The sequence below is a fragment of the Staphylococcus sp. EG-SA-2 genome, from assembly GCF_017152085.1.
The window spans coordinates 1-43,862 of sequence record NZ_JACYHC010000467.1; the positions used below are offsets into that span (position 1 = coordinate 1).

Below are 43,862 nucleotides of genomic sequence, written 5' to 3' on the forward strand. Positions count from 1 at the left end.
AAGTGAAGATGTCTTTAAAACTTATGGTCCATTAGCAACATCTGTAGTGAACTTAATATTATTAATAGTTTTCTTATTTTAACTCACTTATACAACGAATCTTAATCGAACTAATATCGAATTATCTTTAAAGAATATTTGATGTAGTTTTCAATTAATTTAATAAAGACCAGCACTCTAATGCCACAATCATATTGTATTTGTGTTGTCGCTTTATCCACCATCAATGATTATTTTTTACACCAATCAAAAAATCGGACTGATATAAATAAGTACAAAGCTTATCTATCAATCCGATTTAGTTATAAAACAAAAAAAGCCACAGTAATGTGGCTTTTTGTTATATTCAGTATCAAAATGGTATCAATACCCATTTCCGGAAGTCAAGAATGGCTTAACAACGCGGTTTAAAGCTATCCAATACTACCTTCCATTTCGATTGAAAAAACTAATTTTTAAGGACTTATTTTTATAGAAACATTGATTTAATGCGATTTAAAATGAAGTTATTTCTCTCGATATTTTGAGGTTATTATTTTTTGGTATCAAAAATGGTATCATTTGTAGTTATTTTAGCTTCATATATTAAAATAACCACACTCCTAAATTAATAGGTGGTGTGGTTTGATCATTTATAATATAACATAAAAAACAACCACCCAGTAACTAGTATGGGTGGTTAAGATGTGCCTTTAGCACTTAATAAAACCGATAATATGCTTTATTATGTCGCAAATATTTCAGCGACTTGTTATGCACCACCACACAAACTTACTCCCATCCAGGAACACAGAGCTTTGTCGCTCGTCAGCAACGTCATATGAATTCTCAGTTCATGTTGTGGTGACACTTTAAACGGTCTGTGCCAGTAGCGACCGAGTCATTTCAAGAATGACCATTTCACATTTATATTATAACACTTGTCGTGCGTAACTGTATAGTTTTTCAGTTGTATTTAAAGTTAAGTTATCTACTTCGCGCTTTCCTTGCCTTAATTGTGAAATTACATATTGCGCTACGCCAGTTTGTTTGTGAATTTGGTAACCTGTTATATCACTTTTGATCAATTCAATTATTTTTAATTTATAATCACTCATATTATCTACGTCCATTCTTTTTATCTAAACAATAAAAATGTGTTTTTCTCCCGATAAATAATAACAATGGTAGGCTTAATAAAAACAATATTAAATACATTTGTTCTGTCATAATTGAAAACCTCCAAATAATATTATATTATATAAGTGTAAGGAGGAGCCATCAGGCTCCAAGCATAATGTTAATCTTTGTTGTTTGGCTTTCGGTCTAGGTAGCCGAGATGCCATTCTCTAAGTTGTTTTAACACTTCTGGAATTATCAGTACTGCCAATACTTGATGTTCTAGAAGTGTTTTTATTATGTCTAGCATGAGGCTTTTCACCTCCTTACACATAATTTGTAAGTCATCAACTAACCTACAAATATAATTATACTAAACAAATGTTTATTAGTCAAGTGTTTTTTAAAATTTGCATAAAAAAATAGGCAAGTACCGAAGTACCTGCCTAAACAACAACAAGATTAACATGTGAATAATGGAAATAAAAAGTCAGCCCGAAGGCTAACTTACGAATAGATGAAAATTTGAACACATTGCTGTGTCTAAAACGATTATAGCATAAATGACGAATATTTCTAGCTCAAAATTATTATATTTCAATGATAAAATTTTATGGATTTGTTAATAATTATTTAATTGATTTACATAAATAATAATTCTAAAATTACTTTGTAATCGATTGCAAATAAGTTATAGGAGAAAATAAAATGAATAAAAAACTATTAACAAAAACATTGATAGCAAGTGCTTTAGTTTTAACAACAGTAGGTTCAGGTTTTCATTCTTCTTCAAATTATAATGGTATTAATAACGTTGCAAAAGCTTCTGAAATAACAGATAGCGAATTGTGGAAAAATGTAAGAGACGCTTTAAAAGACGCAAATATCATTGATAAAACAGACAAAGAAACGATTAAAGTAAAATATAAATTAAAAAACGGTGGAGAGAGCGAAATTTCTGGGACTGCGAACTTAGATAATCTTAGTAATACTAATAACAGCACCGTTAGTCCTGATAGCGTTAACCGTGTCGATATTACAAGAGTTAATCCAAACGGAAACACAATAGAGGCAAATGATGCATGGAAAAAATTAGTAGATAAATTAAAAGAAAAGCATATTGTTAAAGTCGGTGATAAAGTAACTATCCATAGTAAAGATCCTTCTGATGAAAAAGTATATGGCAAGGTAGGAGATCAAGATTCTAATGTAAAAAATAGACTGATTAGTCCTAAAGATATAACTCATATAACAATAGAAAGATAATCATTTTTAGAGGTAGGAAGAAAATAACCTACCTCTTTTCTTTTTATAGGTACAACCTATTAAGCCCACTCAATCGTGCCCCAATATTTTTCATTTTTAATCTTTTGTTCCTTATCAGTAATTCTACACACTGCACAATAGAAATTGTTAGTACTAGAGCCCTCACGTTGATATTTGAATCTAATCCACCAGTAGCCATCTTTTTTAATGACTTGGTCGAATTTTACCCAATCATCTTTTGTGTATAGCCATGAATCTTCTTCAACGACTGTGCCGGTTAATCCAGCTGTTTTTCTGACTCTTATAGCTTTTTCTGGATTAGGATAAAATACGCCTTTCCAATTCCATGTTATTTTGTCAGCGCTTGGCTTACTACTTGGCGCATCAATTTGTCTGCCGTTAATGGCTTCAGCAATCCGCTTCGTGAAGCTGTCTAAATTGTTTTTAATGTAGTTTAAATCTTTCGTAGATGTGATAAAACCTAATTCGATTAAACGATAATTAAGATTAAGATCAGCAGACACGTTAGCGTTCAATAAATCCCCTCTAGGTGTCACACCTCTTATTTTACCCACTGTTTTATCTAATGCACTACTTAATGCCTTGTCAATGTCATCAGCTGGGAAACGATCGCTAATGATTACATGCCCGCCACTTGCTTGTGGGCTAGCAGAATCTAAATGAAACTCTATGATTGCATCCGGTTTGACTTCACTTTTAATCCAGTACATGCCATAATCTTTATAGTTTCCAACACGTTGACCGTACAATGTATCTTGATATAAATCTTGATTCATCGAGTTGCCACCGTATAACAATACTGTGTTGCCTACTGACTCAAGATACTTTTTCACTCTAGGTATAATATTTTTACGGTTAAAATCTCTTTCGTTTTCTCCATTCGCAACGGCACCTGGGTCGTTAGAGTATGCACCAATACCATGACCAGCCACAAGCATGATTTTTTTACCTTTTGATAACTTATCTTGTTTAACTGGCTTCACTGCGCTTCTTAGCTTATTAGCGGTCGTTTCTTTTGCGTAGAATGGACGGATAAACCACATAGGGAAGTCGTAGCCGTGTGTGCGTCTTGTAGTAACTTCTGGTGGACTCCAGTAAGCACCGCCTAGCCAGTTCTGCTCTAAAATAGTTATAGAATCTAACGTAGCGCTTATTACAATACCTACATGACCATAACCACCACCATAATTACGGTTAAAAATAACGACGTCGCCAGGCAATGCTTGAAACGACACAGTATTTTCGTAAACGGTTGCCTCGTTAGTGAAATCATTCCATGTTGGAATGTCTGCAGCGCCCACACCTTTCAACCTGTGATTAAATAAGTAAAGCCAATATTGGTTAGCAGTATCGAAGCATTGACATCCAAATGCATTGTCTGGATTCCACGCCTTACCCTCTAAACTTTTAAGATAACTAATAGCTTGACTGTATGTCCTAACCGACGGCATTGTTATCATCTCCGTTCACTTTAGGTGCGCCACCAGTTGACTGAATGCCAGCTTTTACTTCATAAATTTTTTGTTGCCCTTTCTTAGATGCGTGAGTAAAGTTGTTATTCTTCCACCACGTCCAAATTGAAACAATCCCAGTAACGACTGTGCTTATAAACACTTCGTCAACTGGGATTGGAGAAATATGTTTGATTGCTAAAAACTGATTGATCCATGCGACTATTAATAAAATTGTTCTTACGATTGTACCGATATCCATTTGTTTACTCCTTTTATCCAAAATAAAAAACGACTAAAAAATTAGTCGTTTAAAATTATTCAATGGTCAATGTTGGAGATCCTGAATAAACATCACTTATAGTGACATACAATATCCCTGAAGGATTACTAAAGTTGATGTTTTTACTTGCCACTCCGCTATTGACTCCTGATATTCCTAAATCACTTGACCCTAAATTAGTTTGCGAAATCCTCATTATACCGCTACGTACATTTTCTATTGTCACCTGATAACTTTTATTAGGTTCAACTCCATTTATTGTCCATTTTGCTGTTGATTCTTCTATGCTATCCGGATATTTATTTTTAGGTAAGGGTTTTATTACAAAAGATGAAGGCTTTTTCCATACTTGGATATTTCCAGCATATACTTTTGTATATTCTTCACCTTCGTAAATAAACTTCTTTACATTTTTAAAATTACCTTCCATAAAAATCACCCTTTAATTAAATATAACGTATTCGGGTCTTTTTGATATATATAGTTATATTCATTTTCTGTTCCTGTCCAAATTTTAACCGTCGGTTGAGATGCGCTTTTTAGTTGATATAAATTATCCGCTTGTTGTTTAGTAAAAGCTTGAGATGACAAAACATACCGCTCGTCATGATTATGATTTTTTGGAGCATATAAATCATTTAGTGTTTGTTTGAATTCCTCAAAATCTTCTGTACTAACTTTTGAGCCAATCTGTTGCAATACACTTTCTGAAATAGAGTTGTTTTGTATTGCTTCTGCTAATTCTCTTAATGTATTCATAGATTCAGGCGCGCTATCAACTAGTTCAGCAATTTTTGAATCCGTATACGTTTTAGAGTCGTTGAGAGTTGTATCTTGGATTTTTTTAACTTCTTGCAATTTATCTTCTAACCCTTCAACATTTGCGATATTGATTTTATCCAATAACTCAGGTTCTGCTTTGATATCTGTATCTTTACCATCAATTTGCCACATTTTAGTGTCAGGATTGATTGATACTACAGTACCGTTTTTACCGGGTGCGCCTTGTTCTCCTTTTTTACCTGCTTCACCTTTTGCACCAGGTTGTCCCGGTTCGCCTTTATCACCTTTCGCACCTTTAAATCTACTTTCATTCTTTTCGATGTAAGAAATGACATCTTTATCTATTTTCTCTTTAAAGTCTTTGCTCAATAAATCTGTCGCGTTATCTTTTAAAATTCTCGTAATAGCATCATCTACCAATTTAACATCGATTTCTTTTGCTACAGCAGATTCAATACCACTATCAACGATATTGAAAGAAAAGTTCGCAACATGTATTTTTTCTTCTTCTTTCTCTAAAAACAGCTTACAACGTACATAACCAGCGTGTTTGATAACCTTTTTAGGTATCTTGTAGGTAAGGAACCCTTTTACAACATCGTCGATAATAAGGGGCTCATTTTTGAATATAGAACCATCTTCCATAAACAAATGCAATCTAGGTGTTAAGCCATGTGCTTTTAGATCGATACGACCTTGTTTGTCATTGATACCTATTCTTATAGATGCTGTATTTTCATCTTCAGTGTAAAATCGACAGCCAATGTCACCTAAGTCAACACCATCATTTTTTATTCTCGTTTCAACATCTTTTATTTTGTACATTTACACACCTCTTTATTTATATTTATCTCTTATAAAGTAGATACCTTTTAAGCCGATTTGTTTATATAGCTTAGCGATTGTACTAGCTTGATGTTGGCACCACTCTATAGCAGTAGCGTATTGGTGCGTAGCTGGATTCTTAGGATTCCATCTGATTCTGTACAGTGTATTCTGCCCTTTGTTGATGTAATCCTTTCTTACGAAGCTAGCACCGCCCATGATTGCTTTTGCTGGAGATGTCCAACCTTTATTCTTAGCAAATTTCATTGCATAATCAGGGTCGTTGTCTAATGCACCAATACCGAAGTAATTATATGCACCGTATCTACCACTAGCGAAGTTACTTGTTCCGTATCCACTTTCTAAGAAAGCGTGCGCGATCAAATAAATTTCGTTAATGTTGTTTTTCTTACAAGCTTCCGCGAATGCTTTGCCTTGTCCGTCGAGCGTTCCTTTTCCTTTAAGTATTTTGTTAAGCGCACTAACTGAAATGCCTTGATACTTTCCTAAATTAAGCATTTGGTAGCATTGCGTGTTACTTTCCCATATTCGCTTAACATTCATTGCCGAGCTCGTTTGTGCTCGTGTTGCATTAGCCCAGCCCCATGTATGAGATTTTTTCGGGTTACCCCTAGACATTTGTCTATCCAGTGCTTGCTGGAATGTGAATGGACTTGTTTCAGTAACGATGCTTGGTTTTTCGTCTGATGCAGTGGGTCCTCTTGTTGACGCACTGTCAACCGATGTTTTATCACTAATTCTTATTGTTGTTTTTGTAGTTACTTCTTTAATATTTTCTCGTTTCAATATATCTCGTTTGATGTACGTCTCAAGCATTTTCTTTTTGACTTGCTCATACTTTGCGTCATCCGGTATACCTTGCTTAATCAAGTCGTAATTAATTAAATCTTTCATACTACGCCAAATATTAGGGTCTACCTTTAACGTCGTTTCAGATAAGTTTTTATCAATCCCTGACAATAACCAAACACCACGTATTAACGCTTGTATTTGATTCAATAAGAATTGTCGTTTGCTATCTGTTTGACCACCACATACTTCAATAACTAGCCAATTAGGGTGACGCGGGTCATCAAAATTGGTTGGTCTAGCAAGCCATGTAGCCTCTCTATCGACATATAAATGCGGTATTTCATAATCGCTTATAAACTTATTTCTTTGCGTATACAGTTCGTCTACAGAACGCATATGCATTGATTCTTTTATATATAATCCTTGAATATATGAGCGTTCATCACCCATTACAACTATATGATCAATGAAGTGCTCTTCTTTATCTAAAACATTGCTGTAAGCAGTGTATTTTACTGTTTTAACTTCTTTAAATTGCGGTTTCTTCGCTTCGCCAGTAATTGTTGAGTCATTGGCTTTTGATGCTGAACTTGTATCAGTACTACTAGGTTTGCTAGTATCTTTTGAGTATGGAGGCCTAACAAAGCCTGTAACACTTACATAAGGGTGTCTTACTAATCTTCCTGGAGAACCTGTCCAACTATTAGAATTAACCCAATTTTGGTCAACGCTATAAAAATAACTTTTATTAGATGGTCCTACTACTATTGCGGTGTGTCCGTCCGAACCTATTCCGTTGCCAGGGTGCCAAACTGCGATGTCTCCAGGTTCCGGTACAAATCCAGATGAATAACGATAGAATCGGAAACCCTTAGGATATCTGTAATTAGCCATATCCTTAGCATTGCCCCATGTTACAAAACCCCAATATCTTTTAAAAATAAAGTTAGGTGTATCCCAACATTGACTGCCCCGATAATTATCTATATTAATCCTCTTACCAATATTCGACTTTGCCCACTCCACCACTTCACTAGCTGTAGGCTTTCTAGTCTTTGGGTTAGGTAATCCCATGTATGCACCTCATTTCAATCAAAATAAAAAGCCAGTGCCGAAGCACTGACTCTTAACTGTTATTTACATTTACCAAACCAGAAGCACGCCCAGAAGCTATATCCTAAAATCCCTTTAAGCATGGTAATCACCTCCTTTAAATACCAAAAATAGTTCTTAGTAAAGCTATGACAATCGTACTGAAGATAGTCCCTATCAAACCGAGAATCCACATTTTCATATCGCGTATATTTTTGTCGTTTTCTTTCTTATTTTTTTCGTCTATCTGTCTTTCCCTCTGGATAGCATCTAAAGTTTTATCTAATTTAATGTTAACTTGCTCTTGAGTTTTTTGACCTAATTTAATCTCATTGAGAGTGCTAAGCATTGTTTTATCATTCTCTTCTAATCTTCTAATTCGCCATTCATGTTCGTGCCGTTTGGTAAATCCAAACATTACGCCACCTACTTTGTGTTAAATTAAAAAGCCTCAAGCATTACACCTGTGACTTTTCATCTTTTGCCTCTGGATATTTTTCACCAGTGATCAATGCATATTCTTCTTTGTCGATTACACCCATGTCTACGTACCACTTAATTTGCTCATTTTTATAGCAACCCCACACATAAAAAGTTTTAATGTCTTTAAAAGTTGGATAAATCATCTTCATCATTTAAACGTCCCCCTCAGTATTTGTTTTACCAGCTTTTAGTTCAGTCAACTGTTGTGTTAACATAGCGTTTTGTTGCTTTAATTCCATCGCCAAAATGTTTACTTGCGTCACCTGCATTTGCATACTCGCAACCATTCCGCGAAGTTCCTCATCACTTAAATCTGATGCACTTTGTTGATTTGATGCATTCGGTACGTCTTCTTTTTCAAAATTGCTGTTATATTTAATTTCGCCGTTAGTGAAAACAAACTTTCTAGGTTCAAACTCTTCTTTGAATTTAATAGGCACATTGTTATCATCTACATCTAAACTATTGCGTAATCCGCCAGTATTAACGTATCCGATAACTTCGTTTTTATCGTTTACTGTGATTTTCATTATTTCCACCCCATAATTTTAGTTATAGTAACTTTGTTGGCATTCGCTCCAGAACCTGATGTTTTACCTAAATCAAAGTACACATCGTTATCTATTCTTAAAGTAGTGCTACTTGTTTTGGATAGTAAGCACTCATAAATACCGCCACCGTTACCGTCTGAGTCAACTACATTCGCTTTGCTTAATTGAATTGCATTAGGTAATGCGGTTAGTCCGAATCCCTCAATAACGCCACCTGGATAAGTTCCACTTACCAACAAAATAGAATAGTTTGTGTACGGTTCAGTTAGATTGATTGTTGTACCTACACCATTTGCGCCACCGTCGAACAATACCGTTGATTTATGTTCATTAGGAACTGTCCACTGTTGCTCAAGTCTGCCGTTTGTGATTGATCGTGTGTAAATCTTTTTAGAGTTATAAGGCGTGAAGTTAAATAGCTTGTTTGTATCATCTTTAACGAATACCGATAAATAACCCTCATAACTTTCAACGCTACCTGGTAAATCCGGCACTCTTGTTGCATAGTAATTACCTGCAGTTAGATAACCCAAATCGCCTTGTGCATTATTCAAGTTAACTTGTATTGATTGGCCGTTAGGCTCAGTTAACTTATGTTGTTGCCAACTCGTTGTTCCGAATTTATTATCTACATACTGCTTGGCTTGATTTAAAGCGTTGTTTGATGTTTCTTCGACGAATTGCTTAGTTAAATCGCCGTCATTTTTTTTATAAAACGGGTACCATGTGCCACTAATTTTATATTTTGTATATTCGTCGTTTGAATCATCTGGATACCATGTTGCACGTGCCGTACTATCATCAACAACATAGACAACTAACACGCCTGATTTTCCTAAAGTGTTAGGAGCTATCGGAATATCTGAACCATCGTCAACGCCATCTTCTTTAGGTGTATCGACAGTACCTATATCTTTAAATGAGGGCGCATCTGTCGCGCTAGTGATATGAATAATCCTAGATGTGTTAACTGTGCTTAAAACGCTATCTATGGACTGCTCAGACGATTCGATTGCTTTACCGTAATCATCTGTAAGTTTAGACTTTTGCCAATTTGTTGTTGAATTACCTTTAACAAGGTCAGCGCCATTGATTTGTTGTTCAACTTCGTTAACACGTTCAAAAATCGCTTGCTCTTTTTCAACTATTTTATCGACTTCAGCTGTAACAGCTTGTGTTGCACTAGTTTGCGTCGCAGTAATAGCTTGTATAGCTTCGTTTTGCTTGATTTCGATTTGTTGAATGCCTTTTGTCGCACTATCATTCACTTTTGCTATTAACGTTTGTGTATCAGCCATATTTTGCTTTAATTGGTTAAAGTCTTTACCGACAGCTTCGATAGTATCTTGAATAGATTTGATATAAACAAGCTTTGTTATACCATCAAACCCACTAACTAAATCATTTTCAATATTGAAGCTAAATTGACGTTCAACAACAACATTATTACTCCCGTTTTGTGTAAAGAATGCCTGAGCATGCACCTTGCCTGAATGTTTTAAAAATTCATTCGGTATCGCATACTGCAAACGCCCATTAATTGCGTCTACTATCGTTAATTCGTCTGAAATATAAGCGCCTCTATCTACGTTATAATCATCGGTTTTTAACACGATAGATGTTTTAACATGTTCAGAACTTATAGATAACGGTCTGTTATTCTTAGTTACTGCAAAATTTAAAACACCAGTTCCTCTATCTGATTCATAGAAACTGATGTTTGTGTCAATAACCGGATTATATTGTGATGTTGTTTGTAACTCGATTAAGTTATCATCTTTCGAAAAATTATCTACTACCATTATTCAACCACCTTTCCCTCGAATAAACTCCATTTACCAACGCCACCAGTACCAAAGTTTCTAACTAAAAATTGATGTGCAGACGGGAAGTTATTACGTCTTAATACTTGTGTTGTGTTACCTGGTGTATTCGATTTTACTTCTAATATCCAACCTGCAATACCTTTAAAGTCTTTAGGAAAATCAGTAAATCGTTTTGATTCTTCAGTAGTGATATAGAAATCTAAACCAACGATTTTTAAATCTGATAATTTTGTAATATTCTTAGGGATATGTTCCCAATAACCGGCGTTTTGCGGACAGAAATTCCATGCTCCGTTGTTTTTCTTATTGAAAATGTCAATGACACGTTCGAATTTAAGCATATTTCTACCTGTGCTGTTTCTGGTAAGTACTTGTCTTAGAGCACCATTATAGTGTCCAGGCAGTACATCAAAGAACCAACCTGCATCTCTAAACGCTTTCGGTAACGGGAAATCTAACGCATTTTGTGTGTCTTGCGTATAGATATAGTAATGACCAACTTCCGTAATATCACTTAGATATGCTGGGTTCTGTATTGGTAACGGTTTAACACGTCCACCTGAATCAGTCATCGATACTTGAGGTGCAATGTTTTTTAAGAATTGGTTAACACCTCTTTGGCCGATAGAATAAATTGAGTGATGTCTGTTATTACCAGGTCCAATAGTTACCCCTATTAAAAGTGCTTTACGTCCTGTTTCTAGATCGTAATACATATCTAGACCCTCAGCTTCTTGGAAGTCTCCTTTAAAGTTATTATTCACACCGCCAATATCGATACGTCGTTTAAATAACAATTCTTTTGTTTTTATATCGAAACCTTGTAAGTAGTTAGGGTTGGCTGTATTCGAATCACCTGTATACCAATATAAGATACCTGCATCATAAGTGATACCTTGCATAGGTTGTGTATCTGAAGTGTATTCCATAGGTATATCCATTTGATACAATACTTTGTCTATACCTTTATCAATATCGTCAGCACTTCTTACTTCAATGAAATTCAATGAATTCTTAGCTTGTCTTTCAGAAGCTTTATATTCACGTCTGAAAATCATTAAATTTTCTATAGGATTATAAATCGCTGACGTATATCTGTCGTTAAATATATTCGGCATGACATCTTGCATTTCATTACCATAAGTTATTTCTCCAGTTCTATATTGGAAACGTACAAACTTGTTGTTTTTGTTACTGTCCAATACAGCTGAATAAATCCATAATTCTCCATCAATGTATCTATACGCATTGTGTGTACCGTGACCGCCGTTTTTAACAAGCAATCTATCAATAAATTGTCCGTTGGGCTTCAATCTAGATAACATGTAATGATTACCTGGACGAGCTTGCGTCATATAAATAATTTTCGTTCTAGGGTCTACCCAAAATGATTGCATTACTGCGTTAGTATATGGCGATAAATCTGTGATGAATTCCGGTTCTTGCTCTTTTGGTTCGAATCGGTATTCTGTCGCTCGATATTCTTTATAGTGTTCATCTACAGCTTTCTCAACCTTTTTAGTGAAAGCATCTAGTGTTGAATAATCATGATACAAACGATCTTGCAATGTCTTATGACCATAACCTGTATTATCAATACGCGCGTCTTTTACTTCATTGATACCGTCGCCGTTATGGCCTAGAATCATATTGCTAAAACGGCCATTTAAATACGTTAAATAATCTTCAACACTGTCATTCAAGTATTTAATTTGTTTCGCTGAGTGTGCGTATATTTCTTCTTTTTGATGGTATATAAACATTTTCTCAAGTTTGCTCATACCTTCATCTAACAAGCGATAGTTATACTCATGTTGAGCAACTATTTTCCGACCTGTCATTGAATGTAAACTTGTAATTAATCCGTAAGCCATTGGTTGCCTCCTTTAGTCGTAAAAACTGTAATAATCCTTGATTAACTCGTACATAATAACCTCGTGACCTTTTTCGTTAGGGTGTAAGCCGTCCTCCATGCTCGCTTTCCTAAAAGCTGGATTGTATGGCTTAAAGTAATCTGTGTGATATGCGTCAAACACTGGTACATCTAACTCACTACAAGCTAATATTTGAGCGTTTACATAGTCCTCAAGTGTTAACCCTAGTTTGTTTTTGTCCGTGTCTTTACGGCGTATTGTTGTACCACTCATAGGGCATTGTCTTGTAGCTGTCATCACTAGTATTTTTGAATCTGGATTATTCTTTCTAATAACTTCAATTGCAGAACAAAAGGCACCGTAAAACGTTTTTGTATCCGTTTTATCAGTGCCTATCGGTACGCCTGCCCAATAACCGTGTAACCAGTCATCATCAGTGCCTTGTAATATGATTAGGTCTCCTCTTATTTGCTCTGCTTGTCTATAAATGCTGTTTTCTACCGCTTCTTTACCTATTGGAACTGTTGCCATTGTTGCGCCACCTCTTGCAAGATTAGTCGTTTTAGCTTTCAATTTCTTGCCTAACATTTCTGTGAAATTAGTTTTTGCGTGCGACCCTCTAGCTACAGAGTCGCCAATCGTTCCAATTGATTTGATGTTTCTTATACTTGATTGACTAGTAAAGTCGTACATGATCGTACCATTAGCAGTTGTAACTGTTTTAGTATTCATCTTATCGACTTTAGCGTTTATTTTTTCATTCTGCTTAACCAATTCATTATTTATAGATAAACTTGCGTTAACTTTTGCGTTTAATGCTTTTAGTTCTTTAGATGGGTCGGATTTTGTAGATTTTACGCTTTTAACATAATTTGCAGCATCATGAACTGCTTTGTTATAACGATTACGCCTTGTAAAGTCTCCTAATACTACATCTTGCTTAGTGATATTATTGTACGCATCTCTATGTGTAGTGATTTCGACTATTCTCACTAAGTCGTTATATCCTATGGCAGAATCCACCACTCTAACAACATCACCTATTTTAGGGTTAGCTTCTGGGAAATGTTCACGTAACGCTACAAAGTCTAAGGAAATAGAAGCAGTGACACTTTTCTTTATCAATAACTCCATTGCTTTTTTTAAACTATCTTCTTTTTTAATACGTCCATCAACAAGCGGTGGCGCTTCTCTTTTACCTATCAATTGTGCTAATGGATGAGTGAATTCAATTTGTAGTCCCGCTTCTGCAAAAGTCTGTTGTCCATCAAAATCACCATAACCTTTAATAAAGGTATAACATTTAGATGCATCTTCTTGTATTTTGACGTTATCAGCATTCACACCAGCTTTAATGTAATAATTGGCAAACTTAGATAATTCATCATACAAATGAAACGTTTTAGTCTTTGCATCGTATTCATATTCGAGATGATAACGCTCAAGTCCTTTTTTAAAGATTTCTAATCGTGTATCTCCTTTGCCTAATCCCTCGAATTTAGATGCATCTACTTTTGGATGTAATACATACTTATAACCCGTTCCTTTAAAGACAGTATTGAAGAACTCAACGCCTGTAAAACTTTCGTTATACTCTTGGTAAATCCTAGAATTGTTAAGGTCATCAAGTTCTTTTTGCCTAGCTTTGATATCAAGCCTTATTTTTTCGCCAATAGTAGACTTATCAAGTATGACAATTACATATTCGTTGAAATCATCTTCACCTTCAACATGAGTGATCGTCCACATTTTAGTTATAGCACCTATTGCGTCAAACGTACTCGCGTTCTCGATAATAGTTAGATCCAAAGAACTATCTTCATTTAGCTTTTTACTTACCTTTGTACTAACATTAATAGCGTGCCCTACACCCTGTAGACTTTTTAATAAAATTGGCATAGGCTACTCCTTATCTAAAATATAATTTGTGTCTAAATGTAATTTGTTTCATTACTTTATTAGACTTGAATCGATTCCAGCCTGGATATAAAACCGGTTGTTCTAAAGTTTTATTAAAAGAATCTATATTTAAATAACCTCTATAGGTATGTTTACCGTCGAAGATTATTTTATCTCCGGCTTTTAAATCAACTTCCTTAATAACTGAGATATTTCCTTTATCTGTATAGAAAGTGAATCCATCCTTATCATTAGCTTTAACATCTTCAGCTAACTCTATTTCAACAACATTAAACTGATTAAACTGTGTTAAAGGAACATCACCGTTATAATAAACTTCTCCTGAGTTAGTGTTGTAAAATGTCATTTGACGCCTCTTATCACCTTCGTTTGTAGGCAATCTATCAGGTACCGACCATTTTTCAGGGTCGTTATTACTTTCAAAATCAGTACTATAACCGACACTTTCAAAGTATGGTAGTTCGGTTGTTTCAAACGACAAAGAAAATTCCCCTGATGTTTGTGTTGTGTCAAAAGAAACTTCACTTACTAGTCCTACAAAAAGTTGTCGTCCATCAACATAATCAAGCTCAAATGCTTGTTTGTCTTTTGGTATATCTAATATATGCTCATACTTAATTGAATTGTCTGGTGTAGCTAATTCCCTTAAATAAAAACGTCCAGCAAATAGTGCTTGGACGTCTGACTTTAAATGTGAAGCATAAGCAATTTTAGGTACTTTATACCTTATCTTAATCTCTACTTTTTTAAGTTCTTCTTTAGCGTAATTATGAAATCTACCATCAATACCCTCTATATCAGAATAGTTACGATGATATCCTGCGCCTGTAACGTTATATTCAACTACTTCCAAGTGATTATAAGTGAAAGGATTGTCACTGACGCGATACTGTGAACCATTCCTTATTACTTCTATATCGTGCGCTATCAACTAACAAACCTCCCTTATAATAAGTTGAAACTTCCGTCTATAGCGTTCATGTCATCAATGCGTGATTTAATTAAATCAAGGTCGCCCTCATTTCTAATCGTTACATTCACAATAGGTCTATTATTTTCTTTTAAGCTATGTTGAACATCGCTAGTCATGTGTCTGTCTATAGAAGTACTTACAGGATTTACTATACTATCTGTCAAAGTAGAGGATAGCTCTTTATTAAAGGCACTGCCAAAGTCTGTAGCAATTACTTTTGCTTGTGATACCGCTAAACCTTTACCTAAGCTACTACCTCCACCGTGTCCACTTACGAATGAAGTTACAGAGTCCCAAGCTGATGAAATCGCATCGCCTACCGCGCTGACTACTTTGTGCGCAGCATTGGCTACACCCTCAGCTACTTTGCCGATTAATTCCGCTCCGGCATTTAAGAAATCACTGAAGAAACTTTTAATCTTACCAAGTGCATCACTCATACCGTCACCTACATTTGAGACAACTCTTTTAAACCCATCAGCTACTTTACCCGCGAAACTTGTAACTGTATTCCAAATGTTAGAAACCCATTCAGAACCTTTTGTGATAATAAAGTTTAATGCTTGTCCCATTTTTTCAGCCACACTCCAAGCAACACGACTGAACCAACTTGTAACAGTGTTCCAAATACTGCTAACAAAATTAGTGATTGTACTCCATATCTGTGACCAACTTGTACCAAACATTGAAAGCGTTCGATTCATTACGCCAGTTAAAAAGCCGATAATTGACTCCCAAACTGATTGCATGTATTGCCAAATCGTATCAAGTACATTGGTAACCGTAGTTTTAATAGTCTCCCAAGCACCTGAGAAGTCGCCAGTAAGCAACTGAATTAAAGCAGTGAATAAACCTACTATGATTTGGACAGCTACGGATATCACTGTTCCTATGGCTTGGAACGCAATTGTAATTAACGTCCACAAACCTTGTATGATATTCATAACATTTGTAATAATGCCTATTACCAAAACACCTAAAACTTGCATGAATACTTGTCCTAATACTTGTAATATAGGCATGATTGGCTGTAATGTTGATTGAATTTTGCCCCACAATTGAGTTAACCAATCTACTACACCTTGAATCGCACCGGAAACTGCTGTTTTAATACCGTTCCAAGCTTCTGTTATTGTTTTTCTGAAATTCTCGTTTGTTTTCCATAAATAAACAAGAATACCAATGAATACACCAATGACTGCAACTACTGCTAATATTGGCCAAGAAATACTTGTGAAAGCACCAGTCAATAAACCGAACGCTTTACTTACCACCCCAGTTATTCTAGTTAAATCCAGTATTCTTTTGACAACATTCAATAAAGTCATACTAAACACATTACTTAACACACTGCTAACAGCTGCGATCGGAGCCATTAAAGCCCAAAATACGCCACCTAAAATACCGATAACACCGATAATTTGAGCGACTGCTGGGTGTGCTTCGAATAGTTTGGCGATAAATCCAGCTAAATTAGTAATGAAATCTAGTAATTTACTAGCTATAGGAGCCATTGCAGTACCAAATGCCACTAACGCTTTTACGATATTACCGATTAACTGCATAATAGTAGGACCATTCTCTTGAACGTAACTGATAAAGTCTTTAAATCCTTGTGATTGTCCTACTTGTTCTGACCATGCTCTAAATTGAGAAGTTAATTTAACTAACCAGTCAAAAATGTTAGAACTGTTTTGAGCAAAAGCAATCATTAAATTACCAATACCAGCGAACACATTGCCAAATATCTGACCAATCTTAGGTAAGTTAGTGGTAGTGTAGTCAATAAACGCTTTAATAGCATTCTGACCAGCCACACTATTAGCCCAATTTTGGAAAGCTATGGACATGTTCTGTAGTCCTTGAGACACAAATTTGAACAACGGCATTAATTGAGTGAAAATGTTAATTAATCCGTCGCCAAATCTTCCTGCAGCGTTCAATAAATCTCCGAAGATTGCGCCACCTATGCTATTCAATGCTTCAAATGCTTTCTTAGTTGTTTCAGAATGTTTAACCCAATCCTCAAACTTTCGTGCGTTTGCTTCAACCAGCATAGATACTTCAGATAAGAATGGTTTTAATTGAGACATCGCACTTGTAACACCTCTGATACCTGCTGACATCGCATTAAAGATACTTGCTTGATTCTCTTTAACAATATCACGCCATGTAGTTTTTAACTGATCGCTCGCATCTCTAAAGTTTTGAACTTCTTTTGTTACTGCCAATGTTCCATCTTCAACCATTTTAAGAGCGCTAATAGCCATTGCACCAAAGCCAACAACTCCAAGACCTGCGACAGAGAATGCGCCAACTAAACCTAAAACGCCACCACCTAATACACCAACCGCATTAAGTACTGCCATTATTGCAGGTACTAATCCGGCAATCACTGGTATCAATGCTTGTATACTAGCAATCATTAAGCCTTTAACTTGTTGTGCAAAAATTGTACCAAATGTACGAATTTTAGTAGCTAGCGCGTCCATTTTCTCACTATAATCAGTTAAGGACTGATTCAGTGCCTTAGTTAAAATTTGGGTTTTTGTCATACCTCTCGTATCGAAATTAACTTTTATTGTTTTGTTGTGTAACGTGGCCAACATCGTTTTTGCACTAGCAATTGCACGTTTTAACGGTGAATTATTACCATCTATTTTAACGTTATGTTCACGCCATTTTTGCGCCATAGCTTTAGCGCGTTGTAAAGCTCTTTGGAATCTTGAAATATCTGCTTTTACATCTGTTTCAATTTCGTTTGGTACAGACGTCTTTGCTAATCGTTGAGCTTTCCTTACGTTGCTTTGGAAATCTCTAATATTGGCCATAATCTTTGCCATAAAATGAGTATCCAAAGGCTAACCTCCTTTCGATTCAAGGAATTTTCTTGTACCTTCTTTGAAGAGTTCACGTCTTCTTTTTTCTTCTTCTAATCTAGCTTTTTGTACACGAGCATAGCTACCAGGTTCTCTTATTTCGTAACGTTGTTTCTCAATGTCACGAATCATACTAGTTAGCCTCTTAGAAGCTTGTACTAAGCCGTTAGCTTGCGCTTGTTCAATTAATAATTGTCTTTGATCTAGGTACCTATCCTGACCACCAATAAGCCAATCACGCCATTCAGCAGGTGTTAGTGCTAACAATTCATGTTCAGGGATATATCCTAAATATCTAGCTGTCAGTTGCCTTATTTTTGAGTAATCGTGTAAGGTTCTGCGCCCATGATTTCCTTGTAATTCTCTTTCATCATTTCTATGCCTGCTTTCGTCATTTCTTTGTCCTCGCTTTTGGCCATATTCGGTGCTTTGTTCAATGTCATCCAGTACGAGCGACTCTCCCTCTTGAAAAAACCACTATTGTTAAGTTTGTCCAAAGCCCCTTGTAATAACGGCAAAGTATCCTCGTTTTCAGTGATGAAATCATCAATTGCTTTTTCTAATTGTTCTCGAGTTGGTGGGTTTTTTAAATAAGCAGTAGCACATTCCCAAAATTGTAAAATCGCTTTGTTTCTAGATTCTAGCAAACCGTTAAAGATAACATTGAATCCTGGCATTGCTCCTTTTCTCCCATCTTCGCTATCTTCTGAGAATTTTTCAGCTTTTCGGTCAAATGCAAATGTTACTTTTGCTTCTACTTCGTAATCTTTTTCTCCGTCATTAATTTTTAATGTTGTAATTGGATTAAATTCAGTCAAAATATATACCTCTTTTCAATTTTTTTATAAAAAAATAGGGAGCTTACGCCCCCTTGATCTATTAGTTTACATAGAATGGTCTTCCGTGTGTGAATCAGATACAACACTAGCTTTCTTTTGATTCTCGAATGTTCCGACTTTTTCGCCGAATTTTTCGTATTCAACTGTAGGCGCACCTGCAGCTTCAAACCACTCTTTCGGCAAGTTATCTTCAGCACCTTCTGCTGTATTCCATTTAACTTTTAATGATAGTTCGATTTTGTCACTTTCATCATCAAATGACATTTCAAATGATTCTGGAACAACATAACCAAACATTCCGTGATGTTTACCGTCTGCACGTTTATTACGCTCATAAAGCCATATACGCAACTGTCCACCTGTTTGTACAGCGTGTTTCACTGCTTCAATTCCTTTATCTCCAGGCACATTACCAATTGTTAATTTAAATGATTCTGACATTGCATTGGGAGAATAGTCCGTTTTACCGCCTCGTACTATTTCAGCTAAATCATTTTCAATCGTATGTCCACCTTCTTGTAAGTCAGCTAATAATAAAGATTCTACTGGATCTAAGTCAGTTTCAGCTGGACGTACAACTGCTAAATAGTTTTTTTGCGCCATTTAATACACTCCTTCGTTTTTCTTTTTATGTCTGTACTTAAATAAAAGCCGTATCGTGCCATGCTTAGTAAACCTGTCTATATCAGGGAATACTGCTTGACTATCGATACGGCTAAATTGAAACTCGTAATTATCTATTTCTATAGGTCTGTTAAGCACATAACCTATCGCGCTTAAAATGAGCTTAGCCTCGTATTGTGTAGCGAACTGTGAATACACATGTATGACAATACCGACTGTTTCTCTCATTGTTGCGCTAGATTCGTTGTTAGTGACGTTTGATTCACCCACAACAATATATGGGTAAACAGCGTCATCTTGAACAACGTCAAAGACCCTATCATCAACTAGTTTGTTAATGTTAGGGTCTGAGATTAATCTTTTATATATTTGATTTGTAAGTTCAGGCTCAACTGATACCCACATATTTAACCACCTCTATGAAAAATACTGCTCGAATGTCTTGCGTCCTGCGTCAATTGCAGGGTTCCAAAATGGCTGTGGCGCTTGACCATATGTGGTGTACCATTCGCCGTCATCACCTTTAAAACTCCACGGAATCTTTGTAGCACGACTACCACCAGGACCAGTAGCATATATACCAGTACCGTATTCAACGTATATTGCATAATCTGCGCCGACACTTATAACACTGGATAACCCACCATCGAAATATTTAAAGTCAATACTTTCTTCTAAAAAACCTAAGTCAACAGGAGCTAATGCTACAGCAGTGTTGTAAATCTTCGTCGTTGTTTTAGCAATACCTTTTTTAACCCACTCTTCTATTTTCTTATCGAACTTATCCAATTCAACAACCATGCTATCAGCACCGTACTTAACTTTTGCCATATGGCACCTGCTTAAGTCGTAGTAACTTAATTTCATGTTGTCCGCCCTGATCTACAGAATCACCTTCAATACTAAAGATTCTACCCTCATACTCAAATAAATTGTTTTTAGATATTGGCAAGTCATAAGGTACATATAGGTTTCTGTCATATTCTTGTGACATTTGATGAAATTTTAGTTGTTCAGATGTAGTAGGCGTATCCATAAATCCTTTAATTGTTTTATCGCTTACAAAGCGCTCTTGTATAATTGGATACTCTCCTACTTTTTTGATACTTCCAATAGAAATAGTGTGAGGGAATTCGTCGTATGGGTTAAACACAAACAACACCTCTACCTTATTGGTTTAAACGGATGAAACTTTGCTCGTTTATACCTGTTTAATACTCCACTAATGTAATCAGGGACACCATCGTTATAAGTGTACGACACTGTCCCCATACTTCTTGACTTTAAATTCTTTTTAACTTCAGGTCGTTGATAATACTCTAGGACATCTGCGACATACTTTTTGATTGAGTAAGGATAAATGACTTGACCATCTTTCATAAAATCATTGTTTGTTATATCCCTAACATCTTCTAGTATTCCGTCAACTTCCATCTTAAATATTTCTTCTTCATCACTTTTAACTTCCACTCCATTTTTCTTGAGTAAAAGTTTAACATCTTCATAAAGAGTCATTTTTATCACTCGCTCTTATCAGACGTAGTACGACGTGATTTAACCTCTTTGTAACCGACAAGACTGTAATAAGAGTCAAACGCCTTCTTTGTAACAGTAATAGTCATATTGTCTTTTTTTACCTTAATCTCTTCTGCAGGATTAGCCATCATATCTCCTCCTATTCAGTTGGTTTAAGCGTTGCGAACGCTTCTGGTTTAACGTTCATGTATGCAATATGCATCGTCGCACGTAAAGCGAACATATCACGTTCAAATAATGATACTGGTTGGCCAGAAGCATCTGATGCTTGTAACGTCGTTAACGTGGCATCTTCAGAAATTGCATACTCAATACCTTGTAAGATACCGTAACGTGCGTAATCCCAATCACCCATTAGTGCTAACGATTTCTTTTTGTCGTATACATCCGCTCCAGTATAAGATAGTGGTAATCCCATAATCTCGTTCCCGTTAGCATCAAATAATGGTCTGTCATTAGCATCTAAAGCATTACGCATTTTACTTCTGAATGAACGTGTAGTTAATACTCCGTTTGGATCTAACTCTTCATCTTCAATAGTAGCCATTAATGCCGAAAGGTCTACGTATAAATTATTAGTATCTGTAACAACGTTACCTTTCTCTTCTGCGCCTTCAACAAGCGGTTTACCACTAGTTGAAGTGTTGTAAGGTGATTTAGTACCAAAGATAACAGCTTGGTCAAACGCTTTGTAAAATGCCTCTGCAATTAGAGGTTTAACCTCATTAAAGAAATCTTTTGCAGTCCATTTAAGAAACTCTTTTGATAACGGAATAATTACACCAATTTTCTTAGCTTCCATTTCTGCTTGTGCATATTCAGGCTTAGAAGTTTGAATACGTTCCGTTTCTGATACCCAGTAGGCGCCTACACCTTTTGCTAAGTAAGTAAATTTTTTCTTTTGTGCTGTCATTGGCTCATTTTTAGCTAATTTCATAATTGCTGAATTAGCCATAATGTCTTTCATGATTAAAGTACCTTGTTCTGCTGGAATAACGCCGTTTTTAAAATCCGATAAAATAACATTGCCTGGCGTGTATGTTGGAGTTGCCATATTTTATTACCTCACTTTATTTTCTAATATTGATTTCTTTCGCCATTTCTTCAATGGACTTTACATTTGAAGGGTCTAAATCTTGATTTCGTGATTCTTTAACATCTCTTCCACTCGATTTAAATTTAGACTCAACGCCTTTTTGAACATACTTGTCAAAGGTTTCTTTTAAAGCTTTTAAGTTTTGCTCAGTATCTTCATCAGAATCGCCTAAAAATCTATCAACTAAGGATGTTGGTAAATTTAGTTCCTGCGCTTTACCTAGCGCGTTACTTCTTAACTTCTCACGTTTTGCCTCTGCGTCGCGTTTTTCTAACTCTTGTTCAAGAGCACTAATACGTTTTTGTTCTTCTGATTGCTCAGGATTACGCTTCCGTACTTCTTGTTCGATTAGATCCTCAAGATTTTTCTCTTTCCATGATTCTAATCCTTTCGAATGATAACGATCTAATTCAGGTTGAATGAATCGTTTACCTTCTTCTGTATCTAAAAAGCCTTTAACGTCATCAACAGACACCGTCTTAAGTCCCTTTAGATAATCTTTTACTTCTTTATCGTCTTTGTGTTCTTCAAAAAAAGACTTAACTTCTTCGATATTCATATATCAAAACTCCTTTTTGCCCTTCGCGTACCCTAACAGTCCGAAAAGTGCATAATAAAAAGCAGTTTAACGACATGCTAAGGTCGAGTAGCAAAGAGACAACTAAAAAAGTGTGAAATCATTATTTTTAGCATTTTCTTCGCTAATAGATGTTTTAACCATATCTAAATCAGCTTCATTTTTAACTGTTACGTTTACAACAACTTTTTCGTTTTGTAACTCTACTATCTCTTCGTACAAGGATTTAATGCGTTCTAACTTTTCTATAGCTTCGCCAGTATCAACATTTACTTTTATTTTAAAATCCATATCAATTACCACCTTTTCGCTTATATTTCTCCCACTCACGATAAGTCATGAATGGGATAACTTCATTTTTACCATCGTCTTTACGTGCTCTCATTACAGTTGGCAATTCATTTTCATCAATATAATAAAGTAATTTGCAACGACAATTAATATTCTCTTTCGCACTGTTTACACCAATAAATAGCTTGGGCGCCTGCCCAACACACCCACTTGATTTAAAATTCTGATCTATTTCCACTGATTCCCCATCTAAATGACGATGAGTATCACGTGTTCGTGTATCTTTAGTAGCATGCCAACGTTTCTTCATCTTCAAACCGTTATCTTTAGCAACCATTGCGCTATCAAGTCCAGCTTGTGACATTGCTCTGCCTGCTTCTGTACGAGCCACACGCAATGATTGAGCTTTAGACATGCCGACATCATCACGTATTGCTTTAGCTATCTTAGAGTAACCCTCTCCACTCATAATACCTTGTGTAATGTGCATACGTATCTTTTTCAATACTTCATCACGATGTTTTTGTAGTGTTGGCATTAAACGAATGAACTCAATAGGTTGTTCAATAGCTGATTTGATTACCTCTTTACTCGGAACATCAAACTGCATAGATGTTTGACTCGCCATTTCATATAAATAAAGGCTCATAAGGAATTTTTCTATATAAGCATCTTCTTGTGACTTCTGAATCATCTTAGCTACTTGCCTATAGTCATCAGTCAACATTGTACCTATACGAGTTAACTCCTTATTGAGCCTGTTGTATTTATTGAATTCAGTCCATGTAACATACACATCATCATTTTGATATTTCTCAAACATATCTGCGATGATTTGTTTTATCTCTTTAAGTCGATTAGCAAATAGTTGTTCTATTGGTTTTTCTGCTTTAGAGATTAAACCCTCGATATACTCATCAATATCATTCTGATTGGTTATTTTGGGATTTGTCATTTGCGTCACCTTCATCTATGTCAGGTAATTTGTCATTAAATTCAAGACTTTCTTTTTCCATTTCGTCTAATTCGTAATCAACATCATCAACTAGTTGTGATTGTCCTAACCTTGTTCGTTCTGAAACTTGTCCCTTCAGGTTAATTAGCACTTGTGATTCTTCTAACTTATTAACTGGAATGTTACGAGTGAACTTAAATATCAGGTTTAAATAACTATCATCATCCAAGTTGTACCCTTTACGCTTTAATGCAGATAAAATAACTTTGAATTGATACCTCAACATAGCTGTCATCTTACGCTCAAACGTCATACACTTGTTCTCTAAAGCCATAAGTTTAAGTTTCATTCCAATGATAGGTACATTTCCGTTAAACTCGTCAGAATTAAAGTTTACTGACTTTGCAAAACGCATGATATTCTTTTCGATTCGATCTAAATGGTTCTCAATCATTGTGTCATTTACATCTTTTGTTAAGTATTTAACGTCCATATCTTTGTCGAACAACTCAAATGCGCCACTCTTTTGTGTTTCTTGAATCATTTCTTCACTCATACCCATACCGCGTAACACAAGGTATGCTAAACGTGTCTGACTAATCTCACTTGATGCATCGCTCATTGTTAAATCATATGCGTCAATTAAGTGAATAACCTTTTCAGCATCTCCTATCATCTCTTTGTTGTTAGGTACACCAAACAATGGATTGTAATCAAATAAATGTTCATATCGTCCAACTTCTTGCAAAGCGTCAATACCTTCTCCTCGAAATACATAATAATAAGCATTATCGTAAAACTCTGCGTACACATAATCAGTGCCATTATCATCATCTTTTTCATAAAAGTAGCGCAATGAGTATGTAGGTTCTAAAATATTGTCGCCAACAAAAATAACATTATAGGGATCTATATTCTTAATCCTAATATCACCATTCGTATCAATATATGCTAACCTAGCACCATATCCGCAAATTGCTGCCATTTTACCTATTTCAGAATCCTCATCATCAACACTATTTCTAATGGCAAAGTTGGTTATAAACTTTTTCAACTTTTCGTTTTTTTCTGCGTTTTCATCTAAATCATAAGTAACAGGAACACCATGTAAATAACCAACACGTGTATCAACAATTTCGCTGTCAAAAGAGTTGTTAAGTTTGTTATTAACAGACACGTCTAATCGCCTTACATTTCCACCAGTTTCAAAATCTTCTTTTTCTTCAATTGGTCGACGTTTGAATATTGGTACATAGTCAATATGTGTCTTGTATCTATTATAGAGATTAACCATTCTCTCTCTATCGTCTTTATGTGACTCTATTAGAGCCTCAATATGCTTAGGCAATATTCCTTGTGCTTCAATATCATCTATTAACTTATACAATGTCATTTCCCCCTCCTTAATCGTTCAGGTTTAGTATGTGTGTATATGGCATATCTTAACGAGTCCAACACGTCATCAAATTCTTTTATAGGCTCTCCATTTGTAGGGTGCCAAACATATTTAAATACCTCTTGCTTAAACCTATCCATATTATCATAAAGAACAAGTAACTTGTTTTGTTTGAACAACTTAGCAACTTCCTCCACACCCGATAGTTTACTTTTATCAGCGTTAATTGCACGTAATCTATGTCTTCTAAATTCAGTGATGTATTCAGGTCGTGCAGTATCGCAGTAAAAATTAATATTGCCATATCTACTTACAATATCTTTTGCAATAACCACCCAATCATCAATAAACTTAAATTGGTGTGCGTGCTCCTCAATAAAATAAAAGTTACCATCTATACCTCGTCCTATTAACACAATAGATCCATAGTGCTCGTAACCCCAGTCGACACCAGCAAAGTATTCTTTGATAGGTATGTCGTCCAGTTCATCTGCTTTAATCGTATTCTCATTCAAATCTAAGTCGGCATATACTACACCGTCACCAGACACCCACATACCGTTGATATTACGTTCATAGAACATACCTGATGGTGTTGAAGCCTTAATAGACTCTTTATATCTATCATTAAGAAAGTTATTGTCATCGAGCTTAAATTGGTGACTCAGTATACCTGCTTTAGGATCTGTATTTTCAATATAATCTTTCAACAACCAATGCTCGGGATGGTCAGGGTTGGTATCTACCAATATTCTTGCACCAGTTCCACTACAACGTGACTTAATCTCGTCAAACACCTCTTCATGCGCTAACGACGCTTCATTGATATATGCACCAAACGATGTCATACCACGTATAGCTCCTATACCACTTACTTTACTGTGACCTGTCTGAACCACTTGAACGCCAAATAACATGAATGAATTATATTTATCAAAATTAAACTCAATGCCATATTTGTTAGTTAACTCTATTAGTACGTTTTTTTGAATCGTACCTAATGTTGCACCAGCAAGTATATATTGAGGTGTCTCAATTCCTTCTTCGTCTGCTATCTTTCGCACACGCATTAACTCACGTAAAAATAAGTCATTGTTTAATATTGTTTTACCTGTACGCTTTGCTCCGTGATTAATTAACATAAACCAATCTTGTTTTTGCGTTTGCTTCAATATTTCAATTTGTTTGTCCGTATATAAAGATTTAAGTTTATTCATTGACGATCACTTCCGTTATTGCGTCGTGAAGTTGTTTGATTTTATCTTCTGTTCCACTGTCACCTTTATCTATTTGTTCAATCTTCTTCTCAAGCATCTTAATTTCAGTTTCTATTTTCTTTTTAGCTAAAACTTCGTTACCTAACGTCATTCTATTCATACCATCTAAACTAGCGAGGAATGCATCAGCTGTCGCTTTCTTCACTCCCTCTATTTCAATGTCATTCTTAGCTACATTCTTTAGCCACTCATATTCTTCAAAGGCCTTTTGGCGTGTCCATTTTGATTGTTCAGCTACTTCTTGACGCAATTTTTCGTACCTTCCGGAAACCTTCCGATTTTTAAAAAGTGTACTCGCTTCTTTATCTAGATATTCCCCACTCTTACCTTTAGTCGAATACCCTGCGTCAATATATGCTTTCCGTTGGCTCTTGCCCTCTATGAGTCCTAGCACAAACTTTTCTTGCTTCGGTGTTAATTTAATCAATTGTTTTCACTGTATCACACGCCTTTACGTTAATTACTCTTGTTATTTTTTAAATATAAAAATGCCCCTACATCTCGTGTAGGAGCTACGTTCAATAAATGTGAAAGGAGGAAAATAGTTATGACTCAAAATGCAAGAATTAAACTACCCACCATATAGGCAGGTAGTAAGTGATTAATAGCGTAACATATCAATTTTTATATATTTGTCACTTCTCAATCACATCGATGAGAACATCTAATGTGGCTATTACCCCACGTCTTAAGATAATTCTTACAATATCATAATATCTCGTTTTAGGTGTCAAAAACTGTCATTTTACTGTCAATTTTAGTATTCCCCTAATTCTTCGGCTAGTTTAGAAACTATCTTCTTCTTAATTCTATGCGCTGTACTTTCAGAAATGTGTATGTCATAACATACCGCAATCAAAGTCTTTTTGTTAAAATAATACTCTTGAATGAATTCGCGTTCTTTCCTACTTGATGTGTTGATTATACGTTCAATCGCACTCTTAAACTCAAGGATTTTACCTCTTCGTATACTACAAAGATAATTAGTTACTGCCATTTCTGTTTTCGATGTATTAGACGGTACAAACTCCCCGCCTATATTTGTATCTGTTGGAATCCATGGTGTCATTATTTCACTTCTTAAATCTTCGAGTTGCTTATGATAATTAGGATAATCACACAACTCATCTTCTAACTTTCGAACTGTTGATAATTTTAATCCATATTTCTTTTTAGTCATGAATACCCTCCATACAAATATTTTTAATCTTCAAAATGTCTCAATCTACTTCTTAATATCTCTATCTCTCGCTCTTTAACTTTCACATCGCCTTTTAACTGTTCAGCTTGCAACATCACGCCAAACAATAAGATGACTAGTAATATAATTGCTATGATTAACCACATCATTTACTCTGACACCTCCGCCCTCATCAAATCTGACTGATCACTCAACTTTGCGAAGTCACTCGGCGCCTCTACATCATCATTAGCCGTCATCATAATATATACTTGCTCCGTTACATACTTACCTAGCTCGTACATTGCTAGTAAGAATAATAATCTTAGTATTTGCTTAATCATTGTTTATCTACCTTCTTTACTTCGTATAAGACTGGATATAAATTTAAAAAGTGTATTCTATATCCAATCGTCTTAACTTCTACTTTGTCGCCTACTTTTAACCTAGCTTGTATGTCTGCGCTATCAAATTTCTTTTTGAATAATAAGTCGGAGTTTTCAATGACTTGTTTGTTGTCTAATACAATATAGAACTTGTCTTCTTTATCTTGTCTCTTGTTATATTTATCTGTAATTGTCCCTTGATGTACTTCTTTGTTTTGGTAACTAGCCACTGTATAGATAGGCGATATGACAACAAGCATCAGTGCGATTACGCCGAATAATCGCAGTATTCCAGCAATAAAGATATCGAACCAATCCATATTTTTAAGTTTTTTAATCATCATTGTCATCTCCAGTATCAATTAAACTAGGCATCATTCTTAACATAGCCCTTAGTTCATGTTCATTCATATTAGCCATCATAGGACTGTAAAATTCACTGTCTTTATCATTAATATCTTTAATAAAATCATTTTCAATCTTAGCTTTTTCTTCAGGTGTTTTATTTTTATATTTTTTGATTATTTCAGTGTACTTTTTCGAGAATTTCATTTTAGGTATGTTAATCATCGTCTGCCTCCTCAATAAATGTAAATGATTCAATCTCATCTCTTTTAACCCATACTTCATTGTTGAACACATCTTTGACCGGAAGAAAATACTCAATCCCTAACTTCATAACAAGTTTAATATAATCACCAGAAGCTAGATCTGTTGTTGTGTAATAAACTCCACCTGAAATAGTTTTAATTTTAACATCCGTCATTTCCCACACTCCCTTATATTTTCAAACAACTGACCTAATTTAATAACTGCACCTCTTTTAACTTGTGCCTCGTACTTCTCTTTTGCTTCTTCTTTACTCTCTGCCTCAACAACTGTAAACGTCTGATTATCTCTAGCCACAGTAAAATGTTCGTGTGGTAGTCCTGTTGAATCTTTGAATGTTGTGACTAAGTATTGCGTCACTTCTTATCACTCCTATTTATTTGATTTCAAAATCAACTTCTATTGGAATAACAACGATTTTATAACCTTCATACGATCTTTTGAGTTCATCAAATATTTGGCGCAAACCAATAACATTCATATTTTTACCCTGTAAAATAAATATCTCCTTGTTCCAACCACGATATATAATTTTAGTGCGTTCTCTCACTTCCCCAAAACCTCCTTTACTCGATCTAAGATATCTTTACACGTATCCTTTTCCTGCGTCTGCTGTTCCATCTTGTCTTTCGTGATTCCTTTTCATTTTCTTTTTGTATGCGTCAATGAGTTGGTCGATTGAATAGTAAGTATTGGCGTACAAAAACGGCATTATTAAAACTTGTACAATACTATTATCAATACCTTTTACAAATTGTTCTGTTAGCGTATGCATTACATGAACAAAATAAACTGAATGTAGTTTAGGTAAAGTAACTTCATTTTCAAACAAATCAACCATAACCTCAGTAGTTTCTTCCAAATCTTCTTCATCAACAATAGTCAGAGTTAATTGCAAACTGAAAGCTAAGTAATCAGCAATCTCATCTAATTGTGTATCTAGTGGCTTACCTGGTTGTTTCTTCCAATTTTTAAAAAACTCAAGTGTGTTAACCCACTCCGCAAATTCAATAATCATACTAGCTATTGTGTCATTTAAATTTCTGGTTGGTATTCTATCGTCGAACTCCTTTTGTATTTGTAAAAGTTCTTTTAATTGATCTACTGTTAAATCATTCATTTATTCGTTATCTCCTATCGTTTTAATTCCTCAATAAATTTAAGCACTCTATCAATATCAATCTGTTCATTTTCTGACTTGCGTTTATTCAACCAATAATCCAACTCGTACCACCAGTCGTCGTTTAAATGCTTTTCTTCTAGCAATGCATCACGTTGGTCGATGATTTCAAGCATTTACTCGTCCCCCTTAATTAGATAAATTGGTTTAGTAATAAAATCTATAATGCTAATAACTGAATCATCAGACAGTTTATAATGTGTATCTCTAATATCTCCGACCAATTGCACAATCTCTAGACTTTCGTTTGTTTCATGGTTATATACTTTATCTCCTACACTAATACTCATTTTCCTGCTCCTCCTCATATTTATAGACCACTTGCCCCGTCATAATCCCTACTGCTTCATCAAGACCAATATCTTCTTTGAGTGCATCTTGCATAGCATTAGGTAAACCCTCAAGTATTTCATCAAACGCTTGCGCTTTCTTATACACGTCTTCAACCTCTTTTAGTAATCCCTCTGTGTCATTACCGTTATAGGCACTAGCACTGATAATTGATTGTTCAATTTGTTCGCGGTTATTCATCATTTCCATCTCCTCTAAAATAAAGTTAGTTGCTTCTGCTCCTCGTATTCCAAACCATGTTGCTTTATATATGTTTCGAGCTCTTCTGCTGTATCAAATGTCTTTTTCACGCCTTGCCAACCTGGTACGATATGCCCGTGAAAGTAATAAGTGCCATTCACTACATGGATATGTGCCACTCGTTCGTTATCCTGATACAAATATCTCTTAGAGCCGAAAAATTGGTTTAAGTATTCTTTACATGCGCTATCGGTTTTAGGCATTTATACTTCCTGCCACTTCTTGAACATTTGGTTATAAGTGACATCGAACCAGTACGGATCACGTGAATGTTTCTGAGGTACATTAAACAAATGTGGCTTCTTTCTTCTTAGCTCAGCCTCTTTACGTTGTTGCCTAACCATTGCACGTTCTCGCTCCAAAGCTTTTGTTATTTGTATTTCTCTATAGTCGTTTAGCTTCATGCCGAAAGGTGCATCAATTGCTTCCGACAACTCCCAACCCTTCGCAACTCTGTTTCTAACTATTTCTGGCGTGAGCCCTTTCTTTCTCATCTGCTCATTTTCATATTCAGTGTATTTAGAAGGGGGTTTTTCTTGTGGTGGCGCAATAAGCGCATCGCCCGTTAACCCTTTTGCTATCCTGTAATTAAGTAGTCCTTTGCTTAGGTTGTACTTTTTAACTATTTCGCTAACAGTCATCATCTTACCGTCTATTCTCACTTTCGTTTTTATGCCCGCCATTTATTCCACCTCTACATTTACATTTCTAATTTTTAAATTGTCATACTCTAGTATTTCGTTCGGATTGTTATATAAGTAATCTGCCAGCGCTTCTTTTTCTTTATCCACATCATCAAAATGCTGATAATCAACTTCTGTAGGTATCCTTATATCAATCGTTGCGTTTATATATGCTTGTTGTTGCATTAGATCACTTCCTCAACTCGCATGATTATTTTTGGTTCTAGTCCATAACGTTTTGAGCTAGTTATTTCTGTAATTTGGTTATCGTCTTTCCATACATGACCATTACAAGCATCTAATACCGTTTTAATTAAGTTGTCGATATCCGGCTTAGTCACTTTATACTGCCCGACCATTTCGTTTTTCTTTTTCTTCGACCACGATTTAAGCAATGGAAAGTAAAAGTCTAATTCAATTTTTAGCGCATGCTCTAGATTCAACTTAGGCATTTGCCCTTGTATATACGCTTTATGCTTTGTATAAGCCGTTGGCATGTAGGTTTGTACAAATCTACCTGTATTACGAAAGCGTGGACGAGGCGAGCCTATAGGTGCCTCAAACGTTTCGTTAAATTTAATTTCTATTTCCATGTGCCACCTCTAAATATCAAATATCGTTGCTTGTAACCCTAATTCTTGCTCATATAGAAGCCCGTGAGCGCCTTTGAATCGTTTTAGGTCACTATCAGTCATAATTTTCTTTTCGTCGCTGAAATGGGCTCCTGAGAACGAATAAACTTCATTTACGTTGTCTTTATACTTGATGACCTTAATATCTTCTGTGCCATCTTCTCGGTATAAGTAATATTTTTCTTTCGGCATTTTTTAACACTCCTTAATATTCGACGATAGCGGGGCGTGTATGACGTTCTGCAAGTTTTTGGATAAATAGGTCGTACAACCTATTTTCATCGCCCTGTGCCTCGTCTATGAGTTTCTGAGCGTACATATCTGAACACTCAAGTTTAGTTTTTAAAAATTCTTTGGTTACCATGCATCTCGCTCCCTGAAATCGTCTCCGATTACTCTTACTTTTCTCGCATTGTGTTTCATTCTTGAATTGATACGTTGCCAGTTCATATTTTGATTTAGTTCTTTATCACTAAAGTTAGTTGTAAAGATGTTGTTTTTACCCACTCTGTTATCAACAATGCTGAAAAGTTTATTTAAAGTGTGCTCTGTGTTTTCTACACCCATATCATCTAGTACAAGTAAATCAATATCACTTAGCAATCTGACTAGCTCGTCTGTAGTTTCAACTGCATTTTTGTTGTATGTCGCTTTGATACGATCCATCAACATTGGTATGTGCATAAAAGCAACTGTATGCCCTTTAGATTTGACTGCTTTTGCGATAGCGTATGCTAGGTGGCTTTTACCAGTTCCATATGAACCTTGCAATATTAATGATTTTGGTTCTTTTGTAGAGAAACCCTGTACATACTCTATTGCTGTTTGTTTAGCTTTTACTTGTTTTTCATTTTGTGGCTTATAGTTGTTAACCGTTGCATCTCTTAATGACGGATTAACATTTGATTGATTGAATATGTTGTTTATCTTCCGTTGCTTGTTTCGCTTATATTCCTCATAAATTTCACACTTGCAACCATCTTTATACTCGTAACCATTCGGGTGTTTTTTAGTAGGAGCGAACTTATATAAGTCGTATTCACTGCCACACCTCTTACATTTCAATCCCTTTTCGACATGAGTAGGTTGATATTTTTTCAAGCTTTCGTTTATCTTTTCGCTGAATAGTGGTTTCATAATGTCCCCCTAATCCCAATAACTTTCATCGTACTTCATACGTTCCAATTGATCTATGCCAGTTTCTTTAATCTCTTCGCTATAATCATTCATATAGCTTTCATTAGTTAAGAATGTTTTGGGGTACTTTTGATATTGTTTGTCTGTAATAGTTTTTAAATACTCTCGAGTACCTTGCATGATTTGCTCAAAAGAATGTTTCTTTAAGCATGATTTGAATTTAGTAAAAGACATCTTCTTATCTTTCTTCTTGTCGTAAAGTTTCCACCATTCCTCAAATTGCTCATGCGTAACGTCAGTTGCGCTATTATTTGAACTTAAGTTCTTATCTATATCTTTTTCTTTATCTCTTTCTAATTCTTTATCTAATTCTTTATCTTCTTCTGTTGCGTGACTGTCACGTGACGTCACGTGACCATTTAGCAATTTTCTGTTGTTTTCTCGTTGCTTTTGTTTCCTCAACCTGTTCTGCGCCCTGATTTTCTCGAGTCCTTCAATGTTTTGGTGCTTTTCCCAATTTGTCACTTTTATGACACCATTAACTTTTTCAATCATGCCCAATGTCTCAAAAGTTTGTATTGCTAACCTTATTGAGTTGATAGGTCGACTAAACTCATTTGCTAACATTTCTTCGTTATAAGGCAAGTTTTCGGATAACATAATATAACCTTGTTCGTTGTACTTTCCTGATAAAGTTAGCAACTTAACCCAAATAGTTATGATCGTATCTCTTTCGGGTAAAGCTTCGATATATTTGATTTTGCTGTCATCAAACATGCCAACTTTAAGTTTTATCCACGATACTTCTCCCATTGTCTTCTCCTTTCAGCGCTTTTATTTTGTCCGGTATTTCCCAGTTAGATATGAATTCTTTAAGTTCATCTGTCATAGGTACGTCATTAAGGATTACGTCTGAACCATGTAAATAAAAATTAATTTTATTAAACATGAGAGCAGTCTCATAAATATTTTTTGACCATCCAATATGATATGTCTTTCTTTTATAAGTTATTTGCGCTACATAACCACTTTGAGTTGAATAGACTCCTTTGAACTTACTTTTTCCTCTTCTACGACGTTTTTGGTCTTTGTAAGTTTTGTATTCATATTCAAATATAGAGTCATTTTGATTTTTATGATTCTTATAACCTTGTCCGTCCCAATATTTATCTACTGCGCTGTTGTATGCTTTAGCTGCCTCCCATTCATTAACAAAACTACCTAAATATTTAGATTTGCTATCAATTTTTATTACAGCAGACCATTTTTTTGTTTTTCGATTTAAATAAACACCTTTATAGATACTCGAAGTATTTCTTGTAGGCCTTGCCCATCGTTGTTGATAACCAATTGAAGTGATGTTGTTTTTGGTAAAATCATTATTTTTTATTTTTTGAAAACCATTTTCTAATACAAATCCACTTAAGCTAACGTTGAGTGTCTTTGTGTGAATTCTTCTAACGTTATCTACATAAGATTTTGTCCAAATATATTGATTAACTCTCTCATAATCTTCATCATCAACAAAAATTTCTTCTCCATCTTGTAAAAATATCGATTTAACCATTATTCTCCTCCTTTCAGCATTTTGTTGAGCCTCTCATCAACTTTTATCCACGAGTCATGCAAGTGATATTTATCATCAAACGACTTAACGCCAATCGCATGTTGCTCGTTATGATGTTCGCGACATAGCGCTAATACATGTTTGTCGTAGTGATTCATCTTGTTTCTGTTCATACCTCTGCCAACTGCTTCATAATGCGCTAGGTCAGCGTGAGGCTTTCCGCATATTACACAGTTGCGGTTAACAGTTGACCAGTATAAGAATGATTTATCTTGTTTCAGTAGATTACTCGTTTTGTAGCTAAGTGGTATGTCATTGTAGAACGTCCAGTCAAGCGTTGCTTCAATGATTTGACTTGCTTGTGTTCTCGTACAATTACTTAGTGAAATACGTTCATCATAGCCGTAGTAAGTCCTTACATACTCGATGAACATATGTCGCATATAGTCCATTGGTTGACCTGTATATTCTTCTATGTCTTTGACAAGCGCGAATATTTTTCGTCGTTGCTTGCCGGTAATTTGAAACGGATCTATGACGCTTACATCTACTTCTACATCAAACCCGTTATCAAGTAGTAATGTTTCTTTATTGCCTAATTCAACACCCGAGATGACAACTGTTGTTGTGCCGTCGTCTTGAGTGATATAACTAGTAATTTTCGGCATTTAATCATTCCAATCAGAACGGTAAGTCATCATCAGTAATCGCAGTGGTATTATCAAAAGGATTATTACCAGTTTGAGTTTGTCTTTGTTGATGATAATTGTTGTTTGGTTGTTGGTTGTTATTCTTCGGTTCTAAGAATTGAACACTGTCCGCTACTACTTCTGTAACAAATACACGTTTCCCGTCTTTGTTATCGTAGCTACGTGTTTGTAGTCGCCCGTCTACACCTGCCAGCGACCCTTTAGAAAGGTAGTTTTTAACATTTTCAGCTTGTTTCTTGAACACTACTACGTTTATAAAATCTGCTTCACGCTCGCCTTGAGCATTCGTGAATGTTCTGTTTACTGCCAATGTGAATGTACCTACATTTACGCCATTTGGCGCGCTTCTTAATTCTGGGTCTTTTGTTAAGCGTCCTACTAATACTGCTCTGTTTAACATTATTGTTTCTCCTCACTATCCAATTGTTTTAATCCCGCATCTAATTTTTGGTGTGCTTCTGCGATTTGTTTTTGACTTAATTTATTAATGTTAGATATTTTTAGCCATCTCATCGTTTTATCGATAGTTGCATCTCGCCCTTTTTCTTGAGATAAGTTCACGAACTGATTGATACGCTCTTCTAATTCTGTAATATCGTTGTCACTTGCACTTGGTAGTTCCTCGCCGTTGTAGATATATAAGCCTAAACCGTGTAAAGCCGAAGCTTTTACAAAACATCGTTTTTGCGCTTTGTTAATATCGAAAGTTGTTGCACTACCTTTAGCAAGCGATTTATTTCTAAAGTCCAATACTGGAAGCCACTCAGTCTCTGTACTATCTTTCACAGTCACAGATACCTGTACAAAATAGCCTTCTGGTGTAGCCAAATAAGGTACAAAATAATTTTCTGTGTTAATATCTGGATGTGGAAACTCGTGTACTTTTACTGTGTAGTTTGGGTCAATCTTTTTCAGCTCTTGGTGTGCATATGACCATGCTAGATAAGTTAATCCATTTTTTTGTTCTGTATGATCATTCACGTTTTTACTGTTCAACTGTTCAAATAATGTTTGTTCAGTCATGTTCTACCTCCTCGTACTCAATAGTTTCTGTCACTGTTTTCTTGATTGCTTTGTGATAATCCATATTGATACTCGCTTCTTCCATACCGTTAAACTCCCTAGCTCTATTTCTATTTGTGGAGTAACTAATATCTGAATTGTTATCGGTTGGTTTGTTAGTTATATAAATTGGCATATCCCTATGACGAATGATATAAGTTACAGTCTGCTTCATAGCGACCTCCTACCATCTCATGACTAAGTTAATTAGTCTGTCCTGTTCGTCTGTGTTCTCTTCAATCCATTCATCTATTGCTTGGTTGAATAAGTCTGATGCCATATCTAAGTCATTCTCATCTACGACATAAGCATGTTTAATTGGTACATTGTTCATATCTTTAACTTGTATTGATATGCCCATATGACCTTTTAAAATGAATAGCTTAAAATCGAATCCGTTAACATGAATATTTTTGCGTATGATTTCGCCTATTTCGTAATACATCTTGACTTCCTCCTTTTTTCGTTTTATATTGAACACGAATTAATTTTGTTAATCGTTTGTCACTGTTACTTGTTGGCGCAAGTAGCAGTTTTTTTATTCTCCATAAAAGTATTCCTTATAAAATATGAATGTCGCTATACTTGCGAATCCCGCGATTGACCATGCTGTAGTGAAGTACAGCAATGGCATAAGCACAATTGCTAAGACTGTGAAGCATAATACTGCTAATAGATAGCTTTTATAAATGTTACTCATTTTCTTTTTTCAACTCCTCCATTATTCTCTCGTCTGATAAGTCGTGATAAGGGAATTTTTTCCTAGCTAATTGGACTGGTATTCTGCCTCGTATCGCAATGTACCCATCGTCTTCAAGCTCTTTATTCAGTTCTCTTATTATTTGTCCTGCTTTGGATTTAGAAACAGATAAAATTACTGCAAGTTCTTTAGCTTGCAAACTATTTTTCATCATATCTTTTCCTCCTTTTTATTTTTGTGTTGTGTATAATTTAGTTATCTCCTAGTGAAAGGAAGTGATAATTATGGAATGTTTATTAGAACTTTTAAAAATGTCAATACCTCTAATAGCGGTAATTTTCTCTTGGTGGCTTGCTACAAAAACGGCTAATGAAAAATTCGAAGAACAAATCAAAAAAGAGACCTATGATAATTTTTACTCCGAGATTCTAAAAGCTTGTTATGAGTTGCCTTCTACCGATTTATTAGACTTCATGAGTTTTTACTCTTATCACCGCAAAGATAAGATTTCTGAAATAATCATTAAAAACTTTAGTTATGTACCTCCCGATATAGTTAACTATTGGAAGAAATACAATCTAGCACTTAAATTTTTCGAACATGATTATGAAAAAGATGTACAAGCCAGAGAAGTTTTAAGTCGATTTTTAAATTATTATTCTCACCTGATAATTATTAAATCGTTAGAAGAATCAGAGAAATTATCAGAAGAACTGAAATTACCGCAGCTATCGACACAATTACTTTCTCCTTTAAAGAGGATCGACTTTTATAAGTCTCAATTACCGTCACAAAAATTAATCCTAAAGTACCACCTGCAAGAATTAGTTCCGAATTCATAAAAAATCAACTCCTTCGCTATTTATCGATTTATCTTTATAAGCAACTCTGCAACTGCTCGCAACAGTTCAGGGTTGTTACTTGTTTCCAAACAGTAACTAGCATGCTTTAGTAATTTGAGTTTTAATTTATTTTTTTCTTTCGAGATTCTAAATTTTTGTAACATTTGTTGTGCCTCCTTTGCATTTCCAAAAATTTAATATAATTTAAATTCGATACCATCTATTTGAATGTATAGATTATCTAAATCAGGTATTGCCTTTTTATATAAACCAAATCTTGATTTGATATCTGCTAATAAATAGGTATCTAAATTACCAATTGATAATAGTCGTCTATTACCTTCTTCGTCATAGTAGTAATAGATGACTTTTTTGTTTTGAGCTTGCATTTGCTGTGCCCTCCTGTTAAGTAGTTACGTTAGCTTCATAACCGAATTCAGTCATGATTTCATGTATTTTCAATCTGCCTTTTTGTGTCCATCTAGTTTGTAAAACTGTGTCTTCTCTGCCATCAGAACGCACAATTGTTATAGTGTCTGAATCTGTGTAACTCTTGCCCATGTGTTCTGAGTAAAGCACCCACTGTTTATTTACTTTTCGTTGTAGTCTAGCTTCGTGTAGTAGTTTGTTTAACTTTTGTGCTGATATACCGTAGTCTGCCGCGATTTGAGTTGTGGCTAATGTGCCAGTTGACTTTAAGATTTCATCTACATAGTCTGCTTTGGGTTTTAGTTCTCCGATTTCTTGTTGTAAAAGTAAGTTTTGCTCTTTTTCTTTCTTATACTCAGTCAACACTGTAATGATGTAGTCTGGATCTTTTAATGTTTGTTCAATTACATTGTCTGTTGCGTAGATACCGTGTTTGCGAATAGCTGGTAGGACTTCCATCGCCAACCAATCTTGAAATTTTTCTGCTACAGCATTACCTGCTTTGAAAGCCAACTTATATACCATTGGTTCTGGTATGAAATCGCCTTTCCCAACTTCTTGGGAAAGATATTTACCTAAATATTTATTGATAGTTTCCCAACGAATATATTGTTTGCCGTTTTTAAACTGAGTGAACCCCAAACTTTTTGCGACAGTTTCTAAATCGAATAAATTATTTTCATTATCTTGTTTGATTAAGATTGAAAACATGTCGTTACTGAAAGTTTTAATTTCATTCATTAACTCTTCACCTCTTCTTTAATTTCTAAAATTTTCGCAATACGTTTCTTTTGTTCAAAAGCATCTCTACGTCCACGTAAAATATCCGATAAGTAAGCACTTGAAATTTCTAGCATTTCCGCAAGTTGCTTGTTTGTCATGTTGCGTTTTAATAATTCCGTTCTCACTTTCAAGCCGAAATCTGTTGTCGACATATTAGCACCTCCTATAACATTTTTTCTAAGCAAATAAATTATCTGTTGAACACCAATAACTTTTATGCTAATATTTAAGCATAGTTTAATAAACCTATAACAATTCGTAATGCCTGTCATAAAGGTATTGAATACTCGTTCCCCAACGAATAATTGTTATGTGTTTAGTAAGCTAAATTTAAAGCTTAAATACAGTGTATTAACTTTTATGCTAATTGTCAACAAAAATAGCGAAAAAGTTAATCTGTGATAGGAGAAATTTATGAATCTAGTACAAAGAATCCGTAATTTGTGCAATTCAAAAGGTATGACTTTTGCTGAATTAGAGAGAACTTTAGGGTTTTCAAACGGACAAATCAGAAGATGGGAGAAAACCAAACCAGGCATTGATAAGGTGCAAAAAATTGCCGATCACTTCGATGTATCAGTTGATTACTTATTAGGTAGAGAAAAAGATGAGTACTCCGGAGAAGATAAAAGTGAAGATATTCTTATTATGCATCGAGCTACAGAAAATATGACGGAGGCACAAAGGCAAAAAGCTTTGACTATATTAGAAGCAATGTTTGATGATTGGGATGATTTAACTAAGTAACAAAGGGGCTTTTTAATTGAAATTAAATTATGAAAAATCTTTTTTTAAATCTGCGAAAGCAGTTTACGAGATCACAAATGGTCTATATAACTTATCTTTTCCTTTAGATATATTTGAAATTATCTCAAAAGATAAACGTATTAAATTAGTGACTTTCTCTGAATTTTCTCAGAATACTGGCACTTTATATTTTAAAATACCTTCTATTTTCGGTTCAGAAGAAGCGTTTCATATTAGAAAAGGAGACAAAGCGATTATAGTTTATAACGATTTACTGCCTATGAATCGTCTAAGATTTACTTTAGCTCATGAATATGGTCATTTTATAATGGGACATACTGGAGTTAATTTAAATAAAACATTCACATATAAAGATTATTATAGAAGGATTGCTGAAGAATATGAAGCAAACTCATTTGCTTCATGTTTATTGTTTCCTTTACATATAAGATACAAATATATAAACAACTTTAATATTGAGCAAATTTCGTACAAGTATCAAATGAGTTTTCAAGCGATCCATATAGCGGTAAAAGTAATCAGAAGACATATACACAATGGGTTAAACGACTATATGTCAAATAACGAAAATTACCACGCAGAAAACTACTTAAGTTTTTTAGAAGAGAAAATGGAAAGCAAATCTGATTTTATAAATGAATTTAAATATGCTTATGATCTAACGATTTAACAATCAAAAAATAAAGGAGAAATGAACATGAAAGAATTACCTAAGAGCAGATTAACGTTCAAAGAAAGTATGATTGAGAGTCAATATTTAGCAACTAAAACAAAAGAAGAAAAGAAACAATACAAGCAACTATCTGTTGAAGACAAAAGAGAAATTTTAAAAGAATACCAAAGTAAACCTAGAAAAGAAGTGAAATTTGAAAGTGAAATCAATAAATCTGACGAAAACTTATCTAAAATCTACCAAAGATTTAGCGAAATAGGTGTAGAGGATTTGTTTGGTACAAAAAAAGAAGTGAAAGAACTACCTATGATTTTAAAAGATAATGAAAACATAATGTATGTAACTTCGGGATTGTACAATAATAATACCTACTTAATAGTATGTACTGATCTAAGATTGTTATTCTTAGATAAAGGTATGATATATGGTTTGAAATTTCATGAATTTCCATTCGAGAAAATCAATTCTGTTTCGTATAAAAAAGGACTTCTTTTTGGCGAAATAATTATACATCACGGTTCATCAAGTATCGCTATAGGAAGCATATCAAAAAACACTGTATCTAGAATGGCGGAAACAATACAAGAACAAATCTCTATTCGAGAAAGTTCTATGAAACCATCCAATTCTGAAAAAATGAGTTTTTCTGTTGCTGATGAATTAATAAAATATAAAGAATTATTAGATGTCGGAGTAATTTCTCAGGAAGAGTTCGATAAGAAAAAACAACAATTATTGGATATTGATTAATAGCGCTTGTGTGGCGTGAGGAGGATGAGGGATGGAAGAGAATAAAACTTTAAAAGAATACTTGCGTAATTTTTTAGAAGGTTACAAATATGTAGTTGAAAACAGATACATTTATCAGTTTAGTAGTAATCCGGAAGCCTTCCCATTCATGAGAAAAGACGATTACAAGATTTCGATATTTTATCTAAATCAATCTTTTTTTGAAGAACCTTGCATCGTTGTTATCTCAAATGACAGTAAATTAAAAGAAATATATAATTTTCGTAATACTGATATCAAACATTTGTCTAAACACTTTACTTCATACATATATGATTCTAAAAAGTATGTAGAAGAACAATCCGGATTATTAGATTTTAATAACTACATTTATTACACGTCTATTTACTACGGAAAATATATCGGGACTGTAATAATACAAAACAATTTAGATTTATTTTTTAATTATGGCAAACGATTAGCTAACGATCATTACAATACATTGATATCGAAGTCGAAAGAGAAATTGATAAACAAAGCACATGATGAAATACAACCGTTCAACCACTTAGATTTAAATAGCATGAAAAAGATTGTTGATGATATAACTTTTTCTTATCAAATAGAACAAGGATTACAAGCTTATAAAAGGGAGTTGTATTTGCCAGCTGCAGCAACCTTTGCTGTTGCTATAGAGACGTTTTTAATCAAATTAAAAAAAGTGAATAAAATCAAACATAAAGACACCGATTCAACTATGTACACCAAATTATTAGGAGAATTAACTAAAGAGGGTAAAGTGAATTATAGAACCAAAAAACGGGTAGAAATTGCTTATAGTATGAGAAATATAATCAACCATTCACAAGCCGGTGCAGTAGCCAAAGGTGATTGCGACTTCCTTTTAAACACACTAAAGGACATCGTTGATGAAAACGAAAGAATATTAACCGAATACAGTAAATCAATTAATAAGACGGAATAAATAGATATCCTTGTATTCGGACTCTATTTTTAACATAATTTGTTCATAAATTTTTAATTTAAGTTCTTGTTCATCGTCATAAATATCAAATTCACTACTATAATTTTCAACTGATTCTTTTATATAAGCTATTTCTGCGTCAGTAAACTTTACGCACATTTCATCACCTACTTTTTATTTTATTATATCACATTTAGTACCTAGTACTAAATTTCGGGTAGCCCGCCTACCCTTATTATTTTTTTGCCAATTTTGAGGAGGGAGAAGCAAAATGCCAGTATATAAGGATGATAATACAGGTAAATGGTATTTTTCCATTAGATATAAAGATGTATACGGTAATAACAAACGTAAGATGCAACGCGGTTTTTCAACTAAGCGTGAAGCTAAGAGAGCAGAGGCTATCTTTTTGAATGACGTAAACGAAGGATATAGCGATTCAAAAACATTTGATTATGTTTTTCATCACTATTTAGAAAATAGCGATTTGAGACCTAAAACAAAACGACGCAAACAAAATGAATATCATAAACACTTTAAAGCTAAGTTCGGGCACATAAAAATGAATAAGATAACGCAAAATCAATGCCAAGAGTTTCGTAAATATCTAATAGAGAATGTAGCGTCAACAAATTCTGCTCGTACAATTTGGTCAGGTTTTAAAGTTGTAATTAATTATGCCAAAAAATACTTTGGATTACGTACAGATCCAACAATATCAATTAAACCTATTCCGCGTGTAAAGCCAAAACCTAAGTTTATGATGCGTGAAGAATTTGAAGAAAGAATCAAAGACATTGAAGAGCAAGATTACAGAGAGTTATTTACATTAATGTTTTATACAGGTTTAAGGATTGGCGAAGCTATGGCTCTTGTTTGGACAGACTACAATAAATACAAAAAAGAGATATCCATAAATAAAACAATGGACATCTCTAATAGAACTATATTTCCGAGACCAAAAACAGATAGTTCAGAGGATATTGTTCCTTTACCTAAATTCATCAATACAATGTTAACTGAACGACACCAACGTGAAAAAGAGTTAAACAAATATTTTGATGAACGTAGTTATTTTATTTTCGGAGGAATGGCTCCCAAACATTACAGTCATGTTCAAAAGAAATTCCAAAAAGCTTTCCCCCATTATAACATTCACGCGTTAAGACATTCTTATGCATCTTATCTTGCAAATAATGGTGTAGATATTTTCGTTTTACAGTCACTTATGAGACATGCTCAAATCACTGAAACGATGGGCACTTACAGCCATTTATATACTCAGAAAAAACACGATGCAATAGCCATTTTTGACAAGTAAATGGTATCAAAATGGTATCAATAGTCATTTTCGGAAGTTAAGAATGGCTTAACAACGCGGTTTAAAGCTATCCAATACTACCTTCCATTTCGAACTTGATTAAACGGTTCATTTCGACCGCGTATTCCATTGGAAGTTCTTTTGTAAATGGTTCGATGAATCCCAT

Annotated in this window: 72 protein-coding genes and 2 pseudogenes; 8 read left to right on the plus strand and 66 right to left on the minus strand. The window is 34.7% G+C overall.

All coding sequences use genetic code 11. The annotated features are described in order from the left end of the window. Window positions 1-82: pseudogene (locus tag IDG60_RS22165) on the plus strand (hypothetical protein); the annotation flags it as partial. 5 nt (window positions 83-87) lie between these two features. Here the strand turns inward: IDG60_RS22165 and IDG60_RS06535 are convergent. From IDG60_RS06535 to IDG60_RS06550, 4 genes and pseudogenes are all read right to left on the minus strand, one after another. After that, a pseudogene (locus IDG60_RS06535) lies at window positions 88-227 on the minus strand (hypothetical protein). 684 nt (window positions 228-911) lie between these two features. Beyond that, a complete protein-coding gene (locus tag IDG60_RS06540; protein WP_001286805.1) occupies window positions 912-1,097 on the minus strand; it encodes a hypothetical protein in 186 nt (61 codons plus the stop codon). 1 nt (window position 1,098) lies between these two features. After that, window positions 1,099-1,209, minus strand: a complete 111-nt coding sequence (locus IDG60_RS06545; protein WP_000139423.1) for a hypothetical protein — start codon at window positions 1,207-1,209, stop codon at window positions 1,099-1,101. 70 nt (window positions 1,210-1,279) lie between these two features. Then, window positions 1,280-1,432 carry a hypothetical protein gene (locus IDG60_RS06550; protein ID WP_001788502.1) on the minus strand — a complete coding sequence of 51 codons (153 nt, stop codon included), beginning with the start codon at window positions 1,430-1,432 and terminating at the stop codon, window positions 1,280-1,282. Between the two features lie 374 nt (window positions 1,433-1,806). Here IDG60_RS06550 and IDG60_RS06555 point away from each other — a divergent pair, with 374 nt between their 5' ends. Next, window positions 1,807-2,364, plus strand: coding sequence for a DUF4888 domain-containing protein (locus tag IDG60_RS06555; RefSeq protein WP_001035620.1), 558 nt, complete (start codon window positions 1,807-1,809; stop codon window positions 2,362-2,364). Window positions 2,365-2,423: 59 nt separating this feature from the next. Here the strand turns inward: IDG60_RS06555 and IDG60_RS06560 are convergent, their stop codons facing one another. The 56 genes from IDG60_RS06560 to IDG60_RS06835 form a co-directional block, all read right to left on the minus strand. Further along, window positions 2,424-3,836 carry an N-acetylmuramoyl-L-alanine amidase gene (locus tag IDG60_RS06560; RefSeq protein WP_001141517.1) on the minus strand — a complete coding sequence of 471 codons (1,413 nt, stop codon included), beginning with the start codon at window positions 3,834-3,836 and terminating at the stop codon, window positions 2,424-2,426. Further along, on the minus strand, window positions 3,823-4,098 hold the full coding sequence (locus IDG60_RS06565; RefSeq protein WP_000351119.1) for a phage holin: 276 nt from the start codon (window positions 4,096-4,098) through the stop codon (window positions 3,823-3,825). Before IDG60_RS06565 ends, IDG60_RS06560 begins: the two co-directional genes overlap by 14 nt. Before the next feature lie 55 nt (window positions 4,099-4,153). After that, window positions 4,154-4,549, minus strand: a complete 396-nt coding sequence (locus tag IDG60_RS06570; RefSeq protein WP_015978410.1) for a hypothetical protein — start codon at window positions 4,547-4,549, stop codon at window positions 4,154-4,156. 5 nt (window positions 4,550-4,554) lie between these two features. Next, entirely contained in the window at window positions 4,555-5,727 is a 1,173-nt protein-coding gene (locus IDG60_RS06575) for a BppU family phage baseplate upper protein (RefSeq protein ID WP_053507572.1), read from the minus strand. Between the two features lie 12 nt (window positions 5,728-5,739). Next, window positions 5,740-7,614, minus strand: coding sequence for a glucosaminidase domain-containing protein (locus tag IDG60_RS06580; protein ID WP_064305818.1), 1,875 nt, complete (start codon window positions 7,612-7,614; stop codon window positions 5,740-5,742). A 136-nt stretch (window positions 7,615-7,750) separates the two neighbouring features. Beyond that, complete coding sequence (locus tag IDG60_RS06585; protein ID WP_000466769.1) at window positions 7,751-8,050, minus strand: DUF2951 domain-containing protein; 300 nt, start codon at window positions 8,048-8,050, stop codon at window positions 7,751-7,753. A gap of 40 nt (window positions 8,051-8,090) precedes the next feature. Beyond that, complete coding sequence (locus IDG60_RS06590) at window positions 8,091-8,264, minus strand: XkdX family protein (protein WP_001790193.1); 174 nt, start codon at window positions 8,262-8,264, stop codon at window positions 8,091-8,093. 3 nt (window positions 8,265-8,267) lie between these two features. Continuing rightward, window positions 8,268-8,645, minus strand: coding sequence for a DUF2977 domain-containing protein (locus IDG60_RS06595; RefSeq protein WP_061644684.1), 378 nt, complete (start codon window positions 8,643-8,645; stop codon window positions 8,268-8,270). Then, on the minus strand, window positions 8,645-10,468 hold the full coding sequence (locus tag IDG60_RS06600) for a BppU family phage baseplate upper protein (protein WP_064305817.1): 1,824 nt from the start codon (window positions 10,466-10,468) through the stop codon (window positions 8,645-8,647). Before IDG60_RS06600 ends, IDG60_RS06595 begins: the two co-directional genes overlap by 1 nt. Then, a complete protein-coding gene (locus tag IDG60_RS06605; RefSeq protein ID WP_031874266.1) occupies window positions 10,468-12,366 on the minus strand; it encodes a phage baseplate protein in 1,899 nt (632 codons plus the stop codon). The genes IDG60_RS06600 and IDG60_RS06605 overlap by 1 nt, the downstream gene beginning before the upstream one ends. A gap of 12 nt (window positions 12,367-12,378) precedes the next feature. Then, window positions 12,379-14,265 carry an SGNH/GDSL hydrolase family protein gene (locus IDG60_RS06610; protein ID WP_001122001.1) on the minus strand — a complete coding sequence of 629 codons (1,887 nt, stop codon included), beginning with the start codon at window positions 14,263-14,265 and terminating at the stop codon, window positions 12,379-12,381. A gap of 10 nt (window positions 14,266-14,275) precedes the next feature. Beyond that, window positions 14,276-15,217 (minus strand): phage tail family protein, encoded by a 942-nt coding sequence (locus IDG60_RS06615; RefSeq protein WP_064305816.1) that lies wholly within the window; start codon window positions 15,215-15,217, stop codon window positions 14,276-14,278. A gap of 14 nt (window positions 15,218-15,231) precedes the next feature. After that, window positions 15,232-18,117: a hypothetical protein gene (locus IDG60_RS06620; protein ID WP_017431803.1), complete on the minus strand. Its 2,886-nt coding sequence runs from the start codon at window positions 18,115-18,117 to the stop codon at window positions 15,232-15,234. Between the two features lie 3 nt (window positions 18,118-18,120). Then, window positions 18,121-18,405, minus strand: coding sequence for a hypothetical protein (locus IDG60_RS06625; protein WP_000880587.1), 285 nt, complete (start codon window positions 18,403-18,405; stop codon window positions 18,121-18,123). A gap of 44 nt (window positions 18,406-18,449) precedes the next feature. Next, on the minus strand, window positions 18,450-18,956 hold the full coding sequence (locus tag IDG60_RS06630) for a tail assembly chaperone (RefSeq protein WP_000134337.1): 507 nt from the start codon (window positions 18,954-18,956) through the stop codon (window positions 18,450-18,452). A gap of 66 nt (window positions 18,957-19,022) precedes the next feature. Continuing rightward, entirely contained in the window at window positions 19,023-19,580 is a 558-nt protein-coding gene (locus IDG60_RS06635) for a tail protein (RefSeq protein ID WP_000057582.1), read from the minus strand. Continuing rightward, window positions 19,581-20,006, minus strand: coding sequence for a DUF3168 domain-containing protein (locus IDG60_RS06640; protein ID WP_000270192.1), 426 nt, complete (start codon window positions 20,004-20,006; stop codon window positions 19,581-19,583). 12 nt (window positions 20,007-20,018) lie between these two features. Beyond that, entirely contained in the window at window positions 20,019-20,432 is a 414-nt protein-coding gene (locus tag IDG60_RS06645) for an HK97-gp10 family putative phage morphogenesis protein (RefSeq protein ID WP_001151330.1), read from the minus strand. Beyond that, window positions 20,419-20,754 carry a phage head closure protein gene (locus tag IDG60_RS06650; protein ID WP_000483041.1) on the minus strand — a complete coding sequence of 112 codons (336 nt, stop codon included), beginning with the start codon at window positions 20,752-20,754 and terminating at the stop codon, window positions 20,419-20,421. Before IDG60_RS06650 ends, IDG60_RS06645 begins: the two co-directional genes overlap by 14 nt. 11 nt (window positions 20,755-20,765) lie before the next feature. Beyond that, window positions 20,766-21,116 (minus strand): head-tail connector protein, encoded by a 351-nt coding sequence (locus IDG60_RS06655; protein WP_000177351.1) that lies wholly within the window; start codon window positions 21,114-21,116, stop codon window positions 20,766-20,768. 5 nt (window positions 21,117-21,121) lie between these two features. Continuing rightward, window positions 21,122-21,265, minus strand: coding sequence for a hypothetical protein (locus IDG60_RS06660; RefSeq protein ID WP_000002931.1), 144 nt, complete (start codon window positions 21,263-21,265; stop codon window positions 21,122-21,124). Between the two features lie 11 nt (window positions 21,266-21,276). Next, a complete protein-coding gene (locus IDG60_RS06665) occupies window positions 21,277-22,191 on the minus strand; it encodes a phage major capsid protein (protein WP_000235168.1) in 915 nt (304 codons plus the stop codon). Between the two features lie 16 nt (window positions 22,192-22,207). Further along, window positions 22,208-22,792: a DUF4355 domain-containing protein gene (locus IDG60_RS06670; protein ID WP_001019219.1), complete on the minus strand. Its 585-nt coding sequence runs from the start codon at window positions 22,790-22,792 to the stop codon at window positions 22,208-22,210. A 102-nt stretch (window positions 22,793-22,894) separates the two neighbouring features. Next, window positions 22,895-23,101, minus strand: a complete 207-nt coding sequence (locus IDG60_RS06675) for a hypothetical protein (RefSeq protein WP_206160569.1) — start codon at window positions 23,099-23,101, stop codon at window positions 22,895-22,897. Window position 23,102: 1 nt separating this feature from the next. After that, window positions 23,103-24,056: a phage head morphogenesis protein gene (locus IDG60_RS06680; protein ID WP_000184133.1), complete on the minus strand. Its 954-nt coding sequence runs from the start codon at window positions 24,054-24,056 to the stop codon at window positions 23,103-23,105. After that, the gene (locus IDG60_RS06685) at window positions 24,025-25,449 is read right to left on the minus strand and encodes a phage portal protein (protein WP_000177422.1); all 1,425 of its coding nucleotides are present in this window, start codon (window positions 25,447-25,449) and stop codon (window positions 24,025-24,027) included. The genes IDG60_RS06680 and IDG60_RS06685 overlap by 32 nt, the downstream gene beginning before the upstream one ends. After that, a complete protein-coding gene (locus tag IDG60_RS06690) occupies window positions 25,446-26,669 on the minus strand; it encodes a PBSX family phage terminase large subunit (RefSeq protein ID WP_064305815.1) in 1,224 nt (407 codons plus the stop codon). Before IDG60_RS06690 ends, IDG60_RS06685 begins: the two co-directional genes overlap by 4 nt. Continuing rightward, window positions 26,662-27,156: a terminase small subunit gene (locus IDG60_RS06695; RefSeq protein WP_000594087.1), complete on the minus strand. Its 495-nt coding sequence runs from the start codon at window positions 27,154-27,156 to the stop codon at window positions 26,662-26,664. Before IDG60_RS06695 ends, IDG60_RS06690 begins: the two co-directional genes overlap by 8 nt. Window positions 27,157-27,486: 330 nt before the next feature. Continuing rightward, a complete protein-coding gene (locus tag IDG60_RS06700; RefSeq protein WP_000162701.1) occupies window positions 27,487-27,909 on the minus strand; it encodes a RinA family phage transcriptional activator in 423 nt (140 codons plus the stop codon). A gap of 23 nt (window positions 27,910-27,932) precedes the next feature. Then, entirely contained in the window at window positions 27,933-28,079 is a 147-nt protein-coding gene (locus tag IDG60_RS06705) for a hypothetical protein (RefSeq protein ID WP_000989998.1), read from the minus strand. Next, on the minus strand, window positions 28,080-28,253 hold the full coding sequence (rinB, locus tag IDG60_RS06710; protein WP_000595257.1) for a transcriptional activator RinB: 174 nt from the start codon (window positions 28,251-28,253) through the stop codon (window positions 28,080-28,082). Then, window positions 28,250-28,639 carry a hypothetical protein gene (locus IDG60_RS06715; protein ID WP_001596346.1) on the minus strand — a complete coding sequence of 130 codons (390 nt, stop codon included), beginning with the start codon at window positions 28,637-28,639 and terminating at the stop codon, window positions 28,250-28,252. The genes rinB and IDG60_RS06715 overlap by 4 nt, the downstream gene beginning before the upstream one ends. Then, entirely contained in the window at window positions 28,629-28,865 is a 237-nt protein-coding gene (locus IDG60_RS06720; protein WP_000608283.1) for a DUF7366 family protein, read from the minus strand. The genes IDG60_RS06715 and IDG60_RS06720 overlap by 11 nt, the downstream gene beginning before the upstream one ends. After that, complete coding sequence (locus IDG60_RS06725) at window positions 28,858-29,061, minus strand: hypothetical protein (RefSeq protein WP_015988674.1); 204 nt, start codon at window positions 29,059-29,061, stop codon at window positions 28,858-28,860. The genes IDG60_RS06720 and IDG60_RS06725 overlap by 8 nt, the downstream gene beginning before the upstream one ends. Further along, complete coding sequence (locus IDG60_RS06730; protein WP_015988673.1) at window positions 29,058-29,264, minus strand: DUF1381 domain-containing protein; 207 nt, start codon at window positions 29,262-29,264, stop codon at window positions 29,058-29,060. Before IDG60_RS06730 ends, IDG60_RS06725 begins: the two co-directional genes overlap by 4 nt. Before the next feature lie 16 nt (window positions 29,265-29,280). Continuing rightward, window positions 29,281-29,454 carry a hypothetical protein gene (locus tag IDG60_RS06735; protein ID WP_001209217.1) on the minus strand — a complete coding sequence of 58 codons (174 nt, stop codon included), beginning with the start codon at window positions 29,452-29,454 and terminating at the stop codon, window positions 29,281-29,283. Between the two features lie 36 nt (window positions 29,455-29,490). Further along, a complete protein-coding gene (locus tag IDG60_RS06740) occupies window positions 29,491-30,024 on the minus strand; it encodes a dUTPase (protein WP_061839007.1) in 534 nt (177 codons plus the stop codon). A gap of 14 nt (window positions 30,025-30,038) precedes the next feature. Next, the gene (locus IDG60_RS06745) at window positions 30,039-30,200 is read right to left on the minus strand and encodes a hypothetical protein (RefSeq protein WP_000889680.1); all 162 of its coding nucleotides are present in this window, start codon (window positions 30,198-30,200) and stop codon (window positions 30,039-30,041) included. Continuing rightward, window positions 30,201-30,374 (minus strand): type II toxin-antitoxin system antitoxin HigA, encoded by a 174-nt coding sequence (gene higA, locus IDG60_RS06750; RefSeq protein ID WP_000028424.1) that lies wholly within the window; start codon window positions 30,372-30,374, stop codon window positions 30,201-30,203. Continuing rightward, window positions 30,364-30,615: a type II toxin-antitoxin system toxin HigB gene (higB, locus tag IDG60_RS06755; RefSeq protein ID WP_001065046.1), complete on the minus strand. Its 252-nt coding sequence runs from the start codon at window positions 30,613-30,615 to the stop codon at window positions 30,364-30,366. The genes higA and higB overlap by 11 nt, the downstream gene beginning before the upstream one ends. A 14-nt stretch (window positions 30,616-30,629) precedes the next feature. Next, the gene (locus tag IDG60_RS06760) at window positions 30,630-30,878 is read right to left on the minus strand and encodes a phi PVL orf 51-like protein (RefSeq protein WP_001126836.1); all 249 of its coding nucleotides are present in this window, start codon (window positions 30,876-30,878) and stop codon (window positions 30,630-30,632) included. Continuing rightward, the gene (locus IDG60_RS06765) at window positions 30,879-31,358 is read right to left on the minus strand and encodes an SA1788 family PVL leukocidin-associated protein (protein WP_206160570.1); all 480 of its coding nucleotides are present in this window, start codon (window positions 31,356-31,358) and stop codon (window positions 30,879-30,881) included. It abuts the gene before it with no gap. Further along, window positions 31,359-31,544: a DUF3113 family protein gene (locus IDG60_RS06770; protein ID WP_031927496.1), complete on the minus strand. Its 186-nt coding sequence runs from the start codon at window positions 31,542-31,544 to the stop codon at window positions 31,359-31,361. Then, entirely contained in the window at window positions 31,544-31,951 is a 408-nt protein-coding gene (locus IDG60_RS06775) for a RusA family crossover junction endodeoxyribonuclease (RefSeq protein WP_064305813.1), read from the minus strand. The genes IDG60_RS06770 and IDG60_RS06775 overlap by 1 nt, the downstream gene beginning before the upstream one ends. Before the next feature lie 9 nt (window positions 31,952-31,960). Continuing rightward, window positions 31,961-32,182 carry a DUF3269 family protein gene (locus tag IDG60_RS06780; protein ID WP_064305812.1) on the minus strand — a complete coding sequence of 74 codons (222 nt, stop codon included), beginning with the start codon at window positions 32,180-32,182 and terminating at the stop codon, window positions 31,961-31,963. 13 nt (window positions 32,183-32,195) lie between these two features. Continuing rightward, window positions 32,196-32,354 (minus strand): hypothetical protein, encoded by a 159-nt coding sequence (locus tag IDG60_RS06785; RefSeq protein ID WP_000256597.1) that lies wholly within the window; start codon window positions 32,352-32,354, stop codon window positions 32,196-32,198. Then, the gene (locus IDG60_RS06790; RefSeq protein ID WP_000803070.1) at window positions 32,348-33,127 is read right to left on the minus strand and encodes an ATP-binding protein; all 780 of its coding nucleotides are present in this window, start codon (window positions 33,125-33,127) and stop codon (window positions 32,348-32,350) included. Before IDG60_RS06790 ends, IDG60_RS06785 begins: the two co-directional genes overlap by 7 nt. Before the next feature lie 9 nt (window positions 33,128-33,136). Beyond that, window positions 33,137-33,940 carry a phage replisome organizer N-terminal domain-containing protein gene (locus tag IDG60_RS06795; protein ID WP_000504985.1) on the minus strand — a complete coding sequence of 268 codons (804 nt, stop codon included), beginning with the start codon at window positions 33,938-33,940 and terminating at the stop codon, window positions 33,137-33,139. Then, the gene (locus IDG60_RS06800) at window positions 33,912-34,694 is read right to left on the minus strand and encodes an AP2/ERF family transcription factor (RefSeq protein WP_017804645.1); all 783 of its coding nucleotides are present in this window, start codon (window positions 34,692-34,694) and stop codon (window positions 33,912-33,914) included. The genes IDG60_RS06795 and IDG60_RS06800 overlap by 29 nt, the downstream gene beginning before the upstream one ends. Continuing rightward, on the minus strand, window positions 34,694-35,362 hold the full coding sequence (locus IDG60_RS06805; protein ID WP_064305811.1) for a putative HNHc nuclease: 669 nt from the start codon (window positions 35,360-35,362) through the stop codon (window positions 34,694-34,696). Before IDG60_RS06805 ends, IDG60_RS06800 begins: the two co-directional genes overlap by 1 nt. Before the next feature lie 13 nt (window positions 35,363-35,375). Then, window positions 35,376-35,804, minus strand: coding sequence for a single-stranded DNA-binding protein (gene ssb, locus IDG60_RS06810; RefSeq protein ID WP_064305810.1), 429 nt, complete (start codon window positions 35,802-35,804; stop codon window positions 35,376-35,378). Beyond that, window positions 35,804-36,427 carry a Sak single strand annealing protein gene (locus tag IDG60_RS06815; RefSeq protein ID WP_000139720.1) on the minus strand — a complete coding sequence of 208 codons (624 nt, stop codon included), beginning with the start codon at window positions 36,425-36,427 and terminating at the stop codon, window positions 35,804-35,806. Before IDG60_RS06815 ends, ssb begins: the two co-directional genes overlap by 1 nt. Continuing rightward, window positions 36,420-36,641 carry a DUF2483 family protein gene (locus IDG60_RS06820; protein WP_000815401.1) on the minus strand — a complete coding sequence of 74 codons (222 nt, stop codon included), beginning with the start codon at window positions 36,639-36,641 and terminating at the stop codon, window positions 36,420-36,422. Before IDG60_RS06820 ends, IDG60_RS06815 begins: the two co-directional genes overlap by 8 nt. A gap of 9 nt (window positions 36,642-36,650) precedes the next feature. Further along, on the minus strand, window positions 36,651-36,911 hold the full coding sequence (locus tag IDG60_RS06825) for a DUF1108 family protein (protein WP_000291090.1): 261 nt from the start codon (window positions 36,909-36,911) through the stop codon (window positions 36,651-36,653). 93 nt (window positions 36,912-37,004) lie between these two features. Further along, window positions 37,005-37,166: a DUF1270 family protein gene (locus IDG60_RS06830; RefSeq protein ID WP_052995610.1), complete on the minus strand. Its 162-nt coding sequence runs from the start codon at window positions 37,164-37,166 to the stop codon at window positions 37,005-37,007. Further along, the gene (locus IDG60_RS06835) at window positions 37,159-37,380 is read right to left on the minus strand and encodes a hypothetical protein (protein WP_064305809.1); all 222 of its coding nucleotides are present in this window, start codon (window positions 37,378-37,380) and stop codon (window positions 37,159-37,161) included. The genes IDG60_RS06830 and IDG60_RS06835 overlap by 8 nt, the downstream gene beginning before the upstream one ends. Window positions 37,381-37,450: 70 nt before the next feature. Here IDG60_RS06835 and IDG60_RS06840 point away from each other — a divergent pair, with 70 nt between their 5' ends. Then, window positions 37,451-38,008: a hypothetical protein gene (locus IDG60_RS06840; protein WP_000388992.1), complete on the plus strand. Its 558-nt coding sequence runs from the start codon at window positions 37,451-37,453 to the stop codon at window positions 38,006-38,008. 20 nt (window positions 38,009-38,028) lie between these two features. Here IDG60_RS06840 and IDG60_RS06845 read toward each other — a convergent pair whose 3' ends face one another. From IDG60_RS06845 to IDG60_RS06860, 4 genes are read right to left on the minus strand one after another with little or no spacing between them, the layout of a single operon-like run. After that, window positions 38,029-38,172 (minus strand): hypothetical protein, encoded by a 144-nt coding sequence (locus IDG60_RS06845; RefSeq protein WP_000939503.1) that lies wholly within the window; start codon window positions 38,170-38,172, stop codon window positions 38,029-38,031. A 30-nt stretch (window positions 38,173-38,202) separates the two neighbouring features. Next, entirely contained in the window at window positions 38,203-38,397 is a 195-nt protein-coding gene (locus tag IDG60_RS06850; RefSeq protein WP_001148857.1) for a hypothetical protein, read from the minus strand. 16 nt (window positions 38,398-38,413) lie between these two features. Then, window positions 38,414-39,178, minus strand: coding sequence for a phage antirepressor KilAC domain-containing protein (locus IDG60_RS06855; RefSeq protein ID WP_064305808.1), 765 nt, complete (start codon window positions 39,176-39,178; stop codon window positions 38,414-38,416). After that, on the minus strand, window positions 39,178-39,372 hold the full coding sequence (locus IDG60_RS06860) for a helix-turn-helix domain-containing protein (RefSeq protein ID WP_000108122.1): 195 nt from the start codon (window positions 39,370-39,372) through the stop codon (window positions 39,178-39,180). Before IDG60_RS06860 ends, IDG60_RS06855 begins: the two co-directional genes overlap by 1 nt. Window positions 39,373-39,634: 262 nt before the next feature. Between IDG60_RS06860 and IDG60_RS06865 the strand changes: the two genes are divergently transcribed. From IDG60_RS06865 to IDG60_RS06880, 4 genes are read left to right on the plus strand one after another with little or no spacing between them, the layout of a single operon-like run. Further along, window positions 39,635-39,967, plus strand: a complete 333-nt coding sequence (locus tag IDG60_RS06865) for a helix-turn-helix domain-containing protein (protein ID WP_001055143.1) — start codon at window positions 39,635-39,637, stop codon at window positions 39,965-39,967. 16 nt (window positions 39,968-39,983) lie between these two features. Then, window positions 39,984-40,658, plus strand: coding sequence for an ImmA/IrrE family metallo-endopeptidase (locus tag IDG60_RS06870; protein WP_000775187.1), 675 nt, complete (start codon window positions 39,984-39,986; stop codon window positions 40,656-40,658). Window positions 40,659-40,685: 27 nt separating this feature from the next. Beyond that, a complete protein-coding gene (locus tag IDG60_RS06875) occupies window positions 40,686-41,411 on the plus strand; it encodes a PH domain-containing protein (RefSeq protein WP_000661437.1) in 726 nt (241 codons plus the stop codon). A gap of 31 nt (window positions 41,412-41,442) precedes the next feature. Beyond that, window positions 41,443-42,375, plus strand: coding sequence for a hypothetical protein (locus tag IDG60_RS06880; RefSeq protein WP_000392186.1), 933 nt, complete (start codon window positions 41,443-41,445; stop codon window positions 42,373-42,375). Here IDG60_RS06880 and IDG60_RS06885 read toward each other — a convergent pair. After that, window positions 42,355-42,534 (minus strand): hypothetical protein, encoded by a 180-nt coding sequence (locus IDG60_RS06885; RefSeq protein WP_000337826.1) that lies wholly within the window; start codon window positions 42,532-42,534, stop codon window positions 42,355-42,357. The genes IDG60_RS06880 and IDG60_RS06885 overlap by 21 nt on opposite strands. A 112-nt stretch (window positions 42,535-42,646) precedes the next feature. On the opposite strand from IDG60_RS06885, the gene IDG60_RS06890 reads away from it, so the two are divergent. Then, window positions 42,647-43,696: a site-specific integrase gene (locus tag IDG60_RS06890; RefSeq protein ID WP_001145726.1), complete on the plus strand. Its 1,050-nt coding sequence runs from the start codon at window positions 42,647-42,649 to the stop codon at window positions 43,694-43,696. 67 nt (window positions 43,697-43,763) lie between these two features. On the opposite strand, the gene IDG60_RS22170 is transcribed toward IDG60_RS06890, so the two are convergent. Continuing rightward, window positions 43,764-43,862, minus strand: a 99-nt coding sequence (locus IDG60_RS22170; RefSeq protein WP_224756941.1) for a hypothetical protein, incomplete at its 5' end; no start/stop codon positions are given.

What these genes read in the sequence shown, in the direction of transcription:
- IDG60_RS06595 (WP_061644684.1), bottom strand. Translation starts at nt 8,645, where the DNA reads ATGAAAATCACAGTAAACGATAAAAACGAAGTTATCGGATACGTTAAT.
- IDG60_RS06550 (WP_001788502.1), bottom strand. Translation starts at nt 1,432, where the DNA reads ATGTGTAAGGAGGTGAAAAGCCTCATGCTAGACATAATAAAAACACTT.
- IDG60_RS06680 (WP_000184133.1), bottom strand. Translation starts at nt 24,056, where the DNA reads ATGACAAATCCCAAAATAACCAATCAGAATGATATTGATGAGTATATC.
- IDG60_RS06720 (WP_000608283.1), bottom strand. Translation starts at nt 28,865, where the DNA reads ATGATTAACATACCTAAAATGAAATTCTCGAAAAAGTACACTGAAATA.
- IDG60_RS06825 (WP_000291090.1), bottom strand. Translation starts at nt 36,911, where the DNA reads ATGTATTACGAAATAGGCGAAATCATACGCAAAAATATTCATGTTAAC.
- IDG60_RS06655 (WP_000177351.1), bottom strand. Translation starts at nt 21,116, where the DNA reads ATGACTCTTTATGAAGATGTTAAACTTTTACTCAAGAAAAATGGAGTG.
- IDG60_RS06610 (WP_001122001.1), bottom strand. Translation starts at nt 14,265, where the DNA reads ATGCCAATTTTATTAAAAAGTCTACAGGGTGTAGGGCACGCTATTAAT.
- IDG60_RS06715 (WP_001596346.1), bottom strand. Translation starts at nt 28,639, where the DNA reads ATGATGATTAAAAAACTTAAAAATATGGATTGGTTCGATATCTTTATT.
- IDG60_RS06605 (WP_031874266.1), bottom strand. Translation starts at nt 12,366, where the DNA reads ATGGCTTACGGATTAATTACAAGTTTACATTCAATGACAGGTCGGAAA.
- IDG60_RS06565 (WP_000351119.1), bottom strand. Translation starts at nt 4,098, where the DNA reads ATGGATATCGGTACAATCGTAAGAACAATTTTATTAATAGTCGCATGG.
- IDG60_RS06765 (WP_206160570.1), bottom strand. Translation starts at nt 31,358, where the DNA reads ATGGCGGGCATAAAAACGAAAGTGAGAATAGACGGTAAGATGATGACT.
- IDG60_RS06775 (WP_064305813.1), bottom strand. Translation starts at nt 31,951, where the DNA reads ATGGAAATAGAAATTAAATTTAACGAAACGTTTGAGGCACCTATAGGC.
- IDG60_RS06835 (WP_064305809.1), bottom strand. Translation starts at nt 37,380, where the DNA reads ATGATGAAAAATAGTTTGCAAGCTAAAGAACTTGCAGTAATTTTATCT.
- IDG60_RS06805 (WP_064305811.1), bottom strand. Translation starts at nt 35,362, where the DNA reads ATGCCGAAAATTACTAGTTATATCACTCAAGACGACGGCACAACAACA.
- IDG60_RS06675 (WP_206160569.1), bottom strand. Translation starts at nt 23,101, where the DNA reads ATGGATTTTAAAATAAAAGTAAATGTTGATACTGGCGAAGCTATAGAA.
- IDG60_RS06875 (WP_000661437.1), top strand. Translation starts at nt 40,686, where the DNA reads ATGAAAGAATTACCTAAGAGCAGATTAACGTTCAAAGAAAGTATGATT.
- IDG60_RS06725 (WP_015988674.1), bottom strand. Translation starts at nt 29,061, where the DNA reads ATGACGGATGTTAAAATTAAAACTATTTCAGGTGGAGTTTATTACACA.
- IDG60_RS06790 (WP_000803070.1), bottom strand. Translation starts at nt 33,127, where the DNA reads ATGAAACCACTATTCAGCGAAAAGATAAACGAAAGCTTGAAAAAATAT.
- IDG60_RS06685 (WP_000177422.1), bottom strand. Translation starts at nt 25,449, where the DNA reads ATGACATTGTATAAGTTAATAGATGATATTGAAGCACAAGGAATATTG.
- IDG60_RS06590 (WP_001790193.1), bottom strand. Translation starts at nt 8,264, where the DNA reads ATGAAGATGATTTATCCAACTTTTAAAGACATTAAAACTTTTTATGTG.
- IDG60_RS06705 (WP_000989998.1), bottom strand. Translation starts at nt 28,079, where the DNA reads ATGATGTGGTTAATCATAGCAATTATATTACTAGTCATCTTATTGTTT.
- IDG60_RS06700 (WP_000162701.1), bottom strand. Translation starts at nt 27,909, where the DNA reads ATGACTAAAAAGAAATATGGATTAAAATTATCAACAGTTCGAAAGTTA.
- IDG60_RS06570 (WP_015978410.1), bottom strand. Translation starts at nt 4,549, where the DNA reads ATGGAAGGTAATTTTAAAAATGTAAAGAAGTTTATTTACGAAGGTGAA.
- IDG60_RS06890 (WP_001145726.1), top strand. Translation starts at nt 42,647, where the DNA reads ATGCCAGTATATAAGGATGATAATACAGGTAAATGGTATTTTTCCATT.
- IDG60_RS06860 (WP_000108122.1), bottom strand. Translation starts at nt 39,372, where the DNA reads ATGTCGACAACAGATTTCGGCTTGAAAGTGAGAACGGAATTATTAAAA.
- IDG60_RS06665 (WP_000235168.1), bottom strand. Translation starts at nt 22,191, where the DNA reads ATGGCAACTCCAACATACACGCCAGGCAATGTTATTTTATCGGATTTT.
- IDG60_RS06855 (WP_064305808.1), bottom strand. Translation starts at nt 39,178, where the DNA reads ATGAATGAAATTAAAACTTTCAGTAACGACATGTTTTCAATCTTAATC.
- IDG60_RS06840 (WP_000388992.1), top strand. Translation starts at nt 37,451, where the DNA reads ATGGAATGTTTATTAGAACTTTTAAAAATGTCAATACCTCTAATAGCG.
- IDG60_RS06880 (WP_000392186.1), top strand. Translation starts at nt 41,443, where the DNA reads ATGGAAGAGAATAAAACTTTAAAAGAATACTTGCGTAATTTTTTAGAA.
- IDG60_RS06760 (WP_001126836.1), bottom strand. Translation starts at nt 30,878, where the DNA reads ATGCCTAAAACCGATAGCGCATGTAAAGAATACTTAAACCAATTTTTC.
- IDG60_RS06885 (WP_000337826.1), bottom strand. Translation starts at nt 42,534, where the DNA reads ATGTGCGTAAAGTTTACTGACGCAGAAATAGCTTATATAAAAGAATCA.
- IDG60_RS06690 (WP_064305815.1), bottom strand. Translation starts at nt 26,669, where the DNA reads ATGAATAAACTTAAATCTTTATATACGGACAAACAAATTGAAATATTG.
- IDG60_RS06540 (WP_001286805.1), bottom strand. Translation starts at nt 1,097, where the DNA reads ATGAGTGATTATAAATTAAAAATAATTGAATTGATCAAAAGTGATATA.
- higB (WP_001065046.1), bottom strand. Translation starts at nt 30,615, where the DNA reads ATGAATAACCGCGAACAAATTGAACAATCAATTATCAGTGCTAGTGCC.
- IDG60_RS06670 (WP_001019219.1), bottom strand. Translation starts at nt 22,792, where the DNA reads ATGAATATCGAAGAAGTTAAGTCTTTTTTTGAAGAACACAAAGACGAT.
- IDG60_RS06795 (WP_000504985.1), bottom strand. Translation starts at nt 33,940, where the DNA reads ATGGGAGAAGTATCGTGGATAAAACTTAAAGTTGGCATGTTTGATGAC.
- IDG60_RS06865 (WP_001055143.1), top strand. Translation starts at nt 39,635, where the DNA reads ATGAATCTAGTACAAAGAATCCGTAATTTGTGCAATTCAAAAGGTATG.
- higA (WP_000028424.1), bottom strand. Translation starts at nt 30,374, where the DNA reads ATGAGTATTAGTGTAGGAGATAAAGTATATAACCATGAAACAAACGAA.
- IDG60_RS06645 (WP_001151330.1), bottom strand. Translation starts at nt 20,432, where the DNA reads ATGGCAAAAGTTAAGTACGGTGCTGATAGCATGGTTGTTGAATTGGAT.
- IDG60_RS06845 (WP_000939503.1), bottom strand. Translation starts at nt 38,172, where the DNA reads ATGTTACAAAAATTTAGAATCTCGAAAGAAAAAAATAAATTAAAACTC.
- IDG60_RS06740 (WP_061839007.1), bottom strand. Translation starts at nt 30,024, where the DNA reads ATGAATGATTTAACAGTAGATCAATTAAAAGAACTTTTACAAATACAA.
- IDG60_RS06785 (WP_000256597.1), bottom strand. Translation starts at nt 32,354, where the DNA reads ATGGTAACCAAAGAATTTTTAAAAACTAAACTTGAGTGTTCAGATATG.
- IDG60_RS06635 (WP_000057582.1), bottom strand. Translation starts at nt 19,580, where the DNA reads ATGGCGCAAAAAAACTATTTAGCAGTTGTACGTCCAGCTGAAACTGAC.
- IDG60_RS06660 (WP_000002931.1), bottom strand. Translation starts at nt 21,265, where the DNA reads ATGGCTAATCCTGCAGAAGAGATTAAGGTAAAAAAAGACAATATGACT.
- IDG60_RS06545 (WP_000139423.1), bottom strand. Translation starts at nt 1,209, where the DNA reads ATGACAGAACAAATGTATTTAATATTGTTTTTATTAAGCCTACCATTG.
- IDG60_RS06600 (WP_064305817.1), bottom strand. Translation starts at nt 10,468, where the DNA reads ATGGTAGTAGATAATTTTTCGAAAGATGATAACTTAATCGAGTTACAA.
- ssb (WP_064305810.1), bottom strand. Translation starts at nt 35,804, where the DNA reads ATGTTAAACAGAGCAGTATTAGTAGGACGCTTAACAAAAGACCCAGAA.
- IDG60_RS06555 (WP_001035620.1), top strand. Translation starts at nt 1,807, where the DNA reads ATGAATAAAAAACTATTAACAAAAACATTGATAGCAAGTGCTTTAGTT.
- IDG60_RS06770 (WP_031927496.1), bottom strand. Translation starts at nt 31,544, where the DNA reads ATGCAACAACAAGCATATATAAACGCAACGATTGATATAAGGATACCT.
- IDG60_RS06800 (WP_017804645.1), bottom strand. Translation starts at nt 34,694, where the DNA reads ATGGTTAAATCGATATTTTTACAAGATGGAGAAGAAATTTTTGTTGAT.
- IDG60_RS06745 (WP_000889680.1), bottom strand. Translation starts at nt 30,200, where the DNA reads ATGCTTGAAATCATCGACCAACGTGATGCATTGCTAGAAGAAAAGCAT.
- IDG60_RS06575 (WP_053507572.1), bottom strand. Translation starts at nt 5,727, where the DNA reads ATGTACAAAATAAAAGATGTTGAAACGAGAATAAAAAATGATGGTGTT.
- IDG60_RS06780 (WP_064305812.1), bottom strand. Translation starts at nt 32,182, where the DNA reads ATGCCGAAAGAAAAATATTACTTATACCGAGAAGATGGCACAGAAGAT.
- IDG60_RS06815 (WP_000139720.1), bottom strand. Translation starts at nt 36,427, where the DNA reads ATGACTGAACAAACATTATTTGAACAGTTGAACAGTAAAAACGTGAAT.
- IDG60_RS06640 (WP_000270192.1), bottom strand. Translation starts at nt 20,006, where the DNA reads ATGTGGGTATCAGTTGAGCCTGAACTTACAAATCAAATATATAAAAGA.
- IDG60_RS06820 (WP_000815401.1), bottom strand. Translation starts at nt 36,641, where the DNA reads ATGAAGCAGACTGTAACTTATATCATTCGTCATAGGGATATGCCAATT.
- rinB (WP_000595257.1), bottom strand. Translation starts at nt 28,253, where the DNA reads ATGATTAAGCAAATACTAAGATTATTATTCTTACTAGCAATGTACGAG.
- IDG60_RS06580 (WP_064305818.1), bottom strand. Translation starts at nt 7,614, where the DNA reads ATGGGATTACCTAACCCAAAGACTAGAAAGCCTACAGCTAGTGAAGTG.
- IDG60_RS06560 (WP_001141517.1), bottom strand. Translation starts at nt 3,836, where the DNA reads ATGCCGTCGGTTAGGACATACAGTCAAGCTATTAGTTATCTTAAAAGT.
- IDG60_RS06850 (WP_001148857.1), bottom strand. Translation starts at nt 38,397, where the DNA reads ATGCAAGCTCAAAACAAAAAAGTCATCTATTACTACTATGACGAAGAA.
- IDG60_RS06585 (WP_000466769.1), bottom strand. Translation starts at nt 8,050, where the DNA reads ATGTTTGGATTTACCAAACGGCACGAACATGAATGGCGAATTAGAAGA.
- IDG60_RS06830 (WP_052995610.1), bottom strand. Translation starts at nt 37,166, where the DNA reads ATGAGTAACATTTATAAAAGCTATCTATTAGCAGTATTATGCTTCACA.